The following is a 57,671-nucleotide window of genomic DNA, read 5'->3' as shown; positions in this document are numbered from 1 at the left end:
AATCATTGGAAATATACGCAGAACTTGTTGAAACAGGAGTTCTTCAGCTGGTAAATGACTGGAATGCTTACGTTGAAACCATTACTAAGGGGAATGTAGCAGGTACAATTAATGGCTGCTGGATCCTTGGAACGATTCAGAGTTCTGAAGACCAGGCCGGAAAATGGGCGATTACAAACATGCCGAAGATGGACGGCGTTGATAACGCAACTAATTATTCAAGTAACGGCGGATCCAGTTGGGCAGTTACCTCCAATTCCGAAAACCCGGAACTTGCAATTGATTTCTTAAATAAGACATTTGCGGGAAGCGTAGAATTTTATGAAAACATTCTGCCATCTACAGGCGCCCTGACAACGTATCTTCCGGCAGGCGACAGTGCAGTATATGCAGAACCGCAGGAGTTCTTTAACGGGGATGCAATTTATGAGAAGATAACAAAGTATGCAGGCGAGGTTCCAAGCAACATTACCGGTATGTATTACTTTGATGCAAGAGATGCAGTGGCAACAGCTCTGAGCAACGTGGTCAACGGAGCTGACATTCCTTCTGAATTAAAGACTGCACAAGATACAGTAGAATTTAGTATGGGTAAATAAAGAACCCTGATATGCTTAGAGATGGATCAGTTTGGGGTCAAACTGGTCCATTTTAAATTAAAGGAGGCAAAGGCGTGGATAACAAGAAAAGAAAGAAGAGGATGACTCTGAGCAGGCGGGGCAGCCTGACGGGCTGGGCATTTCTGGCTCCCGGGGCAATACTGATTTTGTTTATGAGTTTTATTCCGATTTTCAAAGCACTTCTTATATCGTTTCAGACAGGAGTAGGTGCGGGAACCAAGTTTAACGGAATAGGAAATTATGTCAGAATGTTCCAGGATAAAGTGTTTATGGAAACATTGACAAATACACTATTTTACCTAATACAAATACCTGTAATGATACTGTTTGCACTGATACTGGCTACAATACTTAACAAGCCCAATCTACGGTGCAAGGGATTTTTCAGGACATGCATATTCCTTCCCTGTGCGACTTCGCTTGTTTCCTATTCTCTCGTGTTTAAGTCATTGTTTGCAGCAGATGGCCTGATCAATTTAATCTTGTTAAATACGGGGGTTTTTTCTGCGCCTTATGATTTCCTGGGTCATCCGATGAGCGCGAAAATCATCATTATTGTTGCTATGGTGTGGCGGTGGACAGGCTATAATATGGTATTTTATTTATCCGGTCTTCAGAATATAGAGCAATCGGTTTATGAAGCAGCTAAGATCGACGGGGCGAATGCCTTCCAGCAATTTTGGAAAATTACCATTCCTCTGTTGAAGCCGACTCTTGTACTCACTGCCATCATGTCTGTAAACGGAGTACTGCAGCTCTTCGATGAATCTGTGAACCTGACAAACGGCGGACCTGGAAATGCGACATTATCCATGTCACATTACATATATAATGTTTCCTTTAAATATGTGCCGAACTTTGGCTATGCAGCAGCAATGTCCTTCTTGATTATGATAATGGTTGCTGTTATGGCATTTATTCAGATGAAAGTAGGTGATAAGCGTGATTAAGGCAAAAAGATCTGTACCATATATTGTTTTGATTATAGCTTCTGTAATCAGTGTGTTCCCGTTTTTATATATGGGGGTATCAGCTACGAACAAAAGTATTGATATTATTAATGGAAAATTATTTCCGGGGACCTACCTCATAGAAAATTTAAAAAATCTGCTGGCAAATCAGTCTGTGGGAACTGCATTGTGGAATTCATTTAGATATGCGGTTATCCTGACATTTATCAGCCTGCTGGTCTGCTCCCTGGCCGGCTATGGGTTCGAAATATATCATGACAAGGCGAAAGATATACTAATGGCTGTGATTCTAATGGCCATGATGGTGCCTTTTGTTGCAACTATGATACCTTTGTTCCAAATGTTTTCGAAGGCCAAACTGCTCAATACTGCATTAGGCTTTGTACTGCCTACAATATCCACGCCTCTGATGGTTATGTTTTTCAGGCAGAGTGCCCGGTCCTTTCCTTATGATATCATTGAGGCATCAAAAATCGATGGATTAAATGCACTTCAGATATTTTTCCGTATGTTTATGCCAACAATGCGTTCAACTTATGCGGCAGCGGCAACGATAATATTTATGAATGCCTGGAACAATTATTTATGGCCAAAGGTCATTATGCTTACAGAAGAAAGTATTACGATGCCGATGCTGGTGGCAAACCTTACAGCAGGATATGTAACAGATTATGGCATGCTCATGCTGGCGGTTTCGATCTGTACGCTGCCTACCGTAATCGTATTCTTTGCTCTGCAGAAGAGCTTTGCCGAGGGGATTACAGGCGCTGTAAAATAAATACTTTTAAGTATACGATAAATGAACGAAATACGGATAAAAGAAACTGGAAGGCTATAAAAATAAATTGTAAGGAGAATTTAAATGACAAACAGAGAAAATTTCATATCTTTGATTAGGAGAAAAGGATATGAGCATGTACCCGTTGAGTTTGTGCTTTGTCCCTCTTTGCAGGAACAAATAAAAGAGCGGTTCGGAACAGACGATTATGAAGAGTACTTTGGATTTCCATGGAAGAAAATAGAAGATATCCGATTAATTGATCATGATACTGAGATATACCGTCCGTTTTTTAATCCGCCTTTGGCTGAAAAGGGGGAAATAGACAAGTGGGGAGTCGGACACGAATCCTCCCCCAACAGTATGCATATGACATATATGCGGCATCCGCTGGAGAATGCAGAGAGTCTGGAGGATCTGCAGGCTTACCCGTTCCCCGATTTTGCCAATGGATATAAGGAACATCAGAAGGAACAGGTGGAGGATGCGAAAAAACGTGATCTGATAGCGCTGGGTGATATGCAGATTACACTTTGGGAGATCTCCTGGTATCTGAGAAGTATGGAAGAACTCTTCTGCGACATGATGGAAGGCAGTGATATGGCAGAGTTTATGTTTGACAAAGCTCTGGAAATGGCGAAAGTCCGTGCGGAATCCTATGTAAAAGCGGGGGTGGATGCACTCTTCTTCGGGGATGATATTGGTATGCAGCATACAATTATGATGAGTGAAGATCTGTATTGTGAATGGATAAAGCCAAGGCTGAAGGCGCTGATCGATCATGTAAAAGCAATCAACCCTGAGGTTATTATTTTCTATCATTCCTGCGGATTCATAGAACCGCTGATACCACATTTGATTGATGCAGGCGTTGATGTGCTGAATCCAATTCAGAGTGAGTGCATGGATTTTGAAGAAATTTACCAGAAATATGGAGACCGGATTTCATTCCATGGAACGATAGGCACACAGACGGTTATGCCCTTTGGGACACCGGAGGAAGTAAAGGCGGAGGTGTGGAAAAACCTGGATATTGCAGGTGAAAAGGGCGGCCTTATGGTGGCGCCGACACATATGCTGGAGCCGGAAGTGCCAATGGAGAATATTCTTGCTTATGTGGAGGCATGCAGGGAGTATAAGACGAGAGGATAGAGTCTGGGTGAGAGTTTATGTGCCAGCGGTTATAGAAAACTGCTGGTACGGATAATGGAGGAGAGAGATGAAAGGAATACCAAAAAGAATCATTTCCCTTGGTATGGCATTTTGTATGGCTTCATTACTGGCCGTATCAGGAGATTATGAAGTTGTTAAGGCAGAAGAACCAGCGCAGTTTAATATGTCACAAAGCGGTACAACAGGTGAAGAAGACTGGTCTAAACTGCGGATTGATATGGGAGGGCCTGAGACCAACGCAAATTCCGGATATATGGGTACCCCTCTTGCAAACGGGCTGTTTTCGGTCAGGCAGAACGGAGGAGTACAGGAGGTTGTGTTTCCTCTGAACCACTCAACATTCTGGTCAGGCGATCCGGAATACAGAGACTACTTATATGAAGGGAATGAGGGATACGAGAATTCCCCGGAGACACGTTCAGCAGCTTATAATAAGCTGGTAGATACCCTGAAACAGGCTTATTCAGAAGGGATAAGCAAAGAAGAAAGAGACACTTTAATGGAGTCTATCTCAGGTACGACACAGGATATGTGGCTGGCAGACCTGCACAGTGCATTTATTTCTGCAGGACGTATGAAAATGGCATTTCCGGAGTTGACGGGTACAACGGATTACAGCCGTATTCTGGATCTGGACACGGCAACGTCTGAAATTGGATTTAAAAAGGACGGCGTTGCTTATCTGCGAGAAACTTTCATGAGCAATCCGGACAATGTCATGGTGACCCGGATTACGAATGAGGCGGATTCACCTATGGGAATGGAGCTTTCGCTTCAACTGCATGATTATGCAGTAGGAAAAAGTGAGTATAATAAAGTTACCGTAGATACGGAAAAAAATGAAGTCGTAATGACGCAGCGTGCACCGTATGACTTTGGAGCAGACCGCTGGGACGAAAACAGGGGAACACTGTTAGAGGCAAGAGCAAAGATTGTTTTGCCGGATGGCGGAGATATTCAGGCAGATGGCACGACATTGAAGGTATCAGGCGCAAAAGAAACTCTTGTACTCTATACGTGTGAAACCAGTTTTAAGGATGCGTTTACTGATCCGTCAAACAGCGGTGTAGACTACAGCGGCAAGGTAAGGACAACGATGGATAATGCATCAGAGAAATCTTATGAGGAATTGAGAGAGAGACATCTGGAAGAGTATCGCTCCCTGTTCAGAAGATTTTGGATTGATATGGATGGCAGTAATATTACTGCAGGAAATGGTTCACAGATCAGCCCGTATGAGTATGCCCGCAACTATCAGTATGGAAGGTACATCAGTATTTCCTGTGAAAGGGCTAATTCAGTAATGCCTCACGGCCTGCTGGGTATGTGGTCAACATCCTGGAAGGGCCCGAATGAAGGCGCCTATTTCCTGAATGAAAATATGGAGAAGATGCAGGCAATCAAGGGAGCGGGAAATCTGTCGGATTCCTCTGACAGCCAGTATAACTACATAACAAGCTGGACTAATGAACAGACCGGGCAGCGGACGGCGCAGGATATATACGGTGCAGAGGATGGCGCATGGATGATGTCCCATTTTACCGGAATCTGGGCAAAATCCGGAATGTGGGGCGGTACGGTTGAGTATGGTTCATGGCTCGCAGGCGGCATCTGGGCGCTGGACTCACTGTATGATAAATATGACTTTACAGAAGATATTGAACTTTTGAAAGAGTATTATCCTTTGCTGGAAGGTGCAGCTAAATTTGCCCTGAGTACTCTGATTGATGTTGATGGAGTTAACGGAGAGCTGAAAGGCTACAAGGTTGTGGCGCCGTCAGGTTCGCCCGAGCACTGGTACTGGGTTGACAATACAAAGAGTGCATTTGATGTGGCATCGGTGAGCGATACACTTCTCTACTACAATCTCTTTAACATGATGGAAAACGGAGCTAAGGATTTAAAGCATGCGGGAATCTCCTATGATGAAGCCTTGTTAGAGCGGGTTCTTGAGGCAAGAAGCCAGATGATGCCGCTGGAAATGTTTATTGATGAGGAGACCGGAAGGCTGAAAGAATGGTATAATGAGTATTCGATCGGGGACGCATACCACAGACATGCCTCTCATCTGCTTGGCCTGTTCCTTGGACATATCAATATTAATGAAGCAGATACTCCGGAGCTTTACTATGCACAGCAGGCAGAGACTGAGCGCTGGATTACTGCAAACGGCGGTACGCACCCTGACAGATCTCTGATGGCAATGCGGGCAGGCTTTGAAGATTTTGCTTTTGCCAATATGACATGTGGAGTTGTAGGAACGGGATATGGACATGCTGCTGTTATGCAGTGGATGCCGGTCGCAAGTTCTATTGCTGAATCTGTGGTAGACAGCAGATTTGACCAGATCAATCTTATGGAGAACCTGCCGTCAGCATGGAGCAGCGGTACAGTAAAGGGAATTCGTGCAAGAGGGGGGTATCAGTTAAGCCTGACCTGGGAAAACGGAGAGCTTATCAATTGTGTAATTGATTCGCCGACAGGGGAAACACCACGAGTTCTGTATAAAGGCGAACCGGTTGTGTTGTCTGAGGATACCCGTTTTACAGTAAACCGTGCGGGTACGACTCTTGACGAACTGATTTATGAGGCAGAGGAAAAACTGGAAGGTAAGTATACCGAAGAAAGTAAGGATGCTCTTCGGGCAGCGCTGGAAAGCAATGATTATGATGCGATCTCTGCGGCATTACTGGCGATGGTGCCCTTTAACTTTGTTATCACTGAAGTTACAATTGAAACAGAAGACGATCTGAAGGTACTGACAGAAAAAGGCCAGATGCTTCAGCTCACGGCAAAAAGTGAAAAAGAAAATGCGGAGTATAAATGGAGCATCAAAGAAGTAGGCGGAGGAAGCGCCGAAAAAATAGCATCGGTTGATGAAAATGGTGTTGTCACCGCGATCGGAGGCGGAAAGGTTCTGGTGACAGCAGCCATAGAAGGAGAGTCCAGGTCAACCGCATCTGTAGAACTGCTGGTAGAGGCCGGTGCAGATGTGATAAAAGAAAGCATTGATGACAGGGATGCCAGACTGCAATATTCTGGCGGCTGGTCTCCATGGGACGAAGCAAAGCATTTTAACGGAACAATAACCTGGACGCGTAATGCAGGGGAAACGGTAGCACTGGACTTCACAGGAACAGGATTTGATATTATCGGCAGTTGTGGCGATCATATCGGTAATTATAAATTGATTTTGGATGGTGAGGTTATTGCTGAAAGTGTCGGCCCAGATGGGAAGCAAGGATACGGTCTTGTTACATATTCTGCTTCTGGCCTGGAAGACGGCGAGCATAGCCTGATCATTGAAACTCTTGGAAAGCAGTTTGATGCCGATGGTTTTAATATATATGAAAATGTTCCGGCAGTAACAGACCGTAAAGTTCTGATTGAAGAATATAATAAGGCTTTGGAAATTACTGATGAGAATCAGTTTACGCCGGAAAGCTGGGCAGCCTTAAAAGACGCCATGGGAGCAGCCCTGGCAGTTATTAATAATTTTGACGCCGCGCAGGCAGATATTGATCTGGAAAAGGAAGCGTTGAAGTCTGCAAGAGAAGGACTTGAGGATCGGAAGCCGAAGTTCACAGTTAGCGTTATACGCGGAACCGGAGCGGGTGAATATGAAGTAGGCCAGGAAGTAACGGTAACAGCAGATCCGGCAGAAGAAGGGAAACAATTTAAGAACTGGTCGGTAGAAGGCGTTGAAATACCCGATAATACACAGAGCAGCATTACATTTACAATGCCCGCTAATGATGCAGCTTTTACTGCAAATTATAAGTTGATTCCGGAATTATCTGATGAAGCAGGTATCACTGAGGTTCAGGTGAACGGCACCAAAGGGGTTATTGCAGAGAATGTAATCAATGTGGTACTGCCAGTTGGTGCCAGCCTTACAGAAGACCCGGGCGATATTGTGATTACACTGAAACATGAAAAGGCCAAAGTAGAGGATCTTAAGACAGCAGATCAGGGTGCAACATGGAGCTTTTCCGTAATTGCAGAGGATGGCGTTACTGTTAAAGATTACATAATAAACGTCAGCATAGCAGAGGATATAAAGGGGCAGAACGAGATGGACGTTGCAGCGGCAAAAGAATTTGCCTTACAGAACGACTGGACCATTTCTATGGATACAGCAAACACGCAGGATCTTGTAGAAGCTTATGTTCTGGCTCAATTGGATGCTATTATACCAGATGACGTAGAAACCGTACTGGAGATGGGGGAAGTAATTCCGGCAAGCGAAGGAACTATGGAAGATCCGGAAGGTACTGACGGAACCTACAGCTTTACTGTTACCATTTCAAAAGGTGAAGATGCAGATAAGGCAGAAGATTATGTGGAAATAAAAGATGCTAAGATAGAAGCCTCTATTTATACTGCCAGCCCAAAGGTAACGGTAACTGTAGAAGGCGAAGAGACCATAACTGCAGGTGATAAGGTGATTCTTACGGCAGCTGCAGAAAATATTACTGACCCGGGTTATAAATGGTATAAGAATACTGTAAGTTCAACAAACGGTGCAGCGTTAATTGGTGAGAATGACAGCCGGCTGGAAGTGACTGCAGAGATTGGGACAACCTATTATTACTGTGAAGTAAACGGAACGGTAAGTAATATTGTCCGGATTAATGCAGAAGAAAAAGTATACGGGATTGTAAGCGGTGAGACAGATAAATCATGGCAGACAGGAGATAAAGACGGACTGACGGTTAAGGTAGATGCTCCTTTCGATAAGTATACCGGCACTGAAGTAGACGGAAAACCTGTAGAAGAAAAGTATCTGACCGTGGATCATAAAGGTTCAACTGTAACTTTAAAGCCTGAATTTATGAACGGCTTGGAACCCGGAAAGCATACGGTGGCAATTCTGTTTGAAGATGGAAGGGCGGATAGTGAATTTGCCGTATCAAAGGCCGGAGATACGGACAATCCGGGCGGTACATCCAAACCAGGAGACACACCTAAACCAGGGGATCCATCCAAACCGGGGAACAACTCTAAGCCAGGAAGTACCTCAAAACCAGGTGCAGCCTCTTCTGACAAAGTGACACCGAAAACAGGTGACCAGACCAATGTTATTTGGGGATTTGCCGTATGCGGAGTTTGTGTAATTGCTATTCTGGCAGTGCTTATAATGAAGCGCAGGAGAAGCGGAAAATAGAATACGCAGGGGACTTACTAACACATGTTCCGCAGGCGCATTAAAAAGAAGCACCGGAGGAATGCCTAATTAGATAAAGTTTATATGCAGTTACAAAAAAGGAGCGCTGACAACAGTCAGGCTCCTTTTTTCTGTTTCATCCGCTTGATAACCTTCAGCCGGGTGAAATCCTCACGCTCCTTCTCTTCCAGTGCATTCGTAATACTATATACAAGCTTAGAATACATAGGAATCGTGATATTCTGCAGCGCATTTGCCCGTTTCTGAGTCTTCTTAATATTAGCCGCAAGGCGGTAGGCCGCATTTTCTACCATAGAAAGCTTTACGGTCAGATCTTTAACCTTGCGGAAGGCCTCGGTAGCCAGGTCGATGGATTCTTTGGTTGTACTGAAAGAATACGTAGGAGCATTATTTCCAGGTACATATTTTACATGGGGGATCTCAGTTCCCATAATACTGCGGGTTTGTATTGTGATGGAGTTCTCAATAGGCACAGTATAGGCAAGCTGCGATACCATGCTGATCCCATGCTCAATATTGGCTCTCTGCAGACACTGGTATGCATAAGTGAACGTGGTGTCGATCTCATCTTGTATACCTCGGGCCTCATCAATCAGATTCATCAGTTCACGGATAAGGATATTCCTTTTTTTATCCATCAGGTCATATCCCTGTCTTGCAAGAGCCAGAGAATTCTTTGCCAGCATGAGATTTCCTTTGGTGGGGAAGGTACGTGGATCCATGCAGTTCCTCCTTTTAACACTTGATTAGTCAGAATATTCTGAATATGGAGCTCATTGGGGTCAGACCCCTAATAGTATTTGTCGAGAATCTTCGTGTCGATACGGTCCAGTTCTTCTCTTGGCAGCAGTCTGAGCAATTCCCAGCCAAGGTTGAGTGTCTCTTCCATGCTGCGGTTCTCGTTCGGTCCCTGACCGATGTACCGCTCTTCAAATGCTTTTCCGAACTCCAGATACTTTTTATCGGTCGGCGACAGCTCATCCTCGCCGATGACGGAAGCCAGGTTTCTGGCGTCTCCTACTTTGGCGTAGGCGGAGAAGAGCTGGTTCGCCAGATCCTGGTGGTCTTCTCTGGTGTAGCCCTCGCCGATGCCGTCTTTCATCAGACGGGACAGGGAGGGCAGGATGTTGATGGGCGGATAGATGGACTGGCCGTGCAGCTCTCTCTCCAGTACGATCTGGCCTTCCGTGATATATCCTGTCAGGTCGGGGATGGGATGAGTGATGTCATCATTTGGCATGGTCAGAATCGGGAGCTGGGTTACGGAGCCGTTTACGCCCTGTACGATGCCGGCGCGCTCGTAGATGGTGGCAAGTTCGCTGTAGAGGTATCCGGGGAACCCTTTACGGCTGGGGATCTCCCCTTTGGAGGAGGAGACTTCACGCATGGCCTCGGCAAAGGAGGTCATATCGGTCAGGATGACCAGGATATGCATGTTCTGCTCGAACGCCAGGTATTCGGCGGCGGTGAGCGCAACTTTTGGCGTGATCAGACGCTCCACAACCGGATCGTTTGCGAGGTTCAGAAACATGGCTACGTGGTCAGCAACGCCGCTTTCTTCAAAGGTACGGCGGAAGAAGTCGGCTACGTCGTGTTTGACGCCCATGGCGGCAAATACGATGGCAAATTGTTCATCGGTATCATCCCCCAGAGAAGCCTGTTTTACAATCTGGGCCGCCAGCTGGTCGTGGGGGAGCCCGTTTCCCGAGAAGATCGGGAGCTTCTGTCCGCGGATCAGTGTGGTCAGGCCGTCAATTGCGGAGATTCCGGTGTGGATATAGTTTCTCGGGTATTCCCGCATGACCGGATTCAGTGGGAGGCCGTTTACATCCCGCTTTAATGTGGATACAATGGGCCCCAGGTCATCTACGGGCTGCCCGATACCGTTGAAGGTGCGTCCCAGCATATCCGGGGACAGGGCAATTTCCATGGGGTGCCCGGTAAGGCGGGTATGTGTATTCTTGAGGGACATATTTTCGGAACCCTCGAAAACCTGAATGACTGCCATGTCCTCATATATCTCCACAATACGTCCGATTTTGCGTTCTGAGCCGTCTACAACAAATTCTACAATTTCATCAAAAAAGGCGTCCTGAACGCCCTCCAGTGCTATCAGAGGGCCATTGATACTGCTGAGTCCCAAATATTCTATTGACATGAGATTATTCCCCCTTTTAAGCATTTTTCTCCAGCACACGCTGATAGAAAGCATCGATATCACGTCTGTACTGTGCGAACATTTCCAGCTGGTCGTTAGGTACATCATATTTAATTGCAATGATTTTATCGAAAATATTCTCTGACTTCAATACAGACATTGGATGCCCCATGGTTACGAGCGAACGGGATTGTTTATAAAGATATAAAATAATGTCCATCATCAAGAATTGTTTCTCCATGGATACGCAGGTATCATCCTTGTGAAATGCATTCTGCTGCAGAAAACCAAGCCGGATCACGCGGGCGATTTCCAGAACCAGTTTCTGGTCATCGGGCAGCACATCGCTTCCGATCAGTTTGACAATCTCCAGAAGGCTGCTCTCCTGGTTCAGGAGAGCCATCAGGCGGTTACGGTAGTCTACAAACTTTGGAGAGACATGATCCTGATACCAGGGAGCCAGATCCCCGAGATATTCGCTGTAGCTGGTCAGCCAGTGGATAGCCGGAAAATGTCGTGCATAGGCCAGGCTCTTATCCAGACCCCAGAAACAGCGGACAAACCTTTTGGTATTCTGTGTGACCGGCTCGGAGAAATCACCGCCCTGTGGGGAGACCGCACCGATGATGGTTACAGACCCGTCGGTTCCATTTAAATTGTGCATCATGCCCGCCCGCTCATAGAAGGCGGAAAGCCTGGATGCAAGATACGCAGGGAATCCTTCCTCTGCAGGCATCTCTTCCAGACGGCCGGAGAGCTCTCTGAGAGCCTCTGCCCAGCGGGAGGTGGAGTCTGCCATGATTGCCACATCGTAGCCCATATCCCGGTAATATTCCGCCAGTGTCAGCCCGGTATATATACTGGCCTCACGGGCAGCAACAGGCATGTTGGAGGTATTTGCAATCAGCGTGGTTCTGTCCATCAGCGGATTGCCGGTCCTGGGGTCGGTCAGTTCCCCGAATTCTTCCAGGACCTGGGTCATCTCGTTGCCGCGCTCCCCGCAGCCGATGTAGATGATAATATCTGCGTCGGACCATTTTGCAATCTGATGCTGCGTCATCGTCTTGCCTGTACCGAAACCGCCGGGAACGGCAGCGGTGCCGCCCTTGGCGATCGGAAACATGGTATCGATAATACGCTGGCCCGTGATCAGGGGCGTGGATGCAGGAAATCGGTGATGGGTGGGACGGGCCGTGCGGATCGGCCAGTGCTGTGTCATGGTCAGTTTCCTGAGTGTTCCATCGGATAGCTCCAGAGTCACCAGGGGTTCATCGATCGTGTACTCGCCGTCTTCTGCGGTATCGGTTACGGTTCCTTCCATATTGGGGGGAACCATGCATTTATGCAAGATGGCATGGGTTTCCGGGACCTCCGCTATAATATCTCCGGCATGGAGGTAATCCCCCTTAGAGACGACGATGCGGGCCGGCCATTTTTTGCTGCGGTCCAGCGAATCCACGCTCACACCGCGGGTGATAAATGCGCCGCTGTTCTCAGCAATCTTCTCCAGGGGGCGCTCAATTCCGTCGAATATATTGTTTAATATCCCGGGAGCCAGAGTGACGGAAACCGCACTGCCGCTTGCGATCACCTCTTCCCCCGGGCAGAGTCCAGATGTCTCCTCATAGACCTGCACGGTGGTCAGGTCCTTGTCCAGAGAGATGACCTCTCCGACCAGCTTTTCCCTGCCCACGTATACCATTTCCGACATGCGGAAACCGGTATTGCCTTTCAGATAAATGACGGGTCCGTTAATTCCATATATAGTTCCAGTGTTAAGCAATGCCGTCACCTCCTAAAAAGACAAACTTATCATACTCATTCCGAAGAGCCGTCTTAAATGAATTGTCGATCAGAATATTACGGCCTCTGATGACTGCCCGTATTCCGCCCATAAAATCCTCCGCACTTACCGTAAGCCGGGTGCCCAGAGCATCCTCCAGATCGGAGCGCCGGGCCTCGTCGGAAGGGTTGATATAGATAACCATAGCTTCCCCTGCGGCAAAATGAACGGCATTGCGGATACATTGGATCAGGTAATCTTCGTAAGCTTCTGTCTTCATATAATCGTGAACTAAAGCAACTGTCTCAGCAAAGATCTTATCTTTCAGATCCTGCTGGACCTTTCCCAGCATGCGCTTTAGTTCCAGCTGTGATCTGGCCATGGCCTGGTTCAGCTGCTGTCTGGCATTGACGGTTTCAGCCTTGATGCGGGTCTCGGACTGGCCAAGCGCCTCTTTTTTATGATCTTCAAATACCTGCTCCAGCGCTTCACGGTAGGAATCTATGATAGCGTTTCCCTCAGCCCTTGCTTCTTTCATAGAGGCGGACCGCAGGTGTGCGATTTTTTCTTCCAAAGTCAAGAGGGGTACCTCCTTCTATAATTCATATCTCTGCTTGTTTTAAGTTGATCTACAGTTTCAGCCCAATGGCCTCGGTAATATAGGATGTAATAAAGTCTTTTTTACGGCCGGTTCCGTGCCTGTCAGGAATTTCAATCAGCAGGGGCATCTTCCTTTCCAGACGGAATTCATCGATCATGTCCGGAAACTCTCTTCCAAACTTTTCCGTCAGCAGAACGATCCCCACTGTCTCATCCTTAAGGACCTTCTGCAAGGCCTCCTGGAGTTCCCCGCGCTCGTGGACGACTACTCCGTCCACGCCTGCAAGGCGCATTCCTGTATAGGTATCGACATTATCACTGATTAGAAACATCTTCATATCAAAGTTTACCGAGGATCATGAAGGAGATGATTAATCCGTAAAGACATACACCTTCTGCAAGACCTACGAAAATAAGGGACTTACCAAGCACGCTGGAGTCTTCGCTGATTGCACCGAGGGCTGCACTTGCAGCGCTTGCTACGGCAATACCTCCGCCGATACAGGATAAACCGGTAACCAGAGCGGCTGCGAGATAGCCAAGTCCTGTCGCCGTAGAAGCCGCAGCGGCAGTTGTCTCAGCCGCATTCACTTCTCCGCCAAGCATCATGATGGATGCGATGGCAAACGCACCAAAGAAAAAGAATGCATTTACGCCAATCGTCCTTTTAAAACGCTTTTTGTTCTTCTGTCCGATTAAGTAATAGCCAAATGGGATGATGATACTTAAAATTAAAGCTGCGATAAAAACGATTTTTGTTGCTAATGTCATAGTGATAGTCCTCCCTACTTCTTTTTGGTTTTATTTGATTTATTCGTATAAGGATCAAAAGCTCTTCCGCTTCCCTTGTAAAAACGGCTGAACATCTCGTAGTATTCCAAACGCAGTACCTGAATCCCGACAATGAGTCCCTCAAAGCCGCATACAAACAAGTTGCCCAGAACGATGACCACCCAGTTGGGCGATCCGTTTTCTGCTCCTGCCAGGATCAGGACAACCTCCATAATCGCGGCATGGCTGACGGCGAAGGCGCCGATGCGGACAAAGGAGAGCGTATTGGAAAAGTAGCTGAGAAGGGTCTCGAACAATTCAAAAAATCCCTGAATCAGAAACATTCCTGCACTTTCTTCCATTGCATCCGCCCGCTTCTGGATTTTTCTTGTAATAGGCTCCTTAAATAAAATCAACAGCAGCGGAATACCGAACATGACAGCCATAAAAATGGCGCCCGGAGTCTTATGCCCTGTCATAAACAGGACGATCGTGATTACAACGGAAAGATAAAATACAAATCCGGCAAGGCCGTTCGCGTCAAACCAGATATTTTCCAGGTCATGGGACCGTATGGCATTGACAATATGCAGGATCATGGCCGCCAGTATGATCCCCATGCCGAAGGCCACCGAAACAATAAAAACGGTATTCAGTTTACCGATAAACGGAAGCGTTGTCATATGGTCAATCGGCCGCAGCCATAATGGCTGGATGATGTCTTCAAATCCGAAGATACTGCCGAACATGAATCCAAAAATAGTAGAGAAGATGCCGGCCGTTGCGATAATACCGGCTAAAGGCGCCTTTCTAAAGTGATAAATCAAACTGCCTCCAATGAAAAGCAGAAGTCCTTGTCCCACATCGCCGAACATGATGCCAAATATGAGAGAATAGGTCAGGCCGACGATAATGGTGGGGTCCATCTCATTATGGGAAGGAAGTCCGTACATCCGGATAAACATCTCAAAAGGCTTGAATATTTTGGGATTTTTCAGCTTGGTGGGCGGCTCTCCGAAATAAGTGCTGTGGTCGTCCTCCACAACAACAAAAATCTTGTCGTCGTATCTGGTTTCTTCCAGGAACATCTCCACATCGTCGTCGGCCATCCAGCCGCACAGGATATAATAATCTTGTTTATGATCTTCCATGCGGGCAGCCATTTTCCGTACATCGAAGTTATTGGCCAGCTCTTCCAGCCGGTTCTTGGCTGCGATCAGCTGAGGAGCGCGTGCGGAAAGCATCTCTCCTGTTTTCCTGTCCAGTGCTTCAATCTCCTGCCCGGAGTCGTAGATTTCCCGTACCAGCATGCGGTATTCGTCCATGGGGGTTCCCTGCAAATCCCCGGGCAGTTCCATCTTCTCAAAATGCAGAGAGCGGAAAACCGCGTCAACTTTCTGGGCTTCTCCGGGTGATACAAAGTAGGCGCCATACACATGGCTTTCATCCCGTTCTCCCTCGACAAAGATTGCGTCCAGGTCATCCAGCAGGTACTTTTCCATCTTGTGATAGTACTCTGCGGGAATCCGGCCGAAACGGTAGGCGATATATTTATAATGCAGTATTTCATCCAGTTCGCAGTCCAGCGGTTTAAATGGAGCAACGATTTGTTGCCTTTTGCGGAGTTCCTCAATCCTGCTTTTCAGATTCTCCTTCTTATCCTGCATTTCCATATAGTCACTGTTTGCCATGCGTACAACTTTGAACATCTCTTGCAGGCTGAGAGACTCATCTGGTTCGACCTCGTCCGCATTCTGAAGATATCCGGTAAATTGTATGGCCTTGTTCAGGGCATCCCGGTAAGGGTTGATCTCTACAAAAGGCTTTAGATTATCGACTGTTTTAAGCTCTGAAAGTGCGGATTCCAGCTGAATCTCATATCTGGACAGATAGAGGTCGGTTATACGGTCAATATCATCTCTTGGACCGGAAATATTGACAAATTTCATTTTCACTATCATTGAGTTCTACCTCCAACGTACGCTAACGTTTCGCCGGGGGAAAGGCCGTAACGGATACATTCCAGGGCGGTTGTCAGCTTTTTAAGCTCTTCTTCTTTCAGGAATAAATACGTATTAACAGTGGCAATAGAATAAGGGTTGCGCCTTCTGTCCACAGTATACAGGTGATAAAGGCAGTCAGAATACATCTGTTCGATCGTCAGATTCTGCTCAAAATCATAATGCCGTGTATACGAAGTCCTGCGGACTGCCGCATAAAACTCTTCTATATTAGAGGCTTCAGCAAGTTCCTTGATAAGCTCTGTGGAGATTTTGTAGTGGATCGGGATTAAAAGGGAATATATATCGGCAGCCGTCATCTCATAATATTTTTTAGCCCTGTAGATCCACTGCAGATTTAGAAGGTCTATTTTCGAACCGCAGTCCCTGGTGAAGATTTCAAGTTCTTTTTTCTTCAGCACTCTTTTTCTGTCCTTCCATAATGTCGTAAAATAATATAAGTCGAGGGCCAGGTCGTAGTCAAATAAGGTGACGGACTGCGAGTCACGCAGTTTATGAAGGGGCTCATAATATTCCGTACCCTTTAAATTCTCTACGAGTTCATCTGTTGTTCTTGAGGTGATCAGCTTTTCTATAGAAATTTGTGAATACCGGTCAAAAAAAGATTGTTTATAACTCAGGTCAAATGGTTCAGTATAATGGTTAATCACAATTCGGAAACAGTAGTTAATCAGATCGATTTCATATCGCTTTAGATATAATTTTAAAAACTTTCTTTGTTCTATGGTGGAGAATCGGTAGATCTTTGAATAGTCCCGATATAAAGAGCGGATCAGAACCTTTTCAATATCTCCGCGGTGAAGATGCTCTTCGTCAAGCTCCTTCAGGATATCCGCGTAAGCGGAATTCTCTTTTAAATAGGTACAGACTTCCGGCACACTGTGAAGGCTGGCGATCTCTTCAAACTGCTCCGGCTTTAACAGCCTGGCCTCCATGGCGCGGATCTTGGTCACGATACCGCTGTATACTAGTAAATTTCCCATAGGCTATACCTCTGTAATCCGTTTTAGAATCATCTGGGCATAAAGTGTGTGCTTTTCTTCATATTCTTTCTGCAAAGCCTCGATAGAATCCGTATTGGCGCTGCTCTGGCAGGCAAGAAGTTCTGCCGTATTGCGTTCCAGCTCATCCCGTATTTTTTTGATTCTGGCCTGCGTCTGTGCCTCCAGATCATCATCAAACCTGCGGCGCATCCCCCGGAATTCATCATCCAGGACTGCTTTCTGCGCTTCTGCGTGTTCTACGACAGCCGCGGCAGCAGCTTCTATTTCAGATAATTTCTTTACAATAGAGTCCATAGTCTGCCTCCTGTGATTCGTGGATTGTAGTTGTTATTATAATACACCTTTTTTCAAAAAATGCAAGTTCGGTTAATGTCATAATTTGTCTAAAAAATGTAATAAAATGTTGACTGTTCATTACTGTTTACAGGTTTGCCTGTGAACAGTAACAACGGCATCAAACGATGAACGGTTACATCAAATGTGCTTTGACCTTAACCTGTCAGCGTGATATTATATTTTTTACAAAAAGAGGATTGATTTTTGGCTGTACTGTATTATACTTACCATAAAAGAAAATAAAAAACCTGGTTTGAGAGAAGTAAGGGAAAAAGACGAAATAAAAAGGAGCAATCTATTATGAGGTTAAGGAATGTACCACGTGCCGAGGGAACGATACAGAACCATCCGGCTGTGATTAAACGCCCGGAGGCACAGAAAGGCTGTTGGCGGCAGGTTTTTGGCAATTCAAAACCCATCCATATTGAGATCGGTATGGGGAAAGGCCGTTATCTCTTAACGATGGCATCTCTTCATCCGGATGTAAACTTTGTAGGAATTGAAAGATATACAAGCGTTCTGCTCCGGGCCGTAGAAAAGTTTGACACGGAGGAGTTCAAGATGCTGAAAAACATCCGTTTTGTGTGCATGGATGCGCGGGATGTGGCCGAGGTTTTTGCACACGGTGAGGTGGAGCGGATTTATCTGAATTTTTCTGATCCCTGGCCAAAAGCCAGGCATGAAAAACGGCGTCTGACATCCCATGAGTTTCTGGAACGCTATGAACAGATTCTTGTGCCCGGCGGGACACTGGAGTTCAAGACAGACAATACGGAACTGTTTAACTTTTCCCTGGAACAGGTGAGGAGTTCGTCATGGACTCTGGAACATTATACATACGACCTGCATCATCACGAGATCATGAACGAAGGAAATGTAATGACCGAGTATGAGGAAAAATTCTCTGCCAGGGGAAATCCCATCAATAAGCTGATTGCGGTAAGAAAATAGAAAAGTGAAACCCGGGAAGGCGCAGTTTTCAGAAAAAGCTGTGTCTTCTTTCACGTTTCGGCGGATCGTACATATTATAACTGTGAGGAGATGTAAGCCTTACACGGGCAGTCAGGAGTGGATATGCGGGGAAAAGGATGGAAGGATTTTATTTGTCGCAAAATGTATTGCAGGCCGGACCTGAACCGTAAGTTAATGTGTCTGAAGCGATCATTTGACGAAGTATGTGATATTTTGAATAACGGCAGCAAGTGCCGTGGTAAATAAATTGCAAAGGAATGTAGGTGCTGACAATGAAAATCAGAGTGACTGCGAAAAATTACCCACAGGAGGTTCTGAGGTCGGAAACGCCTGTATTAGTCGAGTTTTTTGCTGTTTGGTGCGGAAAATGCGCCATGATGGAAGATGTTGTGGATGAGATCGCCGAATTATACGACGGCAGGGTCAAAGTATGTCAGATCGAGATTGACGAAAGCGAGACCCTGGCGGCGGAATTTGAGGTTGAAATTGTTCCGACATTTGTTGTATTCAGGAATGGAGAGCCGGTATCGGCGGCAAGCGGAGTACTGGCAAAGGAAGTACTGGAAGAGATGATCGGGATGTAGGGAATTGAGGGGGACGCTTTATGACAGGGATGCCGGGAAGGTGCCGGGGCTATATATGCCGCTGCAGCTTCAAGGCATCCCTGTCGTTAAGTTGGTGTATCCGGGCGGAAGGAGAGACTGTATCTGCTGACTGGGCCCCGGACAAGAACGGCTCATGGACTGGCGGGAAGTGAGAAATATGCTAAAAAATTTGTTGAATAATTGAAAAAATTAAAAAAAGTACTTGCATTTTTTTATCTGTTCATATATAATACTACTTGCGTCACCTGTTAAAGGTACTGCAAACACAATAGATAAGCGCGATTAGCTCAGTTGGTAGAGCACCTGACTCTTAATCAGGGTGTCCAGGGTTCGAACCCCTGATCGCGCAGTTGGAAATCACTGTTTTTGAGAAGTTGGAGTCTCGGGGACGGTGGTTTTTTTGTATTGAGGTTCTGGATGATGGAAAATATAGGGACAGGCGGCAGATTTACCGCTTATCCCTTTTTTAATCCGCATTTCATATGGCTTTAACGTTTCTCCTCTATTATAAGAAGGATAAAATTCTTAACGGACTGGGAAAGGAACGGGGTTATGGCAAAGCTAAAACGGGAAGCGGACAAAAAGTTAATAAATAAAGGTGCGGGCAGCTGGTTAAAACAGCATCGTGCGGAATGTATTACGATCCTGTTTATATTAGGTTTTATGATATCTGTGCTGATATGGAACAGAGGGATACAGGATAAGTACCAGCATTACAACAATACAAACATAACGTATGAAAAAGGAATTGTTACAGAGGTGAAGAATGACGGGCTGACGGTGGATGAGACGGACAGCGGGCGGTATCTTGGTCTGCAGTATGCAAATATTCGGATTCTAAGCGGTAAGTATAAGGGCAGGATTGTGGAGACAGATAATTATCTGACCGCCTCCAACAATATCTATGTGGAAGTGGGAACCCGGGTTATTGTTTCGCAGGATGAACCGGAGGATACGGAACCATATTTTGTGATCTATAATTATTACCGCTCCCCGGCTGTCTATGGAATTCTACTTGTGTTCGCGTTTTTTATGATGCTGATCGGGGGCAGAAAAGGGCTGCGGGCGATCCTGGGGCTGACGTTTACGCTGTTCGTGATTGTGATGTGGATGATTCCGGTCATTTATCTTGGGTATTCTCCTGTTATGGCTTCGGCTGCAGCTGTGGTTATTACCACAACCGCCGCATTGCTTCTGCTGAACGGGGCCAGCAAGAAAACATTGGCGGCAATCTGCGGGACCGCGCTGGGAGTGGTTTTGGTGGGGGTTATATTTGCTCTGTTCGCGGCTGTGCTGCATGTGTCCGGATACAATACGGATGAGACAGAATTCATGGTTCTGATATCCCAAAATACGCACTTGCAGATTGCAGAGGTCCTGTTTGCAGGTGTACTGATTGCTTCTCTGGGGGCTGTGATGGACGTGGGGATGTCAATTGCTTCGGCAATATTTGAAGTGCAGAGTGCGAACCCGCAGCTCAGCAGAAGGGAGCTGTTCCGGTCCGGAGTTAATATTGGGAAGGACATGATCGGAACTATGAGTAATACGCTGATTCTGGCTTTTACGGGAAGCGGACTCAGCACACTGCTTGTGCTGACCGGGTATGGGATTAAGTACCATCAGCTGGTCAGTTCTGATTTTCTGGCAATTGAACTTGGGCAGGGGCTCTCCGGGACAATCGCGGTCATTTTGACGGTGCCGGTTACTTCAGCGGCTGCATCTGTCCTCTATAAACGGACGAAGTAAATGTTAAATAAATATACAAAAATTTTAATTTATTATTTAAAAGATTAACAAGGGCTTAACTGCATAATGATGCTCCTCTGATATCTACTCTTTATTGTTGATAAGGAGTTCAGACTAAAAACATATCAGAAGGAGAAAACAGAGAAATGAAAGGGAAAATGATGAAGAAGCTGCTGGCTATGGCGATTGCAGCGGCGAGTATCATGTCGGCTCCCGGGCTTCTTACAGCAAATGCTGCGGGGAATACGGCAGGAAATACACTTGCAGATACAGCGGCAGATACGGGGGCACGGGATCAGGCAGCGTCCCAGCGGTCAACAGGGGAAACAGATACCCAGCCAATGGAAGCGAATGGGTTTCTCTCATCGGAGGGGGATACGGCGAGGACCGTTGACGGAGCTGCTGATGTCAGCTTTGGAGTAGTTTCCGATACCCATGTGCGGCAGGATAAGGCAACAGAAAAGAGCAGGCTTGCAAAGGCCGCTTCCTTTTTCAGCCAAGCAGGACTGGATCGCATGGTAGTGGCGGGAGATCTGACAGATAGTGGTTCTGCCAGCGAATATGACGCTTGGGGAAGCATTATTAATGAGAATCTTTCTATTCCGCTAATCGCAAGTATGGGAAACCACGAGAACAACAGCGCGGATTATTTTACTAAGACGACCGGTAACAAGCCCAATAACCATCAGGTTGTTAACGGATATCATTTTATTACACTCAGCCCGGGAAGCGGACAGCTGGATCCGGAAACCGGAAAGGGAACGACTCAGGGGGGCGGCAATTATTCCTATGCGGTGGAATGGCTGGAGGAACAGCTTACAGCGGCAGAAGCGGATACACCGGACAAGCCGATATTTGTATTCTTCCATCATCCGATTAAGAACACTTTTTATGTGTCTACAGAATGGTACGGAAGCGGGCTGGACGAGGTGTTCAAATCACATCCGCATGCGGTCACATTTTCCGGGCATATACACAGTCCGAACAATATGCCTACCAGTATCTGGCAGGATGGCGGTTATACCGCGGTTAACACGGTTACGCTCTCTTATATGGAAATGGAGACCGGTATGATCTATGGTTCTGTTCCGCCAAATGCAAGCCAGATTGCACAGGGGCTTGTAGTTGAGGCAAGCGGAAGCAGGGTGACCATTAAAAATTATGACTTTCTTGCGGACAAATGGATTCCGCAGACATGGACATTTGATGTAAATGAGACACTGCCTTATACGGATGAAAGAGCAGAATCTGCAAAGGCGCCATATTTTGAGGAAGGTGCTGCGCTTACGGTGAGTGAGATTAAGGATGACTCGGCAAGGCTGACATTTGACCAGGCAAAAGTGCCGGAAAATAATGTGGGGGATCTGGTGCATTCCTACAAATATGAATTTATTAATACCGATACACAGACGGTTGTGAAGACTTTTAAAACATGGTCCAATTACTATCTGCAGCCGATGCCGGAACAGATTACGCAGGTGGCCCCGGATCTGGAGGGAGGAACATCCTACGAGGTGCGTATTTATGCCATCGATGCATACCAGAAAATGAGTGAAGACTATTTGACGCAGACGTTTAAAACGACCGGTGAATCTTCAACAGAACCGGGACTTGATGATATGGTAAGCGGTGTGCCGAAAGCAGACCTACTGGATGTAGACTTTTCTGACGGCTCAATTGCGGATCATTCGGAATCCGGGAACACATTTTACGGCAGCGATGGAAGCAACATCACCATGGATGAAGGTCTTGGGAAATATGCGGCATCGTTTACCGGCAATACAGAAGAAGCTTTTCTGACAGACTGGTCAGCGGAGCAGTATGACAAAACAAATGATGATTTTACAATCGAATCCACCTTTAAGGTTGATAAATTCTCCGGCGGTTATGTGGATTTGTTTGGTAATATGGAATCCGCGGGCATTGGCTTTGAAATTCCGGCTTATGATGAGGAATCCGCAAGTCTGGAGGCATGGGTGCATATCGGCGGTTCCTATAAGCGGCCCATTGCCACAGGCGCTCTGAAATATGGCGAATGGAATCACGGTGTCATTACCTATGACGGAAGTAAGGTGACACTGTATCTGAACGGACAGAAGATTGCATCCAGGGAAGCATCGGGTGAAGTGAAAACACCTCCGGCAAGCTCACAGTATTTTGTTATCGGAGGTGACAGCGGTTCGAACGGAAGCGTACAGTCTCCGATGGTTGGTGCAATTTCTACGGCACGTCTGTACAGTAAAGCCCTTACAGCAAAACAGGTGTCTATGCTTGCCAATAGGGAACTGCCGGTGATTGACAAAAGCAAACCAGAGATCCGGCTTGCAGCGGCGCCTGCTTCGGAGGGGACACTGAATGTGGACTATACGGTTCCCGCGGCCCAGGCGGCTGATAACAGCACAATTGCAGTATTGACAGCGGTTGTGAAAGATCCGGATGGTAATGAGATCTTAAAGCTGGGCGGAGATGGCAGCGAGACAGAGGAAACAACGTTCAGGCCGGAGAAGGCGGGAACCTATCAGCTGAGTTTCACTGCGGCCGACCCTGCGGGAAATACGGAGACGAAGAGTTTTTCAATTGAAGTGAAGGCCGGGGACCGCAGTAAACTGGACGAGGCAATCATCAGGGCTGCATCCATCAGCAATGAAGAACTTGCCACCTATACGGAAGAGAGTATTGGCAGAATGATGGCGGCGCTTCAGAAGGCAATGGAAGTTACAAGTGCTACAGGACAGGAAGAAATTGACGCGGTGACAAAGGAACTGAACGATGCCATTGACGGACTGGAGAAAAAGCAGGAAAAACCACAGGTGGATAAAACCCAGCTGAATGAACTTTATGAGGCAGTCAAGGGGATTACAGGTGAAGGGTACACCGCGGAGAGTTATAAAACTCTGGATGAAGCCCGCACCAAAGCTCTGGAGATTATAAACAGCGATACCGCTGATCAGGAGGCAGTGGATGCGGCATATGCAGAACTGCTGTCAGCAAAAGATGCTCTTTCGGCTGCTGAAATACAGAAATATATGGAGCTGGTTCTTCAGGCGGCGGAAGCGGCAGACACCGCGGATGCATCGAAAGAGGCTCTGGAAGCATTCCACACGGCAGTTGAGGAACTGAGAGGGCTGCTGGAAGACAGCAATGCCAAAACACATGTGAAAGCTGCGAAAGCGATTGGCGTCATAAGAGCCATGGGCGGCCTGAATCCGGATACTGTAAACGCAGAAGGGCTTAAACTGGCGGTACAGGCAGCGGAAGTATTGAATCAGGCTGCATACACAGTAAGCTCATGGTCTGTCTTTGAGACAGCATGCCTGGAAGCACAAGGGCTGCTGGATAAACTTGAAGAGGCAGTGGCATGTGATTTGGATCAGGAAATCAGTGATCCGGCGGTTATCCCGGAAGCAGACGGTCTGAACCCGGAGCCGGAGAAATCATCTGGAGAAATAGTGGATGCAGAAAAAGTAGATGCAGCGATCGAAAACCTGGGGGCTGCTGTTATGGAACTGACAGAAAAGCCGGTTGAATTGCTGGCAAAGTTAAATGCATCCATTGCAAAAGCAGATGTGGTCCTGGCAAACACAGAGAGTTATACACCCGACAGCCTGAAAGGCCTTCAGGAAGCAAGAGATGCAGCGAAAGTGCTGGCAGATGCAGGGGAGGGCAATGAAGAGGAAATGCTTCAGGTTCTGGGCACGCTTGATACTTTATTAGGCCAGGTAAAGAACCGCGCTGATAAGACAGAATTGGTTATCGCGCTTTCAAAGGCTTCTCTGGTCAAAGAAGCAGAGTATACAAAGGAAAGCCTGAAAGCGTTTAAAAAAGCTTTCGAAGATGCAAAGGCGGTAAATGAGGATTTGAATGTGTCAGATCAGGCGGTTGTGGACCAGGCAGTAAAAACGCTGGAAGAATCTATGGAAAAACTCGTTAAGATTGAGGATAACTCCGGCAATAACGGAGGAAATAATGGGAACCAAAACGGCGGAGATCAAGGCCAGAACGGAGGAAACAACAGTCAGAGCGGCAGTAATAATAACCAGAATGGAGGGAGCCAGAATAACGGCAACAGCAGCCAGGGAGGCAGCAATAAACCGGTGCAGCAGGCTTCCGGAACCAATTCTTCTGCTGTGAAGGCCGTAAAAACAGGTGACAACTCTTCCTTTCTCTTACTGGCGGTTCTGGCAATGGCAGGACTGGCTGGAGCTGCAAGCGCAGTTGTACTGAGAAAAAAACAGAGATAAAAGCAGATTTACAGCTGGTTAAGATTTATAAAGGCTGATGTAAAGCACCCGGGAAATGATTTCCGGGTGCTTCTTATGGTTCTTATCAATATGGATCGATCGAACAGTTCTGGAATAGAAAAGCGTTGTTAAAAGTTAAATTCATTCTCCCATGCAAAGTCTGCAGACTCTTCCAGGCTCATCGGCCAATGGCTGCACCAGGCCGGAACCCCGGGGTTTTTCACCCTGTCCAGGCTGGGCGTGTAAGGCTTGATGTCCAGGAGGGGTGTGTTGTCATTTGCATCAATATAGGCAATCTGAATGATGCCTTTCAGGTAATCGATGCGGATCATCTCTGCTGTGGATAAGGCAATCGGGTTCGGGCGCACCGGTGACCTTGTGGCAAAGACGCCCATGACCTCCGGTGAATTCTTGTAGGGCTCTTCTGTTTCCAGCTCAGAACGGAATTCTGCTGTGTCAAAATCACTGAACCACCACAAGACATTAATGTGGCTGAATCCGTCCAGCGCCTGCAGTGCAGGAATGAATTTTGGCGCGAGCTGCAGGAAGGTTCCGCTTTCGCCGTTGTAGATGGTTCCAATCGGGTTTACTTCATATGTTTTCATGCTGTTTCCTCCATTTATTCTTTTTCCCCGTACGAAAGGATCCCCGGTGGGCCTGCCTGATGCGGGGAACTGGTTTGTAAGCATAAGGTAATCCCTGACACCGTGTGAGAGTCAAGAAAAAACGTCCTGTAATTTTAACTTACAAGACGTTTCAAGTAATCTTCTTCAAAGGTATTTGAATTTCTGTTAAATAGGATTGCGGGCATTCCTCATTCCATGGACCCCGGTGTACGATCTGCCGGTTTGGTCCGGACATTTTGTAACGGCTGTTTTTCTGCAGCCATTGTGCAAAGGCGAGGTAAGCGCCCGCGATATTAGAGAATTCTCCATACACCATGGTGCAGGCCATGGCGGGAACCGGTTCGGCTGGGCGCAATGAGAAGCCGCCCACAGTCTGGCCGGTTAAATCCACAACTTTTTTTAGAACAGCACATAGTTCTACGTCTACATTTTCTTCTTTGTATTCCTCGTCGTGGTATATTGAAAATGTTTCACCGGACAGATCAATTCGGTTCAGCACTGCAAAGGCGGATAGTTCTTCCCACAATCCGCCTTCCGCATAATAATCGGGAATCACCCGCCTCAGAGACAGGACGTGGTAAGCTGGAATGGATTTGACAGCTATCTGATAATGCAGTTCATCCTTTCCGGAAAGAAACTGATTCTTTGCAATCTCAATCCTCTTTAACTTTGCCTGTTCAGCTTCAATATTTCCCATAATTTCCAGATATTTACGATCCAGCTGCTCCACAACAGTGTCATCATTCCCGTTCTTAAGGATATCAGCAATCTCCGCAACCTGAAATCCGCTGTCCCGCAGATAAACAATCTTATTCAAAACAGGTATTTGTGCAGCCGAATACATCCGGTACCCCGACCAGGAATCAATCTCAGCGGGGGCCAAAAGCCCCATCTTATCATAATACCGCAGCATCCGGACAGAAACCTGAGTTAACCTTGAAAACTCACCAATACGAAACATATTGCCGCTCCAATCACAGTTCCAATTATATTTTTCATTATATGGAATATTTAACAATACTTCAATATCCAATATTCATGGAGCTGTATATCATATCAGCTTTGCTTCGCTTACCTATTATCGGGCAATTGCACTGTCCTTACCCGCACCCCAATTTGGACAAACGGACCTTCTACCATCCCCCATTCTACTTACCAAAGTCTCCAGATCTACGTTTCATTGCTTTTATTAATTCTGTCAGAGCCTGGACCTCGTCTTCTGTCAAACCGGACAGATCGAGTTCCTGCTTTTTTTCTAGTCCCAGCAGATAATCAGTAGTAACTTTAAAGATTTGTGATATAGAAATTAAGACATCATAGGAAGGCATGCGCAGTCCGGTCTCATAGGCACTAATGACGGATTTAGTTACGCCAAGCCTCTGAGCTAACTGTGCCTGAGTAAAATTATTCTGCAGGCGTAAAGTCTTAAGCGTGTTTCCAAATTCTACCATACCAACACCTCCCATTTGTAGTGTACTATAGTATATGTATTTAATAGGTGGATTAAGTATTGATATAGTTGACAAAGAATGGAAGATTAAGTTATAATTTTATGTTGAAACAGGGAAAGATTCTATATCGGTTTTTTCCGCAGTAAAAAGTAATCTATAAACCTATCAAAAGATGAAAGGCAGAGTAAAAATAATGGTATTCGTGGTAAGTATCTGGCCTGTTTTAGATTCTGAAGAAAAAAGAAGAGAGATTCATAAAATACTGGAAGACTGTGGTACAGTCCGGGAAAAAGTAGAGACCAAATTGACCAGACTTGGCCTGCGAAACTTTCTGCTGCAGATTTACGGCGAGCAAAAATGGACGGGAAATCTGAGAAATCGTTTCAAACATCTTGATAAATATTTGGATATAAGATATAAAGAAAACAGCAGTCTTCTTACCTATGTATGTGAATTCAGTTCCAGGGACGATTTTACGGCTGCCGAGGGGCAGATCAGGAGCGTCTGTGAATCGGAGGAAGATACTATTTACGTATCCGGCGATTCTCAAAAAACAGAGCTGATACTGGAGTTGCTTGAAAATGAACATAATATCATGCTAATGAATTATTATGAGCCCGATTTATATAGAATGTTTACTAAAAACCTGAGTAAAATGAAAAAGTTTGGTGCGGCCTGCGGCATAACCCCCAGGGATTACCTTAACCAGAGAACCAGGTAACCTTTCTCGGTTTTCGCTTCATATCCTTAGAAATGCTTAGAAAAATGAATATAGAAAAAAAGGGACACTTTTAACATATTTCTATTTTACTGCAAAGGGGTCAGACCCCTTTGAGAAGATCCCTTTGGGAGGAATGACTGTCATGAGAGAGTATAAAAATACCAGAAACCCCATTCTGCCGCCGGATATCCACATTCCGGACGGTGAGGGCCATGTTATGACGGATGGAAGGCTTTATATCTATGGAAGCTATGATGAGACAGCGAATGAATATTGTAGTGACAGGTATTATGTTGTGTCTACTGCAGATATGGAAAAATGGGTGATTCACGATGAGGCATTTACCGCAGAAGCGGTAACGTGGATTCATGATGGGAATGCCCCTAAATATCCGGGGATTGACCGGGAACATCCGACTCCGTTCATGAAGAAGATTCTGGAGGAAGCTGCGGGAAGTAATGACATTCAGGAAGAGGGGGATGAGACGGCTGATGAAGAGGCCGTATTTTTATATGCTCCGGACTGCATTTATAAGGATGGAAGGTATTATCTCTATTTTTGTACATCGGATGACAGGGAAGGGGTGGCCGTTTCTGAGTGCCCGCAAGGCCCGTTCACGAATCCTGTACAGCTGCCTTGCGGAGGGATAGATCCCGCTGTTTTTATAGATGATGACGGGAAGGCCTATTACTATTGGGGACAGCTGTTCTCCCATGGAGTCAGGCTGAATGAAGATATGATATCTTTTGACCCGGATAATATTGTGGATAATCTTGTGACAGAGGAAAAGCATTTTTTCCATGAAGGGTCTTCTATGCGTAAGATGAATGATACTTATTATTATGTATACGCTGATATGCAGAGAGGGAGGCCGACAGCCCTTGGATATGCCACCGGCAGTTCACCGCTGGGCCCGTTTGAATATCGGGGAATTATCATTGATAATGCTGGCTGCGATCCGGAAAGCTGGAATAACCACGGTTCGATAGAATGCGTAAATGGACAGTGGTACGTGTTTTACCATCGCAGCAGCCGGGGATGCCGTCAGTACAGGAGGTTATGTATTGAGCCGATTTTCATCAATCCGGACGGGACAATCGATGAGGTGAAGATGACCTCTCAGGGTCCCGGGAAACCTTTTGGCCCGGGAGAGAAAATAATGGGGTATCAGGCCTGTGGGCTTAAAGGGAGCGTATATATCGGTGCGGAAGAAAACAGGGGGGCAGCATATGAAGAAAAACTGACACATATATGCCATGGAGATGAAGCCATATTCCGTTATGTACATAGCCAGGTTGAATTTCGCAGTATACGGATACTTGCGTCGGGAAGCGGCCAGATAGAAGTACTTATGAATGGGCATTCTGCAGGTACTGTGAAAATAACGGACGGAGTACAGCTAAACAGGGATATTAATATGCCTGCGGGAGAATATGAGCTTGTACTGCGATTCATGGAAACAGAAGGGTTAGAAATAAGAGAGATTGTTATAAATTAGACAAATAAGGGTAAAGGGGTCAGACCCCCCTGCAGAGGGGTCTGACCCCTTTGCGTTAAAACTATCGACAATGCTAATATCTATGTGCTATGATTGTCATAAGAATTACAGGAGGAAAGAATATGAGTGATACATTATGCCAAGAAGCCTGCGTTCTGATACAGGAGTTGATGGAATGCTATGTGTCCAGGGGAGTAGCTGAAATTGAAGAGATGTACCAGTATCTTTCCCCGGATATTCTGGTGATCGGTACCGGGAAGCATGAATTTTATACCAATCTGGAATCGCTTAAGGCTGGCCTGGAGAAGGATCAGGAAGAGGCAAAAGATATTGATTTTATTATAAAAAATGAATGGTTTAAGGCAAAACAGTTTACGGATGACTGCTGCGTTGTTTATGGGGAGTTTGAAGCCTGTGAGAATAATATAGAGGGCAAACAGGTTATCATCAATATGGACACGAGAATTACGGCGGAGGTACATAGGCGGCCGGACGGGAGCCTGGAGGTGGGAAGTCTGCATCATTCGGTTCCATATGTATACCAGAATGAGGGGGAATATTATCCGAAGACGTTTGCAAACATAGCAGAGGAAGCGCTGCGGCGCAGTCAGATTCTGGAGAAGAGTATCCAGCTGGATTCTTTAACAGGGCTTTATAACCGTAAATATACGGAAAAGCATATTAACAGAATACTGACCGCTGATAAGACGGGCGGGCTCATGTTAATGATTGACCTGGATGAATTCAAGCGGGTGAATGATGAGAAAGGCCATCTTGTGGGGGACGAGCTGCTGAAGAAGGTTTCAAGCATTCTGGCCAGGGGAGCCGCTCAGGCATCCGATATAGCGGGACGGATTGGCGGAGACGAGTTCATGGTCTTTCTGCCCGGAGACAGAAGTTTCGAGGAGGGTGACCGCTTGGCGGGGTATCTTATAGAATCAATTGGGCATGTCTTTTCAGGCATAGGATTGGATCAGAGCTGTTCTATAGGGATTGCCAGGGCGGAAATAGAGGGGGAAGATTTTGAAAGCCTTTACCATAAAGCAGATGCTGCGCTATACGAATCAAAGGCCTCAGGAAAAAGAACTTTCCAGTGGCATTTGAATAAATAAAAATTACTGTGAAGAAAGGTGGTAAAATTATGGTAAGTAATATCAGCAGAGAAGAGGCATTCGAGCTGCTAAAAAAATATAATAAGGAGCCATTTCATATTCAGCACGCACTGACTGTGGAGGGGGTTATGCGATGGTATGCCGGCGAGCTTGGCTATGGAGATGATGCGGATTACTGGGCTATAACCGGCCTGCTTCATGATATCGATTTTGAACGCTATCCGGAGGAACACTGCCAGAAAGCGCCGGAGCTTCTGAAAGAGGGCGGCGTGGGCGAAGATATGATTCACTCAATCTGTTCACACGGATATGGAATCTGCAGCGAGATAGAGCCCCAGCATGAGATGGAAAAGGTTATGTTTGCGGCAGATGAACTGACAGGCCTGATCGGGGCCGCAGCGCTGATGCGGCCGTCCAAGAGTGTAATGGACATGGAAGTATCCAGCATAAAAAAGAAGTTTAAAGACAAAAGATTTGCGGCGGGATGTTCGCGAGATGTGATACGACAGGGGGCAGAGCGGCTTGGCTGGGAATTGAACGACCTGTTCGAAAAGACAATTCTTGCTATGCGTTCCTGCGAGGAAAGCATCAACAAAGAGATGGAGAATTACAGTGCATAAAAACGTATTGCGGGCATTGCAAACGGAATCTATGGAGGAGGCCCTGCAGTATATGGTGGTGAGACTGCTGTGAGTGTGGGGCGCTCAGCCCATATAAATGCGGAACGGATCAGGGAGACCTGAATCGTTCCGCATTTATATGGGCTGAGCTAAATTTCTAAGCCTTTATTAAGGTAGCTATGGTAAACTGTTACTGAGGTGATGATGATGAAATTATTATTTGCTGAGGATGAAGTAAGTATGTCGGAGGCGGTTGTGGATATTTTGACCTATCATAAATATATTGTGGACGCAGTGTATGACGGGGAGGCGGCCCTTGAGTATGCCCGTGCAGCGCAGTATGACGGGATTATTCTGGATATTATGATGCCGAAAATGAGTGGGCTCGAGGTTCTGAGCCTTTTGCGCAGGGAGAGATGCCGCACGCCGATTCTGCTGCTGACCGCGAAGGCGGAGGTGGAGGACCGCATACAGGGACTGGATCTGGGGGCGGATGATTATCTCCCCAAGCCTTTTGCCATGGGGGAACTTCTGGCCCGGATCCGTGCTATGCTGCGGCGGAGGGAGGAATTTACCCCGGATATCATAGAATGCGGAAATATCGCGCTGAACCAGCAGAGCTATGAGCTAAGCGGGAATGGACAGACATTTGTGCTGACAAAACTGGAATACCGGCTGATGGAAACTCTAATGCTGAACCAGGGGATGTATCTTTCGTCGGAGGAACTGCTCGTGAAGGTGTGGGGATATGAAACAGAAGCCGAACTGGGGACGGTCTGGGTATATATATCATATCTGAGGAAAAGGCTGTCGTCCATGAATGCTAACGTGGAAATAAAAGCAAAACGAAACATCGGATATACTCTGGAGGTTAAGAGATGACGAAAACACTCCAGAAAAAATTCATAACCACCGCTATGCTGGCAATTACTGTGTTGATTTTAGTTCTGCTTGGAGCGATCAATGGAATATATGGCCTGATTTCCGGTCAGCAGATGGAACGGATGCTGGGGATGCTGGTCTACAATGGGGGCGCCCCCTCGCTGCAGCCAGAATTACCCGGCGGAGTCAGGCCGGGCTTTTTGGAGCAGCCGATCGATGAGGATACCGCCATGTCGGCCCGTTATTTTCTGATCCGTTATAATTCGGACGGTGAGGCTGTGCAGACTGATGTCAGTAAAATCGCTTCCGTGACAGAAACAGAGGCCGAAAAAATGGCAGAGAAGGTAAGGAAAAGCGGGAGCTCAGAGGGCAGGGCGAAACAATTTCGTTATAAAATAGCGCAGACCCATGACGGAAAAGGCAGTGTCGTCATTTTTCTGGATACATCCTCACAGACCCGCAACATACTCATGGTCTTAGGGATTTCAATATTTATCGGCATCCTGTGCTGGAGCCTTATGCTGCTTTTCGTCATTCTGCTATCAAAAAAAGCGATACTGCCCATCGCGGAAAATATAGAAAAACAAAAACAGTTTGTAACAGATGCCGGACATGAGATCAAGACCCCTCTGGCTATAATCATGGCAAATACAGACGCCATGGAGCTGCACAATGGGGAAAATAAATGGAGCCGCAATATCCGGGAACAGACGGTACGTCTCAACGGACTTATGCAGAATCTGCTGGCCCTTGCAAAAATGGATGAGGGCGCAGTAAAGCTGCCTTCGTCAGATATCTTACTGAGCAGTCTGCTGGAAGAGAACCTGCCGGCTTTTTATGAGCCGGCCGCTCTCAAAGAAATCATAATAGAAGAAAATATTCAGCCCAACATCATCATGCACGGGAACAGAGATAGTATGTCAAGGCTCATTACGATACTGCTGGACAATGCGGTAAAATACACGTCTAAGCAGGGAAATATTATAATTTACTTAGAAAGAAAAGAAGGTGTTATTAGATTAAGTATAAAAAATACGTGTGATACGCTTCCGGAAGTCGATCCGGAAAAACTTTTTGACCGCTTTTACCGAGGCGACAGCGCCAGAACGCAAAAGAGCGGGGGTTACGGCATTGGCCTATCTGCAGCCCGCGCTATAGCAGAATCACAAAAAGGAAGCATTACGGCATCCTATGAAGAAAACCAGATTATATTCACAGTAGAACTGAAGAACTCTAAGTAAAGGAGATATAAACCAGGTACCCCGCCCGCTCCTTTATCTGCGCCTGTAAATTATCTTAAAATACAGGAGATAAAAGATTAAAAAAAGGTTATGCTATAGAGTAAAAGCTCTGCATATTACTGAGCATATGCTAAGTTGGAATCGTTAAAGGGGAGACTCTATGAAACCGGGAAAGAAGAAAGAAACAGGTGCAGTCCTGATAGAAGCAGTAAGAATTGCAGTGGGAAGCGGCGCCGCCATGTATGCAGCTTCCCTTTTGCATCTGGAATTTGCCGCATCGGCGGGGATGGTAACGCTGCTTACGATACTGACTACAAAGTGGGAAACGCTCAGGCTCTCAGCTGCCCGTATCCTGACTTTTATTCTGGCGGCAGTCCTGGCATGGTTAGTATTCAGTCATATCAAAAGCGACGGCGCTGCATTTGGAATCTTCATATTTTTACTGGTATTGATAAGCGAATGGGTAGACTGGAGGATAACTGCATCCGTAAATGCGGTCATAGGCACACACTTTTTGGCTACACGCAACTTTTCGATTGCTTTTATTGCAAATGAATTTCTGATTGTATTGTTAGGGATCACGATAGCCATCCTTGTTAATCTGTTTCAGAATAATGGAGGGCAGAGGAACAGAATTATAGAAAATATGCGTTATACAGAGCAGGAATTTTCCGATATACTGGGAGAACTGGCTGCATTTTTATATAGCCGGGACAGAAGGGAGACTGTTTGGGAGAAGCTGGAACTTTTAGAACGGAAACTGGAGAATTTTATAGAGCAGGCATATGTGTATCAAAACAACACCTTCAGAGCCCATACCAGTTATTACAGCGCCTATTTTGAAATGAGGGAAAAACAGTGTGGGGCACTTCAACATCTGCATCAGGAGATGGAAAAGCTGAAGGCGCTTCCAAAGCAGTCCTTTATTGTGGCAGATTATATTTCCTATTTAAAACACTTTGTCAAGGAGATGAACCGGCCGGAAAAGCAGCTGGCACGCCTGGCGGCGCTGTCTGAGGAGATGAAGGCACAGGAACTCCCCGGCAGCAGAGAGGAGTTTGAGAACCGGGCGGTGCTCTATCATATCCTAATGGATCTGGAAGAGTTTCTGCAGTATAAGCAGCATTTTGTGGAGCGGATTGACGAGACGCAGTTTGCCGTTTACTGGAAAAAAGAGGTAGAGGATTTCAGACGCTCCAAAAGCAGGTGAAGATTTGCTACCGTTTCCCGGTTAATATAATGTTCAATTTTTTCCACCTGTTCGAGTTCATTCTCTGAATGATTCAGCAGGCACAGAAATTCGTGCAGTATATCGTGCCGGTAAAGCAGATACTCCCCAACCTCCAGCCCCTTGGGCGTTGCGGTCAGGTAGCCGTATTTCTGGAAAGAGATGTATCCCCTTTCCTTCAGTGCGTTAACCATCTTCGATGCGGAGGAGGGTTTTACATGCAGATTCTCAGACAGTGCCTGGATTCTTACGATATCCTGTCCCTTGAGCATCCGGCAGATCATCTCCAGATAATCCTCCATAGATGCGGTCAGATCGTCTGTGTTATGCAGTTCATATCCTTTTTGGGTATAAAAATCATTTCTATTGTCCATGATATCATTTCTCCTATTAAGATAAAAAAGTTAAAATCTATCCGAAATATATTCCCCAATGTGTCACAGAATCCCGAAAAATTAATATTATAGAATCAGGAAAGAAAGTTTCCTTATCCTAAATTCTATGACAAGGCGGTGGCGCTTATGAAAAAGGAGATCTGTTTAAACGATATACAGCCGGGGGAGAAGGCGGTTGTCAGAGAGCTGAGGTCAGATGGAAGTATCCACAGACGTCTTTTGGATATCGGTCTGGTCAGAGGAACGAAGGTTGAATGTGTGGGAAAGAGCCCCGGAGGGGATCCGGGGGCATTTTTAATCCGCGGTGCGGTGATTGCGATCCGTTCGGAAGACTGCGGGGATATCCTGGTTCATACTTTGGAAGGCGCCTGATATGGGGCGCGAAAAAGTGATTGCCATAGCGGGCAATCCGAATGTGGGGAAGAGCACGGTATTTAACAACCTGACGAATCTGCACCAGCATACGGGAAACTGGCCGGGAAAGACGGTTACCAACGCTTCGGGATATTGTGAGACTAAGGACTATTCTTATAAAATGGTAGATATTCCGGGGACGTACTCGCTGCTGGCCCATTCGGCTGAGGAAGAGGCTGCCCGGGATTTCATCTGTTTTGGGGACGCAGATGCGGTTATTGTGGTCTGCGATGCTGTCTGCCTGGAGCGGAATCTGAATCTCGTCCTGCAGATTCTGGAAATCACCAGAAAGGTGATTGTCTGTGTAAACCTTCTGGATGAGGCAGAAAAGAAGGGAATTTACGTCAATCTGGATACCCTTTCCCGGGAACTGGGCGTACCGGTCATCGGCATGGTGGCAAGGGAGGGGAAGGGCAGAGATCAGCTGCTGGAGACTATGGATCATATGATGCGGGAGGCCGAAAACGTCAGGCAGGAGCTTCAGGCTTCTTCTGTAGGATGCAATGCTGCAGAAGGATATGTTATTCCATACTGCCGGACGCTGGAAAAGGCGATTTCTCTGCTTGAGCCTGCGGTGGATGCGGTGCTGGAGGGAATACAGATGCCCTCGGCATCCTCCTGCAATGGATGTCTGAACAGCAGATGGCTGTCCCTGCGGCTGCTGGATTATGACAAGGCGCTGGATGAAGGCATCCGCAGATACCTGCATAGAAACATCTGTCAGGAACGCTGCCTGAAGGAAGCGATTCCGGAGGCACAAAAATTACTGTACAATCAAAATATGGATAAGAAACGGCTGGAGGAAGAGATTGTATCATCGGTCATGTATATTGCGGAACGAATCAGCGAAAAGGCTGTGACGTTTACAAAAGAACATGCGGACAGCCGGGACCGGAAAATTGACAGTATTCTAACCAGCAGGCGGGCGGGGTATCCGCTGATGGCAGCGCTGCTGATGGCAGTGCTGTGGCTGACCATAACAGGAGCAAACTATCCCTCTGAAATGCTGGCAAAGGGGCTGTTCTGGATCCAGGACAGACTGACGGAACTGTTTGGACTTATAGGCGCGCCCGCCTGGCTGCATGGGATACTGGTCCTGGGGGTTTACAGAGTGCTGGCATGGGTTATCTCTGTGATGCTTCCGCCAATGGCAATATTCTTTCCGCTGTTTACGCTGTTGGAGGACGCCGGTTATCTGCCCAGAATTGCATATAATCTGGATAAACCCTTCAAAAAATGCTGTGCATGTGGAAAACAGGCACTGACTATGTGTATGGGATTCGGATGTAATGCCGCAGGGGTGGTGGGATGCAGGATCATAGACTCGCCCAGGGAGCGGATGATTGCAATATTAACCAACAGCTTTGTGCCCTGCAATGGACGTTTTCCTACACTAATTGCAATTATAACCATGTTTTTTGCCGGGATTTCCGGAGGCGCAGGTGCATCATTATTATCGGCGTTTTTACTCACTATGTTTATCCTGCTTGGTGTAGCCATGACATTTCTTGTATCCTGGATTTTATCAAAAACAGTGCTAAAAGGCGTGCCCTCGTCCTTTACGCTGGAACTGCCGCCTTACCGCAGGCCGCAGGTGGGCAAAGTGATTGTCAGATCCATCTTTGACAGAACCCTGTTTGTGCTGGGCCGTGCGGTAGTAGTGGCCGCGCCTGCCGGGCTGTTTATCTGGGCTGCGGCCAATATAATGGTGGGAGATACGAGCCTTTTGAATTATTGTGCGTCTATGCTGGACCCGTTTGCCAGAATGCTGGGACTGGACGGTGTGATACTGATCGCCTTTATCCTGGGGCTCCCGGCAAATGAGATTGTTGTGCCCATCATAATTATGGCCTATATGGCACAGGGCAGCCTTGTGGAATTTGACAGCCTGGCAGAAATGAAAACATTGTTTGTGAGTCATGGCTGGACCTGGCTCACGGCAGTCTGCACCATGCTCTTTTCCCTTATGCACTGGCCCTGTTCCACAACACTGCTAACTATTAAAAAAGAAACGGGAAGCTGGAAGTGGACGCTGGCGGCACTGGCAATACCGACTTGTGCAGGGATACTTATATGTTTTGTCGTGGCACAAATCGGAGGCTGCTTTTTGTAAGGAGGTATTTAAAAGAAAGAAAAACAGCTCGTCTACGGCTGGGGCGTAAAATGAAGAAATAGCCTCCAGCCGCCTACGGGCGCCCAAGCCGTTCCGGTTTTCCGGCGTTCCCAAAAAAGAATTATCCCCCCTCCAAACACTTTTGTTTGAACAGATTTAAGTGTATAATAGTAAGAAAACATGGCGGAGGGAAAATGAAGTGGCACAAGATACGCAGGCAAATGCAGAAAAATCCGGAAACGGCATGAAAAAGAATATATTACTGCGCACGAACTTACTCATATGCGTCGTAATTATTGCAGGGTTTCTGATGACAGCGGTACTGAGTTACCGAGCCAATTATAGTGCCTCCCTTGAGAATATCGAGCAGGTTTCTACTTTGACGTCGGAAGGGATATACTACCAGATGAATTCTGCATTTACTAAGCCGGTCAATATTTCTCTGACCATGGCAAATGACAGCCTGCTGAAGGAGTTTCTTGCGACAGAGGCGGAACATCTTGCGAATAAGGAATACATAGAGACCATCAGGCGGTACCAAGAACAGGCCGGCCAACCAGGCAACGGCGCAGTATTTCGAAAAAATGGGAGCTCCTAAGGGAAACCATACGACCAGGCTCTTCAGATTGTAGCTGAAAGGCAGATTCATGAGGCATATCGGGAAGGAATGGGCGGTGGAAAAGGCTGCGGAGCTGTCCCGAGATCTCTGCCGGCTGCATCATGTTGGAAATGACCGCTGGCAGATTACAGCCAGCATAGGCGTGGCTGTACTGCAGGGGGCGGACTTTGAGATGTTTTATAAGAATGCGGATGCCGCTCTGTATGAATCGAAGAAAAATGGGCGCAACCGGTATACCGTGTATTGCAAAGAGGCAGAGTAAGGCACAAAGCCCTCGCTGCCTCACTGGTTAAAAACCCTTTATAAATTCGTGTACTTCCTTCTTTCCAATATAGTGATATTTGTTTCTCTTTGTATAGAAGAAAAAGAAGGAAAGCAGAAGTGTAACGCATTCCGCTGCAGGCACAGAGAGCCATACGCCGGTAACTCCCAGCAATTCGGGCAGCAGCAGGATACTTGCTACAATGAAGATAAAGGTGCGGGCAAAGGAAATAGCCGCGGATACCGGTCCATCTGAAAATGCGGTGAACATGGCGGATGCGAAGATATTCATGCCTGCAAATATAAAGTTAAATGAGAACAGAAAAAATCCTGTTTTAGCAATCTCATAGGTCGGCGAACCGGCAGGCGTAAATATTTCCACGATATAGGGGGATAATACCAGCGCTACTGCAGTTGCAATCAGCGAGGATATGGCAACAAAACCGGTACATATTTTGAAGATTCTCTGCAGGAGAGAAATATTATTTCTCCCGTAATTGTAGCTGATCACCGGCGCCATTCCCATGGAAAAGCCGAAATACAGCGCGTTAAAAAGGAACTGTCCGTAGAGCACGATCGTGATCGCGGCAACCCCCGCTTCACCCAGCAGACGCAGCATTACGATATTAAACAGGAAGGTAACTACTGCGGTGGATACATTCGTGACCATTTCAGAGGAACCGTTCGCGCAGCTCTTCAGCAGTGTTGAGAGGCTGAAGTGCGGTTTTACAATGCGCAGTGTGTTCTTTCCGGAAAAAAAGTATACCAGCCCGGCTAAAGCGGGGATGACCTGCCCAAGGCCGGTTGCCAGTGCAGCTCCCTGGATTCCCATCTGCAGAGGCCCCATAAACACATAATCCAGTATCATGTTGACGATGCCCCCCATAATGGTCAGAATCAGTCCAAGATGAGGCCTGCCTGCGGTGACAAAGAAGGTCTGGAAGAGCAGCTGCAGGATACAGGCCGGAGCAAAAAACAGCAGCATCCCGAGATAGCCTTTACAGTCTGCAACCAGAATATCTGTTGAACCGAGAAGCCGTACCACAGGCTCCAGAAAAAGGGTGCCTGCGGCCAGAATAACCACACTTAAGAATAAAGAAGTTGCAATAATTAATGAGAGGTCCTGGTTGGCCTCTTTTTCTTTGTGTTCCCCTAACTTTTTTGCAATGAGGGCGCTTCCGCCGCTGGCAAACATGACACCTACTGCTATAATCAGGTTAATAACCGGAAAGACAATATTTGCAGAGGACAGTGCGTTGCTCCCCACAAATCGGGAAATGAAAATCCCGTCAACTATTGTATATAAAGAGGTAAAAACCATCATAATCATAGTCGGAAGAGCAAATCTGAGCAGCGAAAAAAAGCGGAAATCTTTAGCAATTGATAATGACATTATAAATCATCCTTTCTATGAATTTTTTTCAGCATATGTTATGATAAAGTATAGGGTAACACGATAGTCAAGCTGAAATTAAAATTATATTAAAATTTTTAAACAAACAACTGTAAATGCGTGCGGGAGGGGAATCACATGGAGAATAGCAGGATATTAACGGCGGGGGAGTTTGCCAAGATCGTGGGAGTTACTAAGCATACACTCTTCCATTATGATGAGATCGGCCTTTTCCGGCCCGAGAAAAAGGGTGAAAATGGGTACCGGTATTATTCGATGGCGCAGATAGAGGTATTTGATGTGATTTACACATTAAAGGATCTGGATATGCCACTGAGTGAGATTCGGGAATACCTGGACAGAAGATCCCCGGGGACGCTGCTTGAACTGCTGGACAAAGAGCAGGAAATTGTGGAGCAGAAGGAAAAAAGGCTAAAAAGGACAAAAGAATGGATTATCGGGAAACGGAAGCTGATTAAGGAAACGGAAACGATCGATACAGAAGCGGTGGAATTATTGGAGATGCCTGCAGTTTATGAAGTGTCTGTCAGGGTGGATACTGCAGATGAAAAGATCTGGGCCATGGAGACCGGGAGGCTTCTGGACATGTGTGATTCGTTTGGCATCAAAGGCGTAAGGGGAATTGGTTATATGCAGCCGTTAGATTGTATTAAAGAAGGGTTATACAACAGCTATGAAAAAGCATACGTGGTTACAGAGCGCAATATCCCCGGCGCCGGGTGTGTAAAAAGGCCTGCGGGCACGTATCTGGCGGCTTATCATGTAGGGCACTGGCAGACGCTTAATGAGGCTTACGAAAGAATGCTGGCATATGCAGAGTCGGCGGGCCTTACGTTATGCGGAGGCTGTTATGAGGATTATCAGCTGGATGGACTTACACAAAAGACGGAGGAGGAATATGTCACAAGAGTGTCCTGCAGAATTGACGGTGCATGCGGAGGCTGCCGGTAACCTCTGCAGAGTCATGAACGGTTACCTTTAGGTATCCAGGTAATATGAAAGTCGTTCACAAAAGGTTGATTTTATTCCCATATCAGCGTATGATAGTAAAATACTTTTTACTACATATATAAGGATGTGATTTGTAATGTTAAAAAGGTGCATTTTATTGATATTAAAACCGCTGTCGTTTTTACCGGCACTGATCATGATGTATGTGATCTTCAGTTTTTCAGCGCAGAGCGGAACGGATTCGGGCAATCTGAGTTATTCCGTGAGCCATAAGATTGTGGAAATCGGGAATGAAGTCCTGCAGAAGAATATGGAGGAATGGGAGATCGATGAGAAAGCATACGAGATCGAATATCCGGTGAGGAAGATTGCGCATATGACAGAATACTTTATACTGGCAGTTGCGGTATCACTGCCGTTTTATGTATACGGCCTGCGGGGCTTTGGCCTTATGCTGGTAGCTGGGCTGATCTGTGTAGGCTTTGCCTGCGGGGACGAGTATCATCAGTCCTTTGTGGACGGGAGAGGTCCGTCCGTGAAGGACGTGGGAATCGACAGCATCGGAGTGTTCTTTGGAATCATGGCAGTGCGCATCTGCTGCTGGACGATATTGGCTCCTGTGCGGACGATGGAGCGGGAGCGCCGCCGATGGGAACGGAAAAGAGAACGGCAGAGAGCGCGTGAAGAGGAGCAGCGGTACAGAAGGCGCGGCAACCGTAGTGAGTATTAGAAACAATTTTATAATGAGGAAGTGTAAGTCTCAAAAATCCACTGGTTTTTGAGGCTTATTTTTATCTTATAGAATTAGGGTGTCAAAAGATTCTTTTAAATGAATCTTATGGCACCCTAATGTGATATAGGAAATTTCTGTGCACAAGTCCGGCAGACAGATTAAAAATAATTACGGAAATCCGAGTAAAAATTAACCAATAGACCCAAAATATAATGATACAGCGCCTGAGAGTGTCAGACCATTTATTATGCCTGTCGGAGCATCGTTCTTAACAGGCCCGCGAATGACCAGGTACACTCCTGCGCTTGATACAACTGAAATCGGGGCGTATGCGTTGTCTGTATGCCAAAGGAGGCTATATATGGAACTGATAAAACTGTCAGGAATATTAATTGTTATCATTGGATTTGCGTTAAGACTGGATTCGATACTGATTATATTAATTGCTGCAATTGTCACAGCTTTAGTAGGAAACCTGGGAGTAACCGGGCTTTTGGAGACGTTAGGAACCAACTTTACTGCGAACCGGAATATGGCAATTTTCATTCTAATTATGCTGGTAACCGGAACTTTAGAGCGCAACGGTCTGAAGCCCGCGGCTGCCAGTCTGATCGGCAGGATTAAGAATGCATCTGCCGGGGCGGTCATTGGAGCTTATGGGATAATGCGGGGGATATTTGCCGCGTTTAATGTCAGCTTCGGCGGGGTTGCCGGGTTCGTAAGGCCAATCGTGATGCCCATGGCAATCGGTGCAGTGGAAGCACAGGGCAAGGAACCGGCAGAAGAGCACGTAGAGCAGTTAAAGGGAATGGCCTCCGGCATGGAGAATATTGCATGGTTTTTCTGCCAGGTGCTGTTTGTCGGGGGTTCGGGCGCCCTGCTGGTGCAGTCCACACTGGAAACCCTGGGATACCAGGTTTCCCTGCTTGATTTGGCAAAGGTAGAAATACCGGTCGGAATCTTTGCAATCATAACGGGGATTGTCTACTATTTTCTGAAAGACAGGAAATTGTACAAAAAATATTATGGGGATAAAAAGTAAGGAGGAAGGCGCATCATGACATTTTTTACTAGCCAGGACGTGACACTGGGCACAAAACTCCTGGAAATCATCTATATAATTATGGGCCTGATTACTTTCTATACCGGAATCAAAAATGCCTTGGATAAGGAGAATCCCTCCCGGTTTGGAACCGGGTTGTTCTGGTGCGCTCTTGGAGCGGTGCTGGCGTTTGGGCGCTGGATCCCGCCGGCTATAAACGGAGCGCTGATTATCCTGATGACCATACCGGCCATCCTGAAAAAAGTAAAGATTGGAAAAATCGAACCACTGACAGAGGAATATACCAATGAAAAGTACCGGACCATCGGAATGAAAATCTTTATCCCGGCTCTGTCCATCGGTGTCTTTGCCATTCTTTTTGCCATCTTCCTCCCCGATCTTGGCGCAATCGTAGGAGTGGGTGCGGGTATTGTGGCGTCGGTTATGATACTCATGCTGCTTTCCAGGGAGAACCGGCCTGCGGTTTTTTTGCGGGATTCTGAGCGCCTCCTCTCAACGGTAGGGCCTTTAAGTATGCTGCCGATGCTCCTTGCAAGCCTGGGCGCGGTTTTTACCGAGGCAGGCGTAGGGGGTGTGATTGCCGGTCTCGTCGGCGGGTTGATTCCCAGGGGCAATGTAAATGCGGGAATTATAGTATTTGCAGCCGGGATGGCATTGTTTACCATGATTATGGGAAATGCCTTTGCAGCCATTACCGTGATGACAGTTGGAATCGGCGCGCCGTTCGTCCTGCAATATGGTGCAGATCCTGCCGTCATAGGAATACTGGCATTGTCATGCGGATTCTGCGGAACACTCTGTACACCCATGGCCGCAAATTTTAATGTGGTACCCGTGGCGATGCTGGACATGAAAGACCGTTTTGGCGTAATCAAATGCCAGCTGCTGCCTGCGGCACTCATATTTGTATTTCAGGTTTTCTATATGATTTTCATGAAATAAGGGTAAAAATAAGAAGTGCAGGCTCTAAGAGCATTGAAATGATATACAGGAAGGAAACGGTTATGCAGGATTACCGGAAAATAGAACGGGGCGCTATGATTGTTATAAAAGACTGGCTGCGCCTGAAACCATGGGAAAAACTCATGATTGTGACAAGCGAAAATCATCTGGAAGAGGCAAAAGCGCTGAGGTACTGCGCCCACAAACGGGCAAAGTCTGTAGATCTGATGGTGGTGGAAAGACGAGGGAAGCATGTAGGCGTATTTTTTGACCGCCACGAAAAGGTATTTGATGGTTACCGGGCCGTAATCGGAGCCACAGACTATTCTCTTGTTACCACAAAAGCGGCTAAAAGGGCGATAAACAGGGGAAGCAAGTTTCTGTCCCTGCCTCTGGCGACCAATAATGAAAAATCAATGCTCTCATACCGTTTTATGGGCATGGACACAAAGAAGAGTAAAATGATGGCAGGCATTATCATGAAATATCTGAATTCCTCCTCTGTGATCCAGGTGAAGACAAAGAGGGGGACAGACCTAAAGTTGTATAAGAGAAACAGAACCGCGGGGTTTTTTAATGGAGTGGTGCGGGACGGCAAAGGATTCTCATCCGCCAGCATTGAGGTGTACGTTCCGATTGAAGAGACAAAGACCGAAGGGGTCCTGATACCGGATGGCTCGCTGGGGTATATCGGAAGAGTGGAAGAGCCATTTAAGATCAGTATAAAAGAGGGGCGCATTCAGGAGATGGAAATGAATGTCAGCGGAAAGAAGCTGAAAGCATATATGGAGGATTTTAAAGACCCCGGAATTTATGTGGCGTCGGAATTGGGAATTGGCCTGAATTCCTATGCAAAGTGCAGGGGAAAATGTTATATTGAAGATGAGTCTGCCTATGGAACATTTCACATCGGTGTGGGGCGGAACATTGCCCTGGGCGGGCTACATGAGGCGAACGGGCATTTTGACATGGTGGCGCATAAACCGGATATCTATGCGGATAACCGGATGATCATAGAACGGGGAAAGATCATTATACCGGAACCGCATATCCTATAAAATTCCAAATAGCAGGAGGAAAGATATGAGAGTATTAATTACAGGATTTGACCCTTTCGGAGGGGCAAGCATCAATCCGGCCTATGAAGCGGTAAAACTACTGCCGGATATCATTGGGAGTGCAGAAGTAATTAAGATGGAAATCCCAACAGTTTTTTACCGGGAAGGTGAAATACTGGAGGAAGGAATCCGCAGGCACAGGCCCGATGCCGTCATCTGTATCGGACAAGCCGGAGGACGTTCCGGAATCTCGGTAGAGAAGGTGGCCATTAATCTGATCGAAGCCAGAATCCCGGATAATGACGGGCAGCAGCCTTTTGACGAGCCGGTCTGTGAAGACGGGGAGAATGCGTATTTTGCAACGGTTCCGGTAAAGGCAATGGTGGAGCGCATCCGGGAGAGAGGGATACCGGCAAAAATATCTTATACAGCGGGAACCTATGTATGCAATGACGTCATGTACCGCCTGCTGTATATGATAGATAAGAAATATCCGGAGATCAGGGGCGGATTTATACACGTGCCATTTTTGCCCGAGCAGGTAACTGACCTGCCGGACGGGACGCCGAGCATGTCGGCTGAGACGATTGCACGGGCCATTGAGGGGGCGGTGGAAGCCGTGGTGGAGAACAGGGAAGATGTCAGGACGATTATGGGGGAGACTCATTAGAGCAAAAAAGCGTTGTTAAGTGTTAGGAGGAGGGGGCTTAGAACAAAGCGGGCAAGCCCGCCTCAACTCCTTAAGCCCTCACTCATGAGGGGCTTGCATACTTTGCCTATGTTTATAGGTGCCCCATGGAGAGAGGAAAGCTGATATAAAATACCGTACCCTCCCCAGGCTGTGATTCAACGGTTATAGTACCTCCATATTCTTCTATGCTGATCTTTGTAAAATAAAGCCCAAGCCCGCGCAGTCCGGGATTTCTTTTCGTACTGAATTCATAATTGAAGATCTTGGGAAGGTGATCCGGGTTAATTCCTACTCCGCTGTCTTTGAACGTAATCTCTGCGGAATCCTTCGTATACGCGGCAGAGAGCGTCATAGATCCCTCCATAGGCGTATGCTCGGTGGCATTCATAACCAGATTCTCAAAAGCCCGGAACAGATTTTCTCTGTGGCAGTATATCGTGCATGTCTGAGGAGGCAGTTCCAGATGGTAGTAGATCCCGTTTGCATCGGCGTAAGGCAGGGTTTCCGTGTATACATACCGGAGAAATTCACTGCAGTCCAGATGTTCGGCCGAACCCTTGTGAGAAGTTTCCGTATGAAATAACTGAAGGCTCTGTACATTATTCTGGATCTGTGAGGATTTATGGTCGATCACATCCAGATAATGCTGCAGTTCTTCGTCTAACCAAATCCCGCTGCTTTTCATGTAATCTATATAGGTATTGATTGCCGCTACGGGTGCTTTCAGGTCATGGGCTACAGCAGAGAGAAACTGCTTGCGTTCCTCCATCATAGCGGTCAGGTAAGCCGTTTTTCTCTCCACCTCATCCTGCAGATGTTCCGTCAGATACTGGCGCTGGATCAGCGCTCTGCGGTTATAGTCAGAGATGAGCACGGTGAATAAGGCCACCATAACAAAACCGCAATATTCCGTCTGCCATCCGAAACGCACCGGTTCATAGCGGCCGGCGGTGAGATAATCCACCAAAATACCAAATCCGAATACTGCATTGCCGCTCAAAAGCCAGACATGCTGCGGCTGCTGCAGTGTACCCAGAAACGCGGCCAGAATCAAGTAGGTACTCATTACAAGCTTGGATAAAGCGATGATCTGGCTGTACACGGCGATGAACTGCGGAAACAGAGGGAAAAGTATGTAAAAAGCCAGCATTGGAAAAGCAGCCATAGCTATGGAAAATGTATAACAGGCAATGTAAACCTTCCGGTTCCATACAGAGCCGGCCAGGCGGTAAGTCAGTACGGTCATACATACGAGAATACCAAAATAGGCAGTATCCTCAATAACATAAGAAAGCCTGCCCAGATGAATACCCAGCCAGTGTATGAGCGGATAACAAATGTGTACGGAAAAACAGAGGCATAAAACCCCATAAGCTGCGTACAGGGTATCTGTCTGCCTGCGGAACCATACGGTAAAGGAAACGGCTGCACAGCCCAGTGTAAAAAAGCAAAGGAACGCAAAAAATATAAGCCTGCCGATTACAAGGCTTGTTACCGTATCGGTCTGGCCTAAAACAGGCGGATAGACGACTCCACTGTAGTAATGAGAGTAATTGGAGACCTGTATCACAATTTCTACGCTGCCGGAAGGCAGGGAAACCAGGGCGTTCTGTACATGGACACGATAGTGGTTTTCGGACAAACTGCCATAGGAAAGCAAGAGCTCTCCGTTCACATATATTTTACTTGCAGAATATATTTCCGGCAGTTCTAAAAGCCATCCTTCTGCTGCCGGCTCAAGGTACAGCTGTTTTCGATAAACGGCGGTACCGAAGGGCGATGCATCGGGATGGAAAGATTTAAAATTTCCATATTGACCAATGGTGATGACTTTAGGGCTGTTAAAAACCGCATCATTGTCATTCCAGTTCTCGTCCAGGCTGAGATCAGGATAGAACTCCCAGCCTTCCGCAAGAACATGCAGGGTATTTCCTGTGTAGGTATATTTATTATCCCAGCGGAATGTGAGAGAAAAGAGCGCTCCGATTCCGGCAAGGGAGATAAAAAGAACCAGCAGTGATGCCGCAAGAGCCTTCTTTCCGCTGTGGACCTGGGGCAGGGCCTCCGCCTGCGGCATCAGGAAGGCTGCCTTAATTTTTTGGTAAAACTTTTTATGATTCATGTCTTATTCCGTAAAAACATATCCCTTTCCCCACTGTGTGCGGATGTATTCTTTTTCAGGTGAAAGCGCTTTGATTTTTCTGCGGATCCTCATAATCATGACCTGTATACTATGGGTATTATAACGCTCTCCCCACAAAGCCTCGTAGATCTCGTCCTGCCGGTAAGGGATGCCTTTGTTCTGGCTTAGAAATTGGAGTATCTGGAATTCGCTGAGGGTCAGGTCTAGAGAATTGGTGCCGATGTAAGCCTGCTTCTCATCGGGACAGATATAGAGACGGTAATCCTCCTGCGGACTTCCGGTACCGCTGTTATGTACCCGGGGATGGATCCTCGCTCTGATACGAAGCTCCAGCTCCTTCATACGGTAAGGTTTTACAATATAATCATCCCCTCCGCTTAAGAATCCTTTCTCCAAAGAGGCCTCATCAGTCAATACTGTAAGAAATATAATCGGAATATTGCTCATTTCCCGAAGCACACGGCACAGGGCAAAGCCGTCCTGCCCTTCCATTTGGATATCCAGTATAATACAGTCGTAGGTATTCCTGTTGATCAGCAGTAAGGCGTCTTTCGCGCTGCCTGCCTGGTCAACGGCATATCCCTGCTCTGTAAAGTAGGAATGGTTTAAAGTTAAAATATCAATATCATCATCCACAAAAAGAAGTCTGTCCATATTACACCAACTCTCATAATAGTTAGTTCCATTTTAAATGGGGCAGAAGCTGTTTGCAAATAAAATCGTACATTTCCAAAAATTGTTGTTAATTGTTGTTATTTATTGTTATTTTTTTGTTAAATATAATATGATAAAATGAAATGTATAACAAAAGATGATATGGGAGGAGAAGGGCAAGTGAAAAAAAGATGGAAGATCCCTTTTTTCCTAATGGTTATGTTGGGGTTACTCTTCGTAAACACATCTGCCTGTAAGGCGTGGGGACCGCCTAAACTGGAGGATGAAGAGGCTTTTTTGCAGTGGTATGAAGAGAATAAGAATAACGACGGGGCGGTGTATCAGTTATCGGGTGACCTGAAGCTGACGAAAGGGAGTGAAGAGTCCCCTCTTATGTGGGACGGCCAGGGAAAGGTAACGATTGACTGTGGGAACCATTTGATCCTGGCTGAGAGCAGCCTTGTGATAAACAACCCGAACCTGAAGATTACAGGATCTGAGTACTGTGTGATTATGGTAAGAAATGAAACACTTACACTGGAACAGGGGAAGATAGAGTATGCAGGAACCGAAGGGTTAATCTTACAGGTGCAGGGGGGAAAACTTGCTGGACCCTCACGGCGGGGGCAGTTTACACTCTGCAATTCTGAAAATGCGAGAGATGTAACCGGAATTGTGTATGGAGTTATACAGGATGGTGTGCTCTCAAACCTGGATATCGTACTGGAAGGGCTTGATAAAGCCGTGGGAATCAATAGCTCCGGAATGCTGACAGTTGAGAACTGTGGGATCCGGGTGACAGCCGGGATAACAGCATATGGAATTAAACAAAATTTTGATACGATGGAATTGGTCGTTCGGGACAGTGAGGTGACGGCGGCTGTGTCTGAACCAACAGGAGAGGCGTACAGTGCTTATGCCGAAAGCGGAAAAATTTACTGTGAAAATTCTATATTAGTGCCAAAGCTGGAAGAGGACACCACTTATAAGGTACTTGCTGCAAAAGCCAAAACACCAGTTTATGTGGAAGCCGGGGATTCCAGTGCGGATTGGCAGCTGCCAGCGGCGCTGGATATGTATGTACAGGAGAATGGATCAGACCAGGAGACAGAACTTTCCATTCCTGTTATTTGGGGGCTGCCGGACAGTGTTCTGCAGGAGCCTGGTTATTGTATTATAAAGGGAAGTTTTAATACGGAGAGGTTACCGTATACAGTTATCAATCCGGACGGAGTAGTTCCGGAAGTCACAGTGATCTGTGTACCCCCGGAAAAGATGTTCCTGATTGCTTCAGAAATCACAGATACCAAAACGAAACTGCTGCTGCCCTATCCGTATGGTGCCAGATTTCTTAAAATAGAGTACAGCACAGACGGCAGGAACTTTCGGACTTATCTGCCGAATAGGCCGAACATGATTATAGAGGGGGAACCTGTTCCGGAAAACGGACTCTTTTTGTTCTCTGTATCTTTGCCGGAGGCGCAGAAAGGACTATACATAAGATTTGTTACAGTGGGGGAAAGCATGTTCAGTGGAACCAGCGCCGTGTGGAAAGTAGGAGACGGCGCCAGCACAGGAATTCCAGATGATGCAGGGGAGGAGCAGGGCGGCGACCGCGGCGGCCAGGATGCAGAACCTGATCTGCCGGATGCGAATGATCCGGATACCGTCCCGGACATAGAACGTCCGAATGTACAACCTCCCGTTCCCGACCTTGAAGATCCGGATGCGGAGAACGGAGAGGCAGGCGGGACACCCTCCGTGAAACCACCGTCTGATGGACAGGGAGAGCCACATTGGGGAGAGGGGGACAACCAGGAAGAAGCAGGCAGACAGCCTGGAACGACAGGCAACAAAGAAGAAACCTATGACAGAGCACCTTATGTGAGTTCCGGAGTAAACAGGCAGGAAGGTAATTCAGTTTTGGGCCGGGGTGTTGACGGTATTGGTAAACCGGAGAATGAGGGGAATCGTTCAAATAAACCAGTCAATCCTGCTTCAGAGGAGGCGGTTCAGCACATTGATGCGGAACCGGATGAAAAACCGCTCGATGTGCAGAATGCTGAGCTTGCAGAAGCCGGAAAAAAGGCAGTGAAAAAACAGTATCCTATAGGGATAGCTGTTGTTCTGGTGGTTATTGGAATTGCGGCGGCGGGATATTGGTATGGAAAGAAGGTATTTAAAAAGAAGTAATTGAGATTTATTACCGGACTTTAAATTCAGCCCGGAAGAGGCCCCCTCTTATAGGGGGGGAATAAAGATATATTTACCCAGGTGCAGAGAGTTTGTAGTATATTGATACAGTGGAGGAGCATACTACAAGCTTCCCTGCACCTGTATAGTGTTTAAAAAGCCATTTTATGAGTTTAATAGCATTTCTTGCACGGCGCAAATCCCATGCTTTCTGCTTCAGATAATGTTACCTGCTGTGGATTATTCATGCCACTGCATGATGGATTGTTGTGATATTTACTTCCGCTTTGTGGAATCCATACCATTTGTTCTTGCGGGACTTGATTTGCCTGCGAAGATTCTTGAGCGGCAGCTTCCGCTGCTATCCGTTCCTCCTCAGCTTTTTGGGCGGCAGCCTCTGCTGCTTTTCGTTCCTCCTCGGCCTTTTTAGCAGCTTCTTCTTCGGCTTTCTTAGCGGCTTCTTCCTTAGCCTTTTTAGCAGCCTCCTCTTCAGCTTTCTTAGCGGCTTCCTTTTCGGCCCTCTTAGCAGCCTCCGTCTCAGCTTTTTCTTGAGCTTCTTTTTCTGCAAGTGCAGCCTTGTCCTCTACAGTAATAGTTATGGTATTGCTTTTTATATCACCACATAGTACGTACATAGTGTAACTTCCAGATTTTTCAGTAGTAAATAGTAGGTTATCGCCATCCTTTTTTAGTTCCCCACCAGAAGTTTCGCATTCAATGTCTTTCAGATCAGTATTGGAGGGAGTGGTCTTAACATCTACGGGAATTGCTGTGTTTATATCGTACCGATTATTTTCATCTGCTGAGAGAACAATAGTTTCTAATTTATTATCCCTTGTAAACAGAGTGCAAATTCCACCGAGTACAAATAATACAATAAATACTGTTAAACATCCCTTCCCTTTCTTTTTCTTTGGCTCTTCAGGGAGCAGACTTTCTTTTTTCTTAATAAAACGGTTATTATGGATTTTTTTACTGGAATCTTTTGCGGAAGAGGTCTTTCTCTTAGATACCCTGCTTCCAGGAAGGCTAATGACTGGAGTCCGTTTTCCTTTAGATTTTCCCTTGTTATGCACACCTTTCATTCTATCAGTTTTGGTTTTGCGCCCTCTGTAAGAATCCATTTTTTCATCAGGAGCGTTTTCTTTACTTTTACGAAATGTAAATCCCATTTGCGTAATTCCCCCTTTTCCTTTGTATTTAAGATATAATACATATATATGAAGCCGTCAGGCGTAATAATTGATCTGTCTATGCAAGAAAAGTGATACAATCAATATAGTTTTTTAATTTGCGCCACTTATTTTATACTTGCGTCTTACGTTAAACTACTTCTATTATATACGATTATATGGTAAATGGAAATAATAGGATTGGGGAGTCCAAGTAACTAATAAATAGTAAAAGTTTCCCTCAATTATTTATTTAAGCCCGATAACTGAAAATTGATTTTCTTTTGTTTTTTTGTATGCTAAACTTACACTATAAAAATGCAACTGTGCATGACAAGGAGGAGAGAAAATGAAAGAGTATCCTAAGTTTAAGGCAGCAGCGGTACAAGCAGCGCCGATTTTGCTGGATCTGGAGGCAACGGTAAGGAAGACATGTGATTTTATTGACGAGGCAGGTAAAAACGGGGCAAAACTTATTAATTTTCCGGAAGCGTGGATTCCTGGATACCCCTATTGGGTCTGGATGGACGGGCCGGATTATGGGATGAAGTATTTTGTTGAGTTTTATAATAATGCGGTGGAAATTCCCGGAAAGAGCGTTCAGGAGATTAGTGAGGCGGCCAAGAGAAATAAGATGTATGTTTGCGTTTCCGTTACGGAACGGGAAGGCGGCTCTTTGTATCTGACTCAGCTTTGGTTTAATCCGAATGGGGACTTGATCGGAAAGCATCGTAAGAATAAGGCTACCAGCCAGGAAAAAACAATCTGGGGCGACGGGGATGGAAGCCTGATGCCGGTATTTCACACGGAGTATGGAAATATGGGCGGGCTGCAGTGCTGGGAGCATTTTATTCCTTTGAATGTAGCGGCTATGGGCGGTCAGCACGAACAGATTCATTGTGGTTCCTGGCCCATTGCCATGTGGGATCCGAATAATATGTTTGCAACCGAACAGACACATGCGGCAGCGACTTATTATGCGGTTACCAATCAGGTTTTTTATTTGCTTGCGTCTATGATCTGGACTGAGGATCAGGCGGATCGCATCTGTGAGACAGATGCACACAGAGCAACGATGAAGCTGGGATACGGTATGACCAAGATTATTGCTCCAAACGGTACCGACATCGGGACGCACCTGGAGCCGGAGGAGGAAGGAATATGCTATGCGGATATTGATCTGGGCGCTTATATATCAGGACGCTATATTATTGATACGGCTGGGACGTACTCTACACCGGGCTTCCTGCGTATGACTTTGGACAAATCTGTACATAAGGCGGTAAATATTGTGGGAGATGCGGAACAGAAGGTGATACCTTATAACGAAATTCAGTTTGATGAATTAAAGTAAGATAGTGATAATCAGGGCAGGATATCTTCAGAGCAGAGATATCCTGCCTTTTTTTCTAATCTGGGAAATTCCTCTGAAATTTTTTAGAGCAGAAAAACTTTTTGTGGAAGTTCATGCTAAGGTTAAGCAAATAGCCGAAAATCAGCATCGCGGTGGTGCGCTAAGGATGTAAGCCCTTCATAAGAATCCAGGGTGGAGTTGAAGTGGATTAACTTACTTTTATCCTTCTAGTGTGATGTGAAATTCTGAATAAAATGGCAGAATTTCTGACAAGCCTCTGTGGAAATAGTAGTTTTATTAAAAATGATGCAGACATCCCAGGTGCAAGAGGAATCCTCAAAGGGAACGATCACTGTATTCTCATAAGGATGTTCTCTTGCCGCAAAATCAACCGAGAGGCCAATGCCTTTATTTTGTGATGCAAAAAAGTGGGTGTAAGATATTTCACTGGTCTCGGTGACGGAGTTTGGTTGAATCTGTTTTTGCAGAAAGCGCTGCATATTGTGGTGGTATGGGTTAAATTGCCGCCCAATAAGTGCAAGGTCCTGTCCATTTAGGTCCCGATAGGATATGAAATCTTTATCTGCGTATGGATGATCCTTGTTAATAACGGCGACATGCCTGCATGAAAATAGATATTGGCAATCATATTGGTCTATTTTCATAGGCATTCCTATAACAGCAAGATCTATTTGATTCTGCGCTATCATTGATTCAATCTTATGATCGGTGTCTTCTATATAATCCAGATGTATAGACGGAAAGCTCTTTTGGAATTGTTCTATAAGGTTGAAACCAAAATAGGCCATAACACCATAAGAAAAGGCAGCGCTCACTCTGGCAAGTGCGGTATCACTTTGAATATCTGTGGAGATAGAGTAAAACATATCAAGGATAGTGGAAGATTTGCTATATAATTGATCTGCATAGCGTGTCGGTACGACTCCTTTGGAAGTCCGTTTAAATAGAGTAAGGCCAAGTTCGTTTTCCAGCTTTTGAATAATTTTACTGACTCCCTGCGGTGTCATGTATACGATCTGCGCTGCCTGACTAATACTGGCTGCCTCGTATACACACCTAAATATTTTCATATCTTTTGTATCCATAAAGGGCTCTCCTTAAAAAATACGTATTTTTTAGGTGAAATACCTTCACTTTGGAAATTATTGTACTTTGAATGTATCGAAAAGTCAATATGGAAAGATATATGGTCTGCAATGGTGTAACAGTACTTTGACACTAGCAACGAGCTGCAGTATTAGCGATTCCTGTCATTAAGTATTCCCGCCCGTCGATAAGCCTAAAGTTTTCGGACTTAATTTCAGCCTGTCTAAACTGTTACATATTTTACAGGATTTTAATATTCTTATTTTATTTTAATTTGAACCGCACGCATAAACGTGCTATTCTAAAAACATCAAAACGGCAGGCATTTCAGCCAAATCTGGCCGTTCGATATCTCATCCCGGCGTTTCATATTCGAGACAGATTCCGTGAATGAATACAACATAATAAGAAAGGGGATTGCCTATGAAGAAAGGGCTAAAAGATTATTTTCCACAGATCAGAACACGGGAGGAGGTGATGAACGATATACGAATCAATCCTGTGTCAGCTTATCAGTTTGATCAGTGGGGGGAGGAACTTCAGGAAGAGTTTCTGGATTTCTGCACAGGAGCCAGAGGGGTTAAAATGACGTACGACTCTTTTTTTAAGGAGATTATGAACCCTGAATTACATGCGGAACGTTTGGAAGAACTGCTATCCTTACTGCTCGAACAGAAGGTAAAGATCCATCAGTTACTGCCGAATGAGTCGGCAAGAATTGCAGATGAAAACACGTTGCTGATCATGGACATTGTTGTGGAATTGGAGGATGGCAGCCTCGCCAATATTGAGATACAGAAAATAGGGTATGCATTTCCAGGGCAGCGGGGTGCATGTTATTCTGCAGATTTGCTCCTCAGGCAATATAAAAGAGTGAGAAGCCAGAAGAAAAAGAAGTTTACATATCAAGATATTAAAACGGTCTATACCATAATTTTCTTCGAAAAAAGTACTTCTGAATTTCATGAGATAAAACACACTTATATTCACCGGGCGAAGCAGGTATTTAACACGGGACTAAAGATGAATATGCTCCAGGAGTATGTTTTAATTCCACTTGACATTTTTAAGGAAACCAAGCAAAATAAAGCTATAGAAACGAAACTGGATGCATGGCTTAGCTTTTTGAGTGATGACCGGCCGGAACGGATTATGGAGATCATTGAAAAATATCCGGATTTTAGGGAATTGTATGGGAAAATCTACGAAATATGCCGTAATGTTGAAGGAGTGATGAATATGTTTTCAGAAGAATTACTGGAACTGGATAGAAATACAGTCCAATATATGATCGAAGAGCAGCAGGAACAACTGGATACCTTAAACAAGGAGAATGAAGTTCTGGCAATGGAATTAGCTGATCTCCGGAAAGCATACGAAGAGCAGAGAAATGCATACGAAGAACAGAGAAATGCATACGAAGAACAGAGAAAAGTACGGGAAGAGCAGCAGAGTGCGTATGAAGAACAGAAGAAAGAAAATGAAACACAGAGAAAACAAATTGAAGAACTGAAAAATATGCTTGAAACTTTGATGAGGAATCAGAAATAGGTATTTTATACGGATTGGGAATCTTGTGTTCCTCAATTCGTTTTACTTTATAATAACAATTTTTATGGGGGCATGACAGGAGATGATACGAATCCGCAATTAAAAAAGCCCTGCTATTTCGCAAGGCTTTTCATAACATTTTTAACGACTTCCTGACGGAGCCCTTCATCGGGTTCAGCAGAGGCTTTATAGTCCGCATACCGCGCGGTAATGTACAGGTAATCTGAAAGCCGGTTGATATACTGCATAGCCTTGCTGTCTGCGCCATAGTTCTGGGCTACTTTGCGGAAACGGCGTTCTGCCCTTCTGGCAACCGCCCTGGCAACATCCAGTCTCGCGGACAGCTCACATCCCCCATAAAGTACGAATTCCTTAGCGCGTGGAAACAGACCCTCCAGCCGGTCAATCTCTTCTTCCAGCATAAATGTCTCTTCTTTTGTAAAACGGTAATCCAGATTACGCGGATCTGCAATTCCAGCCATCATTTGAATCAGCGCTTTCTGAATCTGTGAAAGGCGGTCTTGCAGAGGCTGGCTGGCAATGACTTTGGCCAGACCGATATGGCTGCTCAATTCATCGATTGTCCCCAGCAGTTCTATACGGTCATCTGATTTGGAGACACTGATTCCATTCATAAGAGAAGTCTTTCCGGTATCTCCGTTTTTGGTATAAATTTTCATGGTTTTCTCCTCTTTTATTCATATAGAGTGACAGTTCAGACAGGCTTGAACTGTTACCATATTGATGCAATCCGGCACAGCGTCTAAAGCTGCAGCCTATTTGAAAGCCAGCTTTTTGACGGCGCGGGCGCTGTTTGCCCCCAGTTTCCTGCACTGCATTGGGGTGGGATTCTGGTAACTCTCGGTATTGCGGCCTTTTGGAAGGCCCCGCATCTGCATGGCAATCCCTTTTCCCGAGATTCCGACTCCGGAGCCAAGCATGGAATCATTGGCAGCATTCCATGCCAGTTCGTCAGGCAAAGCGGTTTCCATTTCCTTTATTTCATAAAATACCCCTTCTTCTTCAATACCGGCACAAACATCCCTGAGAAAGACGGCATCCGGGTTATTAACATATATGAAAATAGAAGGTCTTTTTATTATCATTTTTCTTCTCCTGCATACGAAAGTACCAATCCGGTGGCTACGGCATTGCGTGGTCCTTCTGTGCCGCGGATATTTCCCCGGCCGCATACGATACGGTAACCGACGAATTCTTCCATCAGCATTTCAGGGATCTCAAAGTCTTCGGCAGAACCTCCGACCAGTACTATATTAGAAATATTCTTTAAATCATGGTTCGGAGCTACTTTTTTCAGAGCGCGGAACGCATTTGTGACAAAAACTTTCTTTTTAGCATCGCGGCGGACCTGAACAATCTTTTCCATCGGAATATCCTGCTCTATGCGGATAAATCCATCTTCTGCCAGCAGGATAACCCGTCCATAGAAGCGGGGGTCAATGGAATCCTCCACAAAGGTCATCTGCCCGTTTTCCATCCGCATGTGGAACAGGCTTTCCACCTTGGCAAGAGGGTATTTTTTAATCTGTTCCGCCATATGCCTGTCGCCCAGGCCCAGCTCGGTCTCGATCAGCATGGAAACAAGTTCCCCGGCTCCTGCCTGGTGGGTCATGGTAACCTGTCCCTCCCTGGAAATGACTGCGGCATCGGTAGAACCTCCGCCCATATCCAGAATAGCCAGGGGCAGCTGAGTGCCAGGGGTTGTAAGAGCTCCGAGGCTTGCCATCACCGCTTCCACGCCGGCTACTTTTACATCTGTTCCGAGTTCCAGTTTCAGTTTTTCGGCGATTTCCTTCATAGGAAGGCGGCGTGTCTTTACCATGGCAGCGATGCCAACCGCTTTTTCCAGGCAGGTCTCCCCTGCCAGGGCGCCGGAGATCAGAACCGGGGCCAGAGTGTCAACTGCCAGTACATCCGTAATATGGATATCCGCTTCGGGGGTATGATCTAAATTCCCCATGCCCTGCCTGATACGGGCAAACATATTCCCCACGTTGGTGTCCGGCTGTCCGCTGATATCACGGATACTGCCTGCCTCAGACACCGCCTGCATGATCTTCGCTGCTCCTTCATCCAGATTCACGGAGGTGCTGTGCTCCCCATCCAGATAAATCTCTCCGGCAGGGAGTACATTTTCACGCACATTTCCGCCCGGAGTCTTCAGTACCACTGCACTGCGCTTTCCGATCAGGCTCTTGGCGATCGGTGTGACAGTGCGGGTTTCCTCTGCATTCAGCTTCAGAAGAGTGGCAATACCATAGGGATTGGACAACATCCGAACAGTCTGTCCGGGAAGCGCCACCTCGATTGCAGCCATAACCTTGTCCGGAAGTTTGTCGATACGTGCAACTTCATCAATGATCGGCAGCTTTTTGCGCAGCCGGTTCTCTACCAGGACAGCCTCGTCTGCCTGCAGGATCACTCCCACAATATCGAGCGTATCGGCCGCCTGATTCAGAATTGCGGCCACCTCCTC

At 46.3% G+C, this 57,671-nt stretch carries 50 protein-coding genes and 1 tRNA gene (2 of these 51 cut by a window edge); 30 read left to right on the top strand and 21 right to left on the bottom strand.

The window, feature by feature from the left end:
- The 5 genes from GKG43_RS05020 to GKG43_RS05000 all read left to right on the top strand — a co-directional run.
- A protein-coding gene (locus tag GKG43_RS05020) for an ABC transporter substrate-binding protein (protein ID WP_055151699.1) crosses the window boundary here: on the top strand, nt 1–599 show its end. Its footprint begins 721 nt before the window's first position; 599 of the gene's 1,320 nt are visible here — the last part of the coding sequence; its start codon lies off the left edge, out of view; it ends in the stop codon at nt 597–599.
- A gap of 74 nt (nt 600–673) precedes the next feature.
- Nucleotides 674–1,570, top strand: a complete 897-nt coding sequence (locus GKG43_RS05015) for a sugar ABC transporter permease (protein WP_347561960.1) — start codon at nt 674–676, stop codon at nt 1,568–1,570.
- The gene (locus tag GKG43_RS05010; protein WP_347561959.1) at nt 1,563–2,369 is read left to right on the top strand and encodes a carbohydrate ABC transporter permease; all 807 of its coding nucleotides are present in this window, start codon (nt 1,563–1,565) and stop codon (nt 2,367–2,369) included. The genes GKG43_RS05015 and GKG43_RS05010 overlap by 8 nt, the downstream gene beginning before the upstream one ends.
- 84 nt (nt 2,370–2,453) lie before the next feature.
- Nucleotides 2,454–3,521 (top strand): uroporphyrinogen decarboxylase family protein, encoded by a 1,068-nt coding sequence (locus tag GKG43_RS05005; RefSeq protein WP_129878822.1) that lies wholly within the window; start codon nt 2,454–2,456, stop codon nt 3,519–3,521.
- Between the two features lie 67 nt (nt 3,522–3,588).
- On the top strand, nt 3,589–8,709 hold the full coding sequence (locus GKG43_RS05000; RefSeq protein ID WP_129878820.1) for a glycoside hydrolase N-terminal domain-containing protein: 5,121 nt from the start codon (nt 3,589–3,591) through the stop codon (nt 8,707–8,709).
- Between the two features lie 116 nt (nt 8,710–8,825).
- On the opposite strand, the gene GKG43_RS04995 is transcribed toward GKG43_RS05000, so the two are convergent.
- From GKG43_RS04995 to GKG43_RS04955, 9 genes are all read right to left on the bottom strand, one after another.
- Nucleotides 8,826–9,452, bottom strand: coding sequence for a V-type ATP synthase subunit D (locus tag GKG43_RS04995; protein WP_025654109.1), 627 nt, complete (start codon nt 9,450–9,452; stop codon nt 8,826–8,828).
- Nucleotides 9,453–9,520: 68 nt separating this feature from the next.
- A complete protein-coding gene (locus GKG43_RS04990; RefSeq protein WP_055151686.1) occupies nt 9,521–10,888 on the bottom strand; it encodes a V-type ATP synthase subunit B in 1,368 nt (455 codons plus the stop codon).
- A gap of 16 nt (nt 10,889–10,904) precedes the next feature.
- On the bottom strand, nt 10,905–12,671 hold the full coding sequence (locus tag GKG43_RS04985; RefSeq protein ID WP_050639386.1) for a V-type ATP synthase subunit A: 1,767 nt from the start codon (nt 12,669–12,671) through the stop codon (nt 10,905–10,907).
- Complete coding sequence (locus tag GKG43_RS04980; RefSeq protein WP_242843802.1) at nt 12,664–13,251, bottom strand: V-type ATP synthase subunit E; 588 nt, start codon at nt 13,249–13,251, stop codon at nt 12,664–12,666. The genes GKG43_RS04985 and GKG43_RS04980 overlap by 8 nt, the downstream gene beginning before the upstream one ends.
- A 49-nt stretch (nt 13,252–13,300) precedes the next feature.
- On the bottom strand, nt 13,301–13,609 hold the full coding sequence (locus GKG43_RS04975; RefSeq protein WP_025654113.1) for a V-type ATP synthase subunit F: 309 nt from the start codon (nt 13,607–13,609) through the stop codon (nt 13,301–13,303).
- Between the two features lies 1 nt (nt 13,610).
- The gene (locus GKG43_RS04970; RefSeq protein WP_050639387.1) at nt 13,611–14,042 is read right to left on the bottom strand and encodes an ATP synthase subunit C; all 432 of its coding nucleotides are present in this window, start codon (nt 14,040–14,042) and stop codon (nt 13,611–13,613) included.
- Nucleotides 14,043–14,056: 14 nt separating this feature from the next.
- Nucleotides 14,057–16,003: a V-type ATPase 116kDa subunit family protein gene (locus GKG43_RS04965; protein WP_050639388.1), complete on the bottom strand. Its 1,947-nt coding sequence runs from the start codon at nt 16,001–16,003 to the stop codon at nt 14,057–14,059.
- Entirely contained in the window at nt 16,000–17,046 is a 1,047-nt protein-coding gene (locus GKG43_RS04960; protein ID WP_050639389.1) for a V-type ATPase subunit, read from the bottom strand. Before GKG43_RS04960 ends, GKG43_RS04965 begins: the two co-directional genes overlap by 4 nt.
- Before the next feature lie 3 nt (nt 17,047–17,049).
- Nucleotides 17,050–17,361 carry a hypothetical protein gene (locus GKG43_RS04955; protein WP_050639390.1) on the bottom strand — a complete coding sequence of 104 codons (312 nt, stop codon included), beginning with the start codon at nt 17,359–17,361 and terminating at the stop codon, nt 17,050–17,052.
- A gap of 342 nt (nt 17,362–17,703) precedes the next feature.
- On the opposite strand from GKG43_RS04955, the gene trmB reads away from it, so the two are divergent.
- The 5 genes from trmB (at nt 17,704) to GKG43_RS04930 (ending at nt 24,967) form a co-directional block, all read left to right on the top strand.
- Complete coding sequence (gene trmB, locus GKG43_RS04950) at nt 17,704–18,354, top strand: tRNA (guanosine(46)-N7)-methyltransferase TrmB (protein WP_050639391.1); 651 nt, start codon at nt 17,704–17,706, stop codon at nt 18,352–18,354.
- A gap of 293 nt (nt 18,355–18,647) precedes the next feature.
- On the top strand, nt 18,648–18,959 hold the full coding sequence (locus tag GKG43_RS04945; RefSeq protein ID WP_050639392.1) for a thioredoxin domain-containing protein: 312 nt from the start codon (nt 18,648–18,650) through the stop codon (nt 18,957–18,959).
- 297 nt (nt 18,960–19,256) lie between these two features.
- Nucleotides 19,257–19,329, top strand: a tRNA-Lys gene (locus tag GKG43_RS04940).
- A 203-nt stretch (nt 19,330–19,532) separates the two neighbouring features.
- Nucleotides 19,533–20,726, top strand: a complete 1,194-nt coding sequence (locus tag GKG43_RS04935) for a YibE/F family protein (RefSeq protein WP_050639394.1) — start codon at nt 19,533–19,535, stop codon at nt 20,724–20,726.
- A 146-nt stretch (nt 20,727–20,872) separates the two neighbouring features.
- The gene (locus GKG43_RS04930) at nt 20,873–24,967 is read left to right on the top strand and encodes a LamG-like jellyroll fold domain-containing protein (protein ID WP_129878818.1); all 4,095 of its coding nucleotides are present in this window, start codon (nt 20,873–20,875) and stop codon (nt 24,965–24,967) included.
- A 128-nt stretch (nt 24,968–25,095) separates the two neighbouring features.
- Here GKG43_RS04930 and GKG43_RS04925 read toward each other — a convergent pair whose 3' ends face one another.
- From GKG43_RS04925 to GKG43_RS04915, 3 genes are all read right to left on the bottom strand, one after another.
- A complete protein-coding gene (locus GKG43_RS04925) occupies nt 25,096–25,572 on the bottom strand; it encodes an SAM-dependent methyltransferase (RefSeq protein ID WP_050639396.1) in 477 nt (158 codons plus the stop codon).
- A gap of 151 nt (nt 25,573–25,723) precedes the next feature.
- Entirely contained in the window at nt 25,724–26,554 is an 831-nt protein-coding gene (locus GKG43_RS04920) for a MerR family transcriptional regulator (protein ID WP_129878816.1), read from the bottom strand.
- Nucleotides 26,555–26,741: 187 nt separating this feature from the next.
- Nucleotides 26,742–27,044, bottom strand: coding sequence for a helix-turn-helix transcriptional regulator (locus GKG43_RS04915; protein WP_050639398.1), 303 nt, complete (start codon nt 27,042–27,044; stop codon nt 26,742–26,744).
- 193 nt (nt 27,045–27,237) lie between these two features.
- Between GKG43_RS04915 and GKG43_RS04910 the strand changes: the two genes are divergently transcribed.
- From GKG43_RS04910 to GKG43_RS04880, 7 genes are all read left to right on the top strand, one after another.
- Entirely contained in the window at nt 27,238–27,765 is a 528-nt protein-coding gene (locus GKG43_RS04910; protein ID WP_055151674.1) for a hypothetical protein, read from the top strand.
- A gap of 142 nt (nt 27,766–27,907) precedes the next feature.
- Nucleotides 27,908–29,263 carry a family 43 glycosylhydrolase gene (locus tag GKG43_RS04905; protein WP_055151671.1) on the top strand — a complete coding sequence of 452 codons (1,356 nt, stop codon included), beginning with the start codon at nt 27,908–27,910 and terminating at the stop codon, nt 29,261–29,263.
- Nucleotides 29,264–29,385: 122 nt separating this feature from the next.
- Nucleotides 29,386–30,375 (top strand): diguanylate cyclase, encoded by a 990-nt coding sequence (locus GKG43_RS04900; protein WP_050639401.1) that lies wholly within the window; start codon nt 29,386–29,388, stop codon nt 30,373–30,375.
- A 29-nt stretch (nt 30,376–30,404) separates the two neighbouring features.
- Entirely contained in the window at nt 30,405–30,995 is a 591-nt protein-coding gene (locus GKG43_RS04895; RefSeq protein WP_050639402.1) for an HD domain-containing protein, read from the top strand.
- A gap of 207 nt (nt 30,996–31,202) precedes the next feature.
- Entirely contained in the window at nt 31,203–31,877 is a 675-nt protein-coding gene (locus GKG43_RS04890; RefSeq protein ID WP_055151668.1) for a response regulator transcription factor, read from the top strand.
- On the top strand, nt 31,874–33,118 hold the full coding sequence (locus GKG43_RS04885; RefSeq protein WP_129878814.1) for a HAMP domain-containing sensor histidine kinase: 1,245 nt from the start codon (nt 31,874–31,876) through the stop codon (nt 33,116–33,118). The genes GKG43_RS04890 and GKG43_RS04885 overlap by 4 nt, the downstream gene beginning before the upstream one ends.
- 160 nt (nt 33,119–33,278) lie before the next feature.
- A complete protein-coding gene (locus GKG43_RS04880) occupies nt 33,279–34,328 on the top strand; it encodes an aromatic acid exporter family protein (protein ID WP_129878812.1) in 1,050 nt (349 codons plus the stop codon).
- On the opposite strand, the gene GKG43_RS04875 is transcribed toward GKG43_RS04880, so the two are convergent.
- Entirely contained in the window at nt 34,280–34,720 is a 441-nt protein-coding gene (locus tag GKG43_RS04875; RefSeq protein ID WP_082202781.1) for an iron dependent repressor, metal binding and dimerization domain protein, read from the bottom strand. The two genes, GKG43_RS04880 and GKG43_RS04875, sit on opposite strands and share 49 nt — an antisense overlap.
- 147 nt (nt 34,721–34,867) lie before the next feature.
- Here GKG43_RS04875 and GKG43_RS04870 point away from each other — a divergent pair, with 147 nt between their 5' ends.
- The 4 genes from GKG43_RS04870 (at nt 34,868) to GKG43_RS04855 (ending at nt 38,149) form a co-directional block, all read left to right on the top strand.
- Nucleotides 34,868–35,113, top strand: coding sequence for a FeoA family protein (locus GKG43_RS04870; protein ID WP_055151662.1), 246 nt, complete (start codon nt 34,868–34,870; stop codon nt 35,111–35,113).
- A gap of 1 nt (nt 35,114) precedes the next feature.
- On the top strand, nt 35,115–37,268 hold the full coding sequence (feoB, locus tag GKG43_RS04865; RefSeq protein WP_197278207.1) for a ferrous iron transport protein B: 2,154 nt from the start codon (nt 35,115–35,117) through the stop codon (nt 37,266–37,268).
- Nucleotides 37,269–37,467: 199 nt separating this feature from the next.
- Complete coding sequence (locus GKG43_RS04860) at nt 37,468–37,866, top strand: hypothetical protein (RefSeq protein WP_055151655.1); 399 nt, start codon at nt 37,468–37,470, stop codon at nt 37,864–37,866.
- A 49-nt stretch (nt 37,867–37,915) separates the two neighbouring features.
- Nucleotides 37,916–38,149, top strand: a complete 234-nt coding sequence (locus GKG43_RS04855) for a diguanylate cyclase (RefSeq protein WP_055151652.1) — start codon at nt 37,916–37,918, stop codon at nt 38,147–38,149.
- Between the two features lie 27 nt (nt 38,150–38,176).
- On the opposite strand, the gene GKG43_RS04850 is transcribed toward GKG43_RS04855, so the two are convergent.
- Nucleotides 38,177–39,541 carry an MATE family efflux transporter gene (locus tag GKG43_RS04850; protein WP_129878810.1) on the bottom strand — a complete coding sequence of 455 codons (1,365 nt, stop codon included), beginning with the start codon at nt 39,539–39,541 and terminating at the stop codon, nt 38,177–38,179.
- A gap of 138 nt (nt 39,542–39,679) precedes the next feature.
- Between GKG43_RS04850 and GKG43_RS04845 the strand changes: the two genes are divergently transcribed.
- The 6 genes from GKG43_RS04845 (at nt 39,680) to pcp (ending at nt 44,979) form a co-directional block, all read left to right on the top strand.
- Nucleotides 39,680–40,513 carry a MerR family transcriptional regulator gene (locus tag GKG43_RS04845; RefSeq protein ID WP_050639412.1) on the top strand — a complete coding sequence of 278 codons (834 nt, stop codon included), beginning with the start codon at nt 39,680–39,682 and terminating at the stop codon, nt 40,511–40,513.
- 136 nt (nt 40,514–40,649) lie between these two features.
- Nucleotides 40,650–41,243, top strand: a complete 594-nt coding sequence (locus tag GKG43_RS04840; protein ID WP_050639413.1) for a VanZ family protein — start codon at nt 40,650–40,652, stop codon at nt 41,241–41,243.
- 364 nt (nt 41,244–41,607) lie between these two features.
- Nucleotides 41,608–42,288, top strand: a complete 681-nt coding sequence (locus GKG43_RS04835) for a DUF969 family protein (protein WP_129878808.1) — start codon at nt 41,608–41,610, stop codon at nt 42,286–42,288.
- A gap of 15 nt (nt 42,289–42,303) precedes the next feature.
- Nucleotides 42,304–43,251: a DUF979 domain-containing protein gene (locus GKG43_RS04830; RefSeq protein WP_129878806.1), complete on the top strand. Its 948-nt coding sequence runs from the start codon at nt 42,304–42,306 to the stop codon at nt 43,249–43,251.
- Nucleotides 43,252–43,289: 38 nt separating this feature from the next.
- The gene (locus GKG43_RS04825) at nt 43,290–44,309 is read left to right on the top strand and encodes a peptidase (RefSeq protein ID WP_243125820.1); all 1,020 of its coding nucleotides are present in this window, start codon (nt 43,290–43,292) and stop codon (nt 44,307–44,309) included.
- Nucleotides 44,310–44,334: 25 nt separating this feature from the next.
- Nucleotides 44,335–44,979, top strand: coding sequence for a pyroglutamyl-peptidase I (gene pcp / locus GKG43_RS04820; protein WP_050639416.1), 645 nt, complete (start codon nt 44,335–44,337; stop codon nt 44,977–44,979).
- Nucleotides 44,980–45,091: 112 nt separating this feature from the next.
- On the opposite strand, the gene GKG43_RS04815 is transcribed toward pcp, so the two are convergent.
- A complete protein-coding gene (locus GKG43_RS04815) occupies nt 45,092–47,122 on the bottom strand; it encodes a HAMP domain-containing sensor histidine kinase (protein ID WP_129878804.1) in 2,031 nt (676 codons plus the stop codon).
- Between the two features lie 3 nt (nt 47,123–47,125).
- The gene (locus GKG43_RS04810) at nt 47,126–47,797 is read right to left on the bottom strand and encodes a response regulator transcription factor (RefSeq protein WP_050639418.1); all 672 of its coding nucleotides are present in this window, start codon (nt 47,795–47,797) and stop codon (nt 47,126–47,128) included.
- 180 nt (nt 47,798–47,977) lie between these two features.
- On the opposite strand from GKG43_RS04810, the gene GKG43_RS04805 reads away from it, so the two are divergent.
- Nucleotides 47,978–49,990, top strand: coding sequence for a hypothetical protein (locus tag GKG43_RS04805; RefSeq protein ID WP_129878802.1), 2,013 nt, complete (start codon nt 47,978–47,980; stop codon nt 49,988–49,990).
- Between the two features lie 173 nt (nt 49,991–50,163).
- Here the strand turns inward: GKG43_RS04805 and GKG43_RS04800 are convergent, their stop codons facing one another.
- Entirely contained in the window at nt 50,164–51,162 is a 999-nt protein-coding gene (locus GKG43_RS04800; RefSeq protein ID WP_129878800.1) for a hypothetical protein, read from the bottom strand.
- A gap of 349 nt (nt 51,163–51,511) precedes the next feature.
- On the opposite strand from GKG43_RS04800, the gene GKG43_RS04795 reads away from it, so the two are divergent.
- A complete protein-coding gene (locus tag GKG43_RS04795) occupies nt 51,512–52,516 on the top strand; it encodes a carbon-nitrogen hydrolase family protein (protein WP_129878798.1) in 1,005 nt (334 codons plus the stop codon).
- Nucleotides 52,517–52,743: 227 nt separating this feature from the next.
- Here the strand turns inward: GKG43_RS04795 and GKG43_RS04790 are convergent, their stop codons facing one another.
- Nucleotides 52,744–53,622, bottom strand: coding sequence for a LysR family transcriptional regulator (locus GKG43_RS04790; protein ID WP_129878796.1), 879 nt, complete (start codon nt 53,620–53,622; stop codon nt 52,744–52,746).
- Nucleotides 53,623–54,046: 424 nt separating this feature from the next.
- Here GKG43_RS04790 and GKG43_RS04785 point away from each other — a divergent pair, with 424 nt between their 5' ends.
- Entirely contained in the window at nt 54,047–55,174 is a 1,128-nt protein-coding gene (locus tag GKG43_RS04785; RefSeq protein WP_055151620.1) for a PD-(D/E)XK nuclease family transposase, read from the top strand.
- Between the two features lie 113 nt (nt 55,175–55,287).
- Here the strand turns inward: GKG43_RS04785 and GKG43_RS04780 are convergent, their stop codons facing one another.
- From GKG43_RS04780 to GKG43_RS04770, 3 genes are all read right to left on the bottom strand, one after another.
- Nucleotides 55,288–55,854 carry a cob(I)yrinic acid a,c-diamide adenosyltransferase gene (locus tag GKG43_RS04780; RefSeq protein ID WP_050639424.1) on the bottom strand — a complete coding sequence of 189 codons (567 nt, stop codon included), beginning with the start codon at nt 55,852–55,854 and terminating at the stop codon, nt 55,288–55,290.
- Nucleotides 55,855–55,950: 96 nt separating this feature from the next.
- Complete coding sequence (locus GKG43_RS04775) at nt 55,951–56,280, bottom strand: glycerol dehydratase reactivase beta/small subunit family protein (RefSeq protein ID WP_055151614.1); 330 nt, start codon at nt 56,278–56,280, stop codon at nt 55,951–55,953.
- Nucleotides 56,277–57,671, bottom strand: partial view of a diol dehydratase reactivase subunit alpha gene (locus tag GKG43_RS04770; protein ID WP_129878794.1) — the 3' portion only. It continues 423 nt past the right edge of the window; the window shows 1,395 of its 1,818 coding nt (coding positions 424–1,818); its start codon lies beyond the right edge, outside the window; the stop codon is at nt 56,277–56,279. The genes GKG43_RS04775 and GKG43_RS04770 overlap by 4 nt, the downstream gene beginning before the upstream one ends.

It is taken from the genome of Eubacterium sp. BIOML-A2 (genome assembly GCF_009680135.1).
Lineage (GTDB): Bacteria > Bacillota > Clostridia > Lachnospirales > Lachnospiraceae > Faecalicatena > Faecalicatena contortus_B.
The sequence above is the reverse complement of the archived record's forward strand: the minus strand, read 5'-3'. Positions and strand labels throughout refer to the sequence as shown.

Bases quoted from the DNA above. Each gene is read 5' to 3' on its own strand.
- GKG43_RS05005 (WP_129878822.1), top strand. From the start codon at position 2,454: ATGACAAACAGAGAAAATTTCATATCTTTGATTAGGAGAAAAGGATAT.
- GKG43_RS05000 (WP_129878820.1), top strand. From the start codon at position 3,589: ATGAAAGGAATACCAAAAAGAATCATTTCCCTTGGTATGGCATTTTGT.
- GKG43_RS04995 (WP_025654109.1), bottom strand. From the start codon at position 9,452: ATGGATCCACGTACCTTCCCCACCAAAGGAAATCTCATGCTGGCAAAG.
- GKG43_RS04990 (WP_055151686.1), bottom strand. From the start codon at position 10,888: ATGTCAATAGAATATTTGGGACTCAGCAGTATCAATGGCCCTCTGATA.
- GKG43_RS04975 (WP_025654113.1), bottom strand. From the start codon at position 13,609: ATGAAGATGTTTCTAATCAGTGATAATGTCGATACCTATACAGGAATG.
- GKG43_RS04970 (WP_050639387.1), bottom strand. From the start codon at position 14,042: ATGACATTAGCAACAAAAATCGTTTTTATCGCAGCTTTAATTTTAAGT.
- GKG43_RS04965 (WP_050639388.1), bottom strand. From the start codon at position 16,003: ATGATAGTGAAAATGAAATTTGTCAATATTTCCGGTCCAAGAGATGAT.
- GKG43_RS04960 (WP_050639389.1), bottom strand. From the start codon at position 17,046: ATGGGAAATTTACTAGTATACAGCGGTATCGTGACCAAGATCCGCGCC.
- GKG43_RS04955 (WP_050639390.1), bottom strand. From the start codon at position 17,361: ATGGACTCTATTGTAAAGAAATTATCTGAAATAGAAGCTGCTGCCGCG.
- trmB (WP_050639391.1), top strand. From the start codon at position 17,704: ATGAGGTTAAGGAATGTACCACGTGCCGAGGGAACGATACAGAACCAT.
- GKG43_RS04945 (WP_050639392.1), top strand. From the start codon at position 18,648: ATGAAAATCAGAGTGACTGCGAAAAATTACCCACAGGAGGTTCTGAGG.
- GKG43_RS04935 (WP_050639394.1), top strand. From the start codon at position 19,533: ATGGCAAAGCTAAAACGGGAAGCGGACAAAAAGTTAATAAATAAAGGT.
- GKG43_RS04930 (WP_129878818.1), top strand. From the start codon at position 20,873: ATGAAAGGGAAAATGATGAAGAAGCTGCTGGCTATGGCGATTGCAGCG.
- GKG43_RS04925 (WP_050639396.1), bottom strand. From the start codon at position 25,572: ATGAAAACATATGAAGTAAACCCGATTGGAACCATCTACAACGGCGAA.
- GKG43_RS04920 (WP_129878816.1), bottom strand. From the start codon at position 26,554: ATGTTTCGTATTGGTGAGTTTTCAAGGTTAACTCAGGTTTCTGTCCGG.
- GKG43_RS04915 (WP_050639398.1), bottom strand. From the start codon at position 27,044: ATGGTAGAATTTGGAAACACGCTTAAGACTTTACGCCTGCAGAATAAT.
- GKG43_RS04910 (WP_055151674.1), top strand. From the start codon at position 27,238: ATGGTATTCGTGGTAAGTATCTGGCCTGTTTTAGATTCTGAAGAAAAA.
- GKG43_RS04905 (WP_055151671.1), top strand. From the start codon at position 27,908: ATGAGAGAGTATAAAAATACCAGAAACCCCATTCTGCCGCCGGATATC.
- GKG43_RS04900 (WP_050639401.1), top strand. From the start codon at position 29,386: ATGAGTGATACATTATGCCAAGAAGCCTGCGTTCTGATACAGGAGTTG.
- GKG43_RS04895 (WP_050639402.1), top strand. From the start codon at position 30,405: ATGGTAAGTAATATCAGCAGAGAAGAGGCATTCGAGCTGCTAAAAAAA.
- GKG43_RS04890 (WP_055151668.1), top strand. From the start codon at position 31,203: ATGAAATTATTATTTGCTGAGGATGAAGTAAGTATGTCGGAGGCGGTT.
- GKG43_RS04885 (WP_129878814.1), top strand. From the start codon at position 31,874: ATGACGAAAACACTCCAGAAAAAATTCATAACCACCGCTATGCTGGCA.
- GKG43_RS04880 (WP_129878812.1), top strand. From the start codon at position 33,279: ATGAAACCGGGAAAGAAGAAAGAAACAGGTGCAGTCCTGATAGAAGCA.
- GKG43_RS04875 (WP_082202781.1), bottom strand. From the start codon at position 34,720: ATGGACAATAGAAATGATTTTTATACCCAAAAAGGATATGAACTGCAT.
- GKG43_RS04870 (WP_055151662.1), top strand. From the start codon at position 34,868: ATGAAAAAGGAGATCTGTTTAAACGATATACAGCCGGGGGAGAAGGCG.
- feoB (WP_197278207.1), top strand. From the start codon at position 35,115: ATGGGGCGCGAAAAAGTGATTGCCATAGCGGGCAATCCGAATGTGGGG.
- GKG43_RS04855 (WP_055151652.1), top strand. From the start codon at position 37,916: ATGAGGCATATCGGGAAGGAATGGGCGGTGGAAAAGGCTGCGGAGCTG.
- GKG43_RS04850 (WP_129878810.1), bottom strand. From the start codon at position 39,541: ATGTCATTATCAATTGCTAAAGATTTCCGCTTTTTTTCGCTGCTCAGA.
- GKG43_RS04845 (WP_050639412.1), top strand. From the start codon at position 39,680: ATGGAGAATAGCAGGATATTAACGGCGGGGGAGTTTGCCAAGATCGTG.
- GKG43_RS04840 (WP_050639413.1), top strand. From the start codon at position 40,650: ATGTTAAAAAGGTGCATTTTATTGATATTAAAACCGCTGTCGTTTTTA.
- GKG43_RS04835 (WP_129878808.1), top strand. From the start codon at position 41,608: ATGGAACTGATAAAACTGTCAGGAATATTAATTGTTATCATTGGATTT.
- GKG43_RS04830 (WP_129878806.1), top strand. From the start codon at position 42,304: ATGACATTTTTTACTAGCCAGGACGTGACACTGGGCACAAAACTCCTG.
- GKG43_RS04825 (WP_243125820.1), top strand. From the start codon at position 43,290: ATGATATACAGGAAGGAAACGGTTATGCAGGATTACCGGAAAATAGAA.
- pcp (WP_050639416.1), top strand. From the start codon at position 44,335: ATGAGAGTATTAATTACAGGATTTGACCCTTTCGGAGGGGCAAGCATC.
- GKG43_RS04815 (WP_129878804.1), bottom strand. From the start codon at position 47,122: ATGAATCATAAAAAGTTTTACCAAAAAATTAAGGCAGCCTTCCTGATG.
- GKG43_RS04810 (WP_050639418.1), bottom strand. From the start codon at position 47,797: ATGGACAGACTTCTTTTTGTGGATGATGATATTGATATTTTAACTTTA.
- GKG43_RS04800 (WP_129878800.1), bottom strand. From the start codon at position 51,162: ATGGGATTTACATTTCGTAAAAGTAAAGAAAACGCTCCTGATGAAAAA.
- GKG43_RS04795 (WP_129878798.1), top strand. From the start codon at position 51,512: ATGAAAGAGTATCCTAAGTTTAAGGCAGCAGCGGTACAAGCAGCGCCG.
- GKG43_RS04790 (WP_129878796.1), bottom strand. From the start codon at position 53,622: ATGGATACAAAAGATATGAAAATATTTAGGTGTGTATACGAGGCAGCC.
- GKG43_RS04785 (WP_055151620.1), top strand. From the start codon at position 54,047: ATGAAGAAAGGGCTAAAAGATTATTTTCCACAGATCAGAACACGGGAG.
- GKG43_RS04780 (WP_050639424.1), bottom strand. From the start codon at position 55,854: ATGAAAATTTATACCAAAAACGGAGATACCGGAAAGACTTCTCTTATG.
- GKG43_RS04775 (WP_055151614.1), bottom strand. From the start codon at position 56,280: ATGATAATAAAAAGACCTTCTATTTTCATATATGTTAATAACCCGGAT.